The organism is Sphingomonas sp. SDUR79 (assembly GCF_056821745.1).
The window spans coordinates 2692441-2749057 of sequence record NZ_JBPDIN010000001.1; the positions used below are offsets into that span (position 1 = coordinate 2692441).

Consider the following 56617-nt stretch of genomic DNA (forward strand, 5'->3'; position numbering starts at 1 on the left):
GGGTCCGATTATCACCACCATCGCGGCGCTAGGACGTTGGCAAATTCGTAGGTGAGCGAGGCCGTGCCAACCGCGGCTGCGGCGATGATGAAGAGACCGGCCCGAGCTGGCGCGCGCATGGGGGACGATCGCGTGATGGCGAGGGCGGCGCCGAGCGCCAGCGCGAGCGCGAGCGACGGTCCGAGTTCATGGACAACCAGGCCGGGGAGTCGGTTCGGTAGCAGGTATGGGAAATTCCGGATGACGCGGCCGACGAGGACAGCGCCGGCGATCGTCGTCAGCGCCATTCCCCATTCACCGACACGCTGCGCGCCTGCGGATCTCGGTGGTGACATATACCCCCCCTTCAAACTGCGCCCGCCCGCAAGGGCGGACCGTTGCCGACTAGCGATCGTCACCCGATAGGGCGGAAACCCGTGCGCGGGGTTCCGTGGAGCCTTGCTCGCAAGGCGGAATAGAGCGCGGGCCGAAGGCAGGCGATGAACCTCACTTCTTGATCGTATCGACCTGACAACTCTTCGGGACCGCCGCCTGCCGTGTCGCGAGCGACCGCATCCCCTCATAATCGATACCCCACAAGCCAAGTCGCTGCTCTGCCGCCTTCTTCATCAAGTCGACATACGCACCGCCTGAAAAACGGCGATAATCGACGGCATATCCCTGTGCGACCATCGTTGCCGCCACACTCGCATCATTATTGCGAAAGCGACATGCCAGATTCAGACGGCCATAGCTTTCCGGGTCAGTCCTGCATTGCTTTTCACGACGCAATGCGAAATCGAAAACATTAGTCGAACAGTTCAACCCACCATCCCGCCCAGAAAGATCGCGCAGAGCTTGCGATGCTATACCCTTCAAATGCGGCAAATCGTCATCTGGCGCATCGATCCCGACAATACGGACCCGCGAACCTTTCACGTCAACCGTGTCACCGTCGATCACTCTTGGCGCTTCGTCGCTTAGCTTCAACGACGAAATCTGCTCCACCTTCTGTTTCTGCTGCGACAACGAATAGGTCGCGACCGCTCCGAACGCGACGAGCATCATCACCCGTTGAAAAGGCGGCACTCCGCGAAACAGTTTCATGCAGCTCGAACCTCCTGCAAAAGATCGTTCCAGTCGCCAGCATGGGGCGGCTTCTTGACGAGAAGCCGACGGCCATTGGCCGTCAGTCGGGGCGTAGCGCGCCGGATGGCGCGAGCAGCCTCGGCCCCATGCTGACTATAGATCACGATGCTTTCGACGCTCTCCGGTATCGCTATGCCTTGATACCGCTCGATCCCGAGAACGGGCCATACGAAGGTGCCGGGTTCCAGCATGTTCATCACGCTTGCGGCATCCTCGACACCTTCGGCGAGGCGCAGAACGCCGTCGAGCGGCGTGCCGCCCCATCGCACCGCGCCCGTGCCTGGATTGCCAAGCATCCGCTTGGGTTCCTCGATCTCGGCCTTTCCCATCCCGTCAGGGCGCAGGAAAGTCCGATGGATCGCGACAACGCCGGCATCTTCCTCGATCGGCACGATCAGGGCAGGCGCGAACGCCTTGGCTTCACCGGAGCCAAACTGACACTTGGGGTCGAACCTGGCCTTGATGCCGGTCGGCGTTATCGCGCGCGAGCGCAGATAGCGTTCGGCCAAAGTGCCATCGATCGGCACGGCGAAGCGCCAGACGGACAGCGCGATCTTGTTGAGGTCCGCGCCACCTTCACGCCGCTGCCCCGGATCATGGTTGGCTGGGGGCGTGAAATGGCCGGTGCGCAGCGCCGCCAGAATATCGGTATTCGAGCATCCCGCATGACACCGGAAAAGCACGGCCCGGTCGCCAACCCGAACGGTGAGGCTGGCGGTGCTGTCCGCGTGCGACGGGCAACGGCACATTGCATAGTCGCCGTGCCATTTCCCGCCGAGCTGACGGACGATGCGTTCTGCATCGTCCTCAATGGATGTATTGCGTGGTCCCGTCACTGGACACCTCCGTGCGTTGCCGCTTACCGTCAGCGTACCGCGGAGGGAGCAGAGGCACCAGCGAAAACACATCAAATCGCTTCATAGGGCATACGAGAAGGGCATTAATGGAACTGGCGCTTATCTTGGAGAGGGAGCTGACGACGCAACGTCCGCTGGCGGGAACCATTACAGATGTCCACGTTTGCCAGCGTGAAGACGGCAAATGGCACATCAATATACGAGCGAGCTGGCGCGGGTCCGCGCTGTTCCATGTCGGCCTATACGACAAGAAGCGGATAAGACTTTACACTAAAGTCCAGTCCGCGATTAGGCACATAGTCATGGTTTACGACTATGACGGGGTTATACACGTCCATCCACATTCAGGCACGCGCGACCCATCTCACTTTTAGCACGGCGCAACGCAACCAAATCGGATGAATGGGGCTTCATGTTCCCTTCATTTTTGGGGTGGGCATGTATGGAAAAGCGATTTAGTATGTTTTCGCCGATGGAGGTGAAACCATGCAAAATCGCTTGTCGGGTTTCGACGCTGCCAGCGCCGTTAGGTCCCCGTTTGGGCCGGTCCGAATTGTAGGGAATTGCCAGCGTCCGCACCGCGAGGTGGGGCGCTGATGCAGTTCGTCCCGGCCATGATTCTGAGCCTCGCGGCGCAATGTTCGCCCGACGTGGCCCCGTCGACGATCGCCGCGATCGTCCACACGGAAAGCCGGGGCTGGCAGTTCGCGCTCAACGTGAACGGCCTTGCTCGCCAGCCCGCGCGACAGACGAACGCGGCCGATGCCGCGCGTGTCGCGCGCTACTATGTCGCCCAAGGATATTCGGTGGATCTCGGCCTAGGTCAGATCAACTCGCGGAATATGAAGAAGTTGGGTCTGACATGGGACACCGTGTTCGACCCTTGCACGAACATCGCGGCTGCGGGCGCGGTCCTGGCGGGAAATTATCGCAGCGTCCGCAATGGCCTGCATCCGCAAACCGCCCTCCGCATCGCCCTGTCTATGTACAACACCGGCTCGCAAAGCCGCGGTTTCCGCAACGGCTATGTCGGTCGGGTGGTCGGTAACGCCGGCGTCTCTGACGGCGTGCGCGCGATGCCCGTTGCCCTGTCGGCCTCGACCGGCACCCCCGAAATTCCAAGTGATGCTGAGCGCGACGGTCCGTCGCTGCTCGCGGCACTGGTCGAAGAAAACACGTCCCGTCCCGGTCAGCGAAAAGCTGAACGTCCCCCCTCACCGCCGTCTTGGGATGTGTTTGCAAAGGCGGATTACGAGCGGGCGCACGCCGCCCCAACAGGAGAAGACTGATGAACATTGCGTCGTCGATCGGGGGGCCAGCTCTCGCCCTTCGCTCGTATGTCACCAACCGCGTTGAAGGTTTCTCTCCCCGTCAGCGCAAGGCGTCACACTGGCTCGCGATCCTGAGCATGGTTGGCTTTGCCACCCTGTTCTCGGCCGAACCGGCGTTCGCTCAAACGAACCTCGAAGGGTTCGGCACGGCGGTCCTCGGGCTACTGAGCAACGGCCTGCTGCGCACTGTCGCCATCCTCGCCGTCATCGCAGCCGGGTTCGGTTGGCTGACGGGTCGCGTCAACACCGGCGCTCTCGTCACGGTCATCATCGGTATCGCCTTGATCTTCTCGGCACCGTGGATCGTCGATCAGCTCAACGGTGGTTGATCCAATGAAGGGGCTGGCGACGCGCCAGCCCCTTCCAGTTGCGTAGCTAGGGAAACACCGATGTCCGAAGACCGCGAAAACATGGTGCGCAACACGCTGTTCCTGGCGGTGACGCGGCCCGCGCTGTTCGCCGGCATCCCGATCGAAGCTGCGGTTTTCATCATGATTGTGTCGGTCATCGTCCTGATCGGCCTCAACAACCCGCTCTATGCTGCGGTGATCGCCGGCGTCCAATTCGGACTCTCGCGCTTGATCGTGCGGCATGACGTGAACGCATTTCGCCTGATCTTCCTGTGGGGCCGCACCAAGGCGGCTAGCCGGAATCGGGCCTTCTGGGGCGGCTCCAGCTACACGCCGCTCCCCCTCAAAGGCATCAAGCGCAAGGGGTTCGGCCGCAATGGCTAAGGCTAATCGTCTATCCGATCAGGTGCCGATGAAGGTCGCGCTCAAGGAAGTGCTGCCTACGAAATTCCTGCCCTACTCGCGGCATGTGAACGAAGAGGTCATCGCGCTGGATAGCGGCGATATGATGCTGACGTTCGAGCTTCAGGGGCGCGCGTTCGAGACATCGGACGTGCGCGATCTGAATGACTGGCATTCCAAGCTCAACGGGATGCTGCGCAACCTGCACGACGATCGCATTTCGATCTGGACGCATTTGGTGCGTGCGCGCGTCGAGCAATATCCGGGCGGCAACTTCCGGTCGAAGTTCGCCCGCGATCTCGATGCGGCCTATTTTGAGCGCATGAACCGCGAACGCATGTTCATCAATCGGTTCTTCGTCACGCTGGTCGCGCGCCCCGCCGTCCACGGTGCCGACAAGCTGATCCAGCTCTTCAAGAGCAAGTCGCGCCGCGATGCGTCCGCCGATGCGGTCGACGAGGATCTACTAGAGCTGCTTGAAGACAAGGCGCGCGATTTCGAAAAGCTGCTGTCGCGCTGCGAGCCGCGCCGGCTCAAAGTATATGGCTACAAGGGCCTGAAATTCTCGGAGCCGCTAGAGGTCGTGGAAATGGTGATGACGGGACGTCATCGCCGGGTGCCGATCATCCGTGGTCACGCTGGGAGCGCCCTCTACCGCCAACGCACGATCTTCGGCGGTGAGACGGTCGAAGTGCGCGACGCCGATCGCAGCTCGTTCGGCGGTATGTTCGGCATCCGCGAATACCCCGCTTTCACGACGCCACGGCAATTTGAGTCCCTGCTGGCAGTCGATTTCGGCTTCGTGCTGACGCAATCCTTCACCTTCCTCGGCCGCGCCACGGCTGCGGAGCGGTTCCGGCTGCGTCAGAAGCAGATGGAAAATGCCGACGATCGCGCCGTCAGTCAGATGCACGATCTGGTCGATGCGTCGGACGATCTCATGTCCAACCGCTTCGTCCTGGGCGATCATCACTTCACGCTCGCGGTCTATGCGGAAAGCCTCAAGGGGCTGCGCGACAATATGTCGATCGCGCGCGCCGCGCTGGCCGATACTGGCATGGTCGCGGCACGCGAGGGCGCGGCGCTCGAAGCTGCATATTGGAGCCAGCTCGTCGGCAATTTCGCGTGGCGGGCGCGGCCCGCGCCGATCACCTCGCTCAATTTCGCGGCGTTCTCCCCGTTCCATACCTATCCGGCGGGCAAGCCCGATCGCAATCATTGGGGCGACGCCATCGCCCTTATGAAGACGAGCGCGCGCAGCCCCTATTTCTTCAGCTTCCACAAGGCGGACCTCGGCCACACGATGGTCATCGGTCCGTCTGGTGGCGGTAAGACCGTCATCGTCAATTTTCTCATGGCGCAGGCTGAGAAAACCGGCGCGCGGCAAATCTTCATCGACAAGGACCGGGGCGCGCAAATTTTCGTGCTGGCTTCGGGCGGCACGTATCTGACGCTCTCGAACGGTGCGCCAACCGGCTTCGCGCCGCTCAAGGCGCTGTCCAATACGCATGAGGATCGCGCCTGGCTGTCGCTCTTCGTCCGCCAGCTCGTAAAGGCGGAAGGGCGACCGATCACCGTCCAAGAGGAACGGATGATTGACGAGGGCGTGAACGCGGTGATGCGCCTCCCGGCCGAACAGCGGTCGTTCGACGCGCTGCGCACAATGCTCGGCATGGCCGATCCAAGCGGGGTCGGCGCGCGGTTGGAAAAATGGACGTCGCGCGGGTCGATGGGCTGGGTCTTTGACAACGCGGAAGATGAAATGAAGCTCGATAGCCGGTTCATCGGCTTCGACATGACGGACTTCCTCGACAATGCGGAAATCCGGACGCCGCTGATGCTCTACCTATTCCGGCGCATCGATGCGCTGCTGAATGGCGAGCGGACGATTATCGCGATCGACGAGTTCTGGAAGGCATTGGGTGACGATGCGTTCCGGAGCTTCGCACAAGACGGTCTGAAAACCTATCGTAAGCGCAACGCGCTGCTGGTGTTCGCCACGCAGTCACCGGCTGATGCGCTCAAGAGCGATATCAGTCACTCGATCTTGGAGCAGGTTGCGACCAAGATCATGCTTCCCAATCCGAACGGGAACCGTCGCGATTACATCGACGGGTTCTCGATGACGGAGGCGGAATATGCCCTGATCCGGGAAGAGCTATCCCCGGAATCGCGCAAATTCCTCGTCAAGCAACAGCATGACAGTGTGGTCGTCGAGCTGGACCTGTCCGGCCTGGACGACGAGCTGGCGGTTCTATCGGGCCGCGCGGAAACCACCGCAATCGCAACTGAGGTCATCGCCGAATACGGGCGCGACCCGGCTGTCTGGTTGCCGATCTTCCACAACCGTCGTCGTCCAAGCTGAAGGAGAGAAGGCCATGCTAAGAAATAAGCTGTTCGTTCTAGCGCTGGCATCGCCAGCGCTGATATTTGCAGGACCGGCGCACGCTCAATTTGGCGGCATCGTGTTCGATCCCCAAGCCTTCGCCCGCCAGCTTCAGGAATTGAATGAGGCGCGGAAGATGGTGACGCAGGGCGCGCAACAGCTCGACGAAGCCAAGAAGCTCTATAACGACTTCAACAAGGTCACGGATATCGGCCGCGTTGCGCAACAGCTCAAGAATGACGCGCTGCGTTCGGCTGACGTCTCGGACACGAACATTGGCGGCTACACCGACGGCGATCTGAACGTCGTGGGTGGCCTGCGCGGCAAGGCGAACGAAGCCTATCAGCGCATCATGGGGCAACTGCCCTCGGGCGCATCGGCCGAAACGCGCACGGCCTACGAGCAACGTGCGCGCGAGGCGGCGGTGACGGCGGGGCTTGCCTCCAATGTCGGATCGTCGGTCACGTCGCGCCGGCAGGGCCTGGAGGAACTGCGGGGCCGCCTCAATAGCGCGACGTCGCCGGCTGAGCGCGCTGATATGCAGGCCCGCCTTCAGCTCGAACAGGCGCAGATGACGAACGATGCGCTCGCGCTGCAAGCGATCGAGATCCAGCGTCGCGCGAAGGCCGAAGCCCAATACACCGGCTATGTCGGCCAGCGGCAACGCGAGAACGCCAAGATGGCGCAGCAAATGGGTATCGATTGATGCTCGATCGCCGCTCCCTTGCGATCATGGTGGGTGCAGCCGCGCTAGTCGCTGGCTGCACTCCATCCGAAGAGGCGCAGACGGGTAATGACCTCCGGTCAGATATCCCGCTGCGCTCGGTCGACTATTTCGTGGCTCACGAAGACGAAGCCGCGGAAATGCGAGGCGTGTGCGATCGGTGGAAAGCCTCGCAGCGGCCGATCGGCTCTTGGCCGTCCGTCGTGACCACCAACTGCAACAACGTCGGCCTGGCTGCCAACCGCAAGCTCAACAACCGAGAGAACGACAAGCTCAAAAAGCAGATGGGCATCTAGCCCATTTGCGGCGCTTGCGAGGGATGATGATCTAATGGAATTCCCGATTTTCACGGAAATGTTCACGGCGGTCGACGGCGCTCTCGCCGCGATCATCGCGAAATATGCGGCCATCATCGCCCTCGTAAGGCCCGCTCTGATCGCGGGTGTGACGATCTATATCATCCTGTTGGGTGGCGCGATCCTTCGGGGCGCGGTTCAATTTCCCTTCCGCGAGTTCGTCTATCGCGGACTGAAGCTCGCCGCCCTCTGCTACGCAGTCAGCACCATGTACGGCGCGCACGTCGGGATGCTGACGATGGAGGGTTTGCCCCGCGACTTCGCGAACGCGCTAGGCGGTGCGAACGTCGACGGTCTGGGGGGTTACTTCGACACGCTCTTGCAAGGGGCGTTCCGCGCCATCGCGAAAATCACGGAAATCGTCGATCGCCATACGGCGGAAGCCGGGACCAACCTCGTTGGCATCCCCAATAACTTCATCGAGATCCTGACCGCCGCGCTCCTGAACCTGACGATCCTCGTCATCGCCCTCCTGTCGACCGCGCTGGGCTTTACGATCTGCGCGTTCGCGCTGTTCGCTCTCGCGCTGCTGGCGGTGGTAGGGCCGCTGTTCCTGGCCGCGCTGCTGTTCGACAGCACGCGCGGCTATTTCTTCGCGTGGCTCGGCTCGGCGATCAGCTACATCATGCTCGTCGCCTTTGCGCTGCTGGTGACGCTGTTCGTCTCGCAAACGACGGACACGTTCATCAACGCCATCACGACGAACGATCACATCATGGTCGCGGCGCTGAAGGCCATCGCCTTCTACATCCTCGGGTTCTTCTTCTTCCTGCAAATCCCGTCGCTCGCATCGGGCCTCGGCGGTGGTGGTCCTGCTCTCGCTACGCAGTTCGCCCACGCCGTCACCGGCAACATCGCGCCGATGGCGGGACGCGCAATGTCCAACGCTCCCCGCGACCTCGCGCGTGCTGCCTTCAGCTCGCGCGGTTCGGCGGGGGGCGGCGGTGGGTCCGCCCCCCGTTCGGGCGGCACACTGACACGCACTTAACAGGAGTTTCGGCATGAAAATCCGCGCAGCATTGGCGACTCTCGCCCTTCTGACTCTCACGCCGTCGGTCCCGGCTGTCGCTGGCCCGAAGGACGACAAGCTGCCCCGGTGCAACGGGCAGAAAAAGCGACCGGCAAATCTCTATGGGACGGTCCTTCCGACCGTACCGAAGAATTACGGCGCGACGCCCGCTAGCGCTGCTTCAGCAGCGCCAGCCCCCGCACCTACCAACCTGTTCCCGCCGCCCTCCGACGCCCCTGCCGGGGCTGGGCCGGTGTCGTCCAATACCACCAAGGTTCCTGCGATCAGCGCGAACCTCCCCGGCGACCGCCATGCGGCGCTGCCAACCTCTTATGCGAGCTGCTGACATGGCGATCGGCGTGAAAGACAGTGACGACGATCTGAAGGCTTATTTCGCGGAAGCGCAAAGCTGGGACCGGGATCGTTTTGTAGCAGCCAATCGCTCGAAGCGGTTGGCATGGTCCGTCGCCGGCGTGGCGAGCGTCTTGGCTGTCGTTGGCGTTGGGTCGGTCATGGCGTTGTCGCCGCTCAAGACCGTCGTTCCCTATGTCATCACCGTCGACAAATCGACGGGTGCGACCGAAGTGACGCAACAGCTTCGGGGTGACAAGGCAATCACCTACGACGAGGCGGTGCGCAAATACTTCCTCGCCAGCTACGTCCGGGCGCGCGAGGGCTGGATTCCGCAAGCTCGGACGGAGTTCTTTAATCAGGTGCTGGCGCTGTCGGCACGCGAAGAACAGAACCGTTGGATCGCCTTCTATAAGAAGGACAATCCGGACTCTCCGCAAAACCAGCTCACGGCGAATGACTCCGTGTTCGTGCAGGTTAAGGCGGTCACGTTCATTTCCCCGAACGTGGCGCAAGTCCGCTTCACCAAGCGGCGCGAAAGCGACCAGCAAGTGACCGAAACGCCGGTCATCGCAACCATCACCTTTGATGTCCTGTCGAAGCCGGAATCCGAAGCGGGCCGCTACGCCAACCCGCTCGGCTTTCAGGTCAAGTCCTACAGGGCCGACGTGGAGATCCCCGGAAAATGAAGACGATCCTGAGCCTGTCGGCCGCGCTCTTCGTGCTATCGAGTATGCCAGCGCACGCGGAGCAAACCCCGCGCGCGTCCGGCCTCGATCCGCGTGTGCGTGAGGTCAATTATACGGACGGCAATGTCATCTCGATCCGGAGCGCGTTCCGGACCGCCACGCAGATTGAGTTCGCTCCTGGCGAGCAGATCAAGTTTGTGGCGATGGGCGACACCGTCTCGTGGGAAGTCGCCCCGGCTGACAATTCGCTGTTCATCAAGCCGCGCGAGCGCGCTGGCACGACGAACCTGATCGTCGTGACCGATTACGAAGGCGAAAAGCGCAATTACACGTTCGAGCTGACGGCGATCGCCGGCGCGAAAGGTGGCGGCTCGTTCTTCAAGGTTCGGATGCGCTACCCCGCGCAAGAGCAGGCAGCGGCCCGGGCGGCTGCGGCGAAGGCGCAGATTGCCGCTGCACTCGCGGCGCAGAACAGCGCGGTCAAAACGGCTCTGGATATCGGCGTTCTCGAAGGAACGCGGAACATGAAATATACCGTCCAGGGCGCGTCCGCGATCCAGCCTTCGGAAGTCAGCGACAATGGCCAATTTACGGTCATGCGCTTCCCGAACCAGCGGGAAATCCCCGCGATCTTCACCGTCAACCCGGATGGGAGTGAGGCAACCGCGTCCTTCGACGTGCGGGACGAATTTGTCGTCCTGCACGGCGTCTACAAGGAACTGCGCCTGCGTCGGGGCAAGGTGGTGCTGTGCATCTACAACGAAGGCCCGAACTACTACGGCCGCGATCCCAAGACGGACACGGCATCCGAAATCGTTGAACGCACGACGGAGAACTGACGTGTCCGACAAGAGATTCGACGTCGATGCGACGCCCAACATCGACGAGATTGACCGCACCGCTGCGGATCGTCCGAACCGCATTCCGTCGCTGAAGACGGTCGAGTGGGACAATAAGAAGATGATCGGTGCCGGCGCGCTGGGTGCCGGTGGCCTGTTCCTGATCTTGATGCTCGCCACGGGTGGGATCGGGGGCAGCAATGAGGTCGCCCTTACGAAGCCCAAGCCGCCAGCGGTCGACCAAGCGCCCTATGATCCGAACACGGTCATTGCGCCCACTCTTGCGTCAGCGCCCCGCGACCCGAACGCGCCGGTCCAGCTCACCGGCGAGCAAGTCCCGGCGATCGGTCCCGATGGTCAGCCGATCACGCCAGTCGGCCCCGACGGGCGGTCTGCTGCGAATGGTCAGCAAACCCGCGAGCAAACCGCGGCGGAAAAGCGTCGCGCGGAAGCGCTGGCGTTGCAGGACTCCGCCCGCCGGTCGACGCTGGTGGCCTACAATGGCTCGGCCGCTGGCTTTGGAAACCGTAGCGGCTTCGCTGGTCAGAACGGCGCGGACGATGACCAATACGGTGCGGATCGTGGCAGCGCAGGCGGTAGCCAGCAAACGAAGCTGGACGAGCTGAAGCGGACATCCGCGATCGGCCGCGCGACTGCGCGCCTGATCGGGGACCGCAACTATCTGGTGACGGCAGGCGCGATCATCCCCTGCACCCTGCAAACCGCGATGGATAGCAGCGTGCCAGGCTATGCCACCTGCATCATCCCTCGCGACATCTATTCGGACAACGGACGCGTCGTGCTGATGGAGAAAGGCACGCGCGTTTTCGGCGAATATCAGGGCGGGCTTCAGCGCGGCCAATATCGCCTGTTCGCCATGTGGACACGGGCCGTCACGCCGCGAGGCGTTGCGATCGACATCGGTTCGCCGGCGTCGGATGGCCTGGGCCGTGCCGGTATGACAGGCAAGATTAATCGGTTCTTCTGGGAGCGGTTCGGCGGGGCGCTGCTATTCAGCGTTCTCGAAAGCGGCGGGCAGGTTGCGGCCTCGGCCGTGGGACCGAATGGGACCAACATCACGCGCGTCCCGTCCGATTCCACCTCGCAAATCCTACAGGACACCCAGCAAATCCGGCCCGTGGTGCGGATCAATCAAGGCGCGGAAATGGCGATCACCGTCGCCAAGGATTTCGACTTCTCGCAGGTCTATGGGCTGAATCTGAAATGACGGGTGGCTCCTTTCGCAACACCGCGATCCTCGACAACGCCGTCCAACCTCTCCGGAAATACTTGGACGACGACGCTGTAACGGAAGTGGTCATCAACGAGCCGGCGCAGGTTGGGGTTGAGCGGAAGGGCGGTTGGACCTGGGAGCGCGAAGAGGGCCTGACCCTCGACGCGCTCAACGAGTTGGCGAGGGCTGCGGCTGCGTTCACTTCGCAGGACGTGACACGGGAAAACCCGATATGCTCGACGATCTTCCCGACCGGCGAGCGCGTCCAGCTCGTCATGCCGCCCGTCGTGCCGGACGGTACGGTCTCGATCACGATCCGAAAGCCATCGACGAAGACGATGACGCTTCAGGATTTCGAGGCGAGCGGCCTTTTCTCGCAAACGGAGATCGCCACGAAGCGGATAAGCCCGGTTGAGGAAAAGCTGCTGGGGCTTCTGCATACCGGGAGGCACGTCGAATTTTTCGAGCTGGCCGTTCGCAGCCGTCTCAACATCCTTATTTCGGGCGCGACCGGCTCGGGTAAAACGACATTCTCCAAGGGCCTCATCAAGCTCATTCCCGACGAAGAGCGGTTGCTGACCATTGAGGACACCCGCGAATTGGTCGTGCCTCACAAGAATGTCGTCCACATGCTCTACAGCAAGGACGGCACCGGCACCGCCAAGGTGACGGCCAAGGAATTGCTCGAGAGCGCATTGCGGATGCGGCCCGATCGCATCCTGCTCCAAGAGCTGCGCGACGGAACGGCGTTTTTCTACCTTCGCAACGTCAACAGCGGCCACCCCGGATCGATCACCACCATCCACGCGGACTCGGCCGAATTGGCGTTCGAGCAACTGACGCTGCTTGTGAAGGAGAGCGAGGCCGGGTCCGATCTGGCGCGCGACGATATCCGCTCGCTGCTCAAGATCCTCGTCGACGTCGTGGTGCAGATGCGGAAGGTCAACGGCGAGTTCAAAATGACCGAAATCCACTATGATCCGGCTGCGCGTCATGCAGCCTAAACGCGGCTCTATCCTCGCCCTGGCGCTGCCCGTCGCGGCGGTCGTCGTCTTCCTGATCGCGTCGCTGGTGGCATGGTTCTACCTGAGCCTGCCAGCGGCGAAATTCGACCCGCTCAAGATGCCGGCGTTCTTCTGGTACTACCGGGGTGATCCCGCCGTGCTGAAGGCGCTCGGTGCTGGCCTGGTCGTCGGTCTGGTGGTCGCCGGGCTGATGGTCTGGTTCCTGCTTCAGAAGAAGGCTCCGCTGCACGGCGCGGCACGCTTCGCGAAAGAGCGCGAGATTAAGGCAGGCGGCTTTCGCTCGGACGACGGCATTGTCCTGGGGAAGAAGCGGGGCAAATTCCTGATCTTCGGCGGCAATGAACATTGCATCGTCGAAGCCCCTACCCGCTCGGGCAAGGGCGTCGGCATCGTCATTCCCAACCTGCTCGGGTGGCAAGGCTCGGTCGTCGTCCTCGATGTGAAGCGCGAGAATTGGGACGCGACGGCCGGTTTCCGCGCCAAGTTCGGGCAGGCGGTTTACCTGTTCAATCCGACCGATCCGGAAGGCCGGACGGCCCGCTACAACCCGCTGAGCTACATCGACCGAACCAACCCGGATCAGGTCATCATCGAGCTACAGAAAATCGCGACCATGCTGTTCGTGCCGCCTGAGCGCGGCGAACCGTTTTGGACGGATTCTGCCCGCACCGCGTTCGTCGGCGTCGGGGCCTATCTGGCGCAAGCCGATATGCCCTTCACAATTGGCGCGATCTATCGGCTGATGACCACGGGCGACACCCGCGCCTATTTCAAGCGCGTTCTCGAAGAGGAAAGCCGCCACCTGTCGCAAGGCTGCCGCAACGCGCTGGCGGACTTCACTTCGGGGGCTGACAACACGTTCGCCGGGATCGTGCAAACCGTCACGTCGAAGCTGAGCCTGTGGCTCAACCCGCGTGTCGATGCGGCGACGGAGGAAAGCGACTTCGATCTGCGCCAGCTCCGATCGCGGCCGATGTCGATCTATCTCGGCGTTTCGCCGGACGAGCTGGACCGCGTAGCGCCGCTCTACAATCTGCTGTTCCAGCAACTGATCGATCTGAATGTCCGCGATCTGCCCGACGATCAAACGCCCGTGCAAGTTCTCGTCATCCTCGACGAGTTCGCGCGCATCGGGCGTGCGCAGGTCATCGCTAGCGCCTTCTCCTACGTCGCCGGCTACGGCATCCGCCTGCTGCCTGTCATCCAGTCGCGGTCGCAACTTCGTGCCGTGTATGGGGAGCATGTTGCGACCGAAATCGTCGCCAACTGCGGCGTCGAAGTCGCGTTCACGCCCAAGGAGCTGCGGGTCGCAAACGAGCTGTCGGAGCGCATTGGTTATATCGGGCAGGAAAGCATCACCAAGTCGCTGACCATCAACGGCATCCTCGCCAACCGCTCCAAATCCATGTCGGATCAACGGCGGGCGCTGCTGCTCCCGCAAGAGCTGATGCAGTTCCCGAACGAAGATTTGATCCTGCTGCGCGGCGGTATGGCTCCGATCCATGGTGACAAAATTCGCTATTATGCGGACGCTCATTTTCGCAATCGCGTCCTGCCCGCGCCGATCGTCGAGCCGATCGCGCGCCGCGTCCACGACGACGAGGATCTACCCGACTGCATCATGCCGACGTTCGACCAGCTCACCGATCCTGACGCCGAAGATTTTGCGATCGATGTCGTGGTGACTTCGGACTTTCCGGACATGCTGATTGATGTCGCCACGGAAGAGCGCGGCGGTGAGCTTGTGGGCGTAATCGAACAGGAGCGGTAATATGGCTGAGAATGCGAACGCAACGGCTCCGGAGGCCAAGGTAGGGGCGCGGAAGCGCAACGACGTGGAAATGCCTGCCGAGCTGGACACCCGCTTCCTGCGGGTCGGAAACAAGCTGTATCGCAGCGCGCACGATAAGGAGCCGGTCGCCACGATCTCGGCCGATAAGATCAAGGCGAAGGATAGCGCCTCCCTGCCCGATCTGGTGCGGTTGGCGAAGGCGAATGGCTGGACGTCGCTCAAGATCAACGGCGATGAAGAGTTCAAGCGTGCGGCCTATCTCGCTGCGCACGCGCAAGGCATCCGGATCGACGGCTATAAGCCCGACGAGAAGACGCGCGCCGCTGCCGATCGCGAGCAAGCCCGTCAGGCGTCGACGCCCGCCCCCAAGGAAAAGGCGGCGCGCACTGACAACCAGGTCCGCGACAACAAAGAAAAACCGGAGCCGCGTGCCGATTTGGCCGAACGCTTCCGCCGTCAAACCGATGTACAGAACGCGAAAGACCCGGAGCTGAAGCGCGCGCAGAGCATCGTCGCCCTTTCGATGACCGTCGCGTCGACCCGCTTTCCTGACGACACGAACAAGCAACGCGAGTTCGTGGCGGGTCGCAAGGAAGAGGTTGCGATGCGCATCGAACGCGGCGAGCGTGTCGCCGGTATCGAGGTTCGTCAGCAACAGGCCCAACGCATCCGTGAAATCCAACAGGATCAGGTTTTGCAGAAAACGCCGACCCGCAGTCGCTGAGAGGGAGGGAACGATGAAATTCGCGCTAATTCTGGCAGGAGCGTTGGCCTTGGCTGGCTGCTCGAAAAAGTCGGTTGAAGGCACCTACAACATGGAGAACGGGCCGGTGCGTGGCGTGGTCGCCACCTTCGGTCCGTCGACGTTCACGCTGTCGAGCGGCGCCAGCGGCACCTATGAAATGTCGGGCGATCAGGTTATCCTTTCCGGACCCTCGATCGCGGGGCCGTACAAGGTCGAGGGCGATGCCCTTGTTGGGCCAACCTATCGCTTCGTGAAGCGCTCGCCGGACGACAAATCACCGATCTATCAGGGTCCGCGCAAAGGCTATGATCGTCCGGCCTACGCGCAATGAGCCGTCACGTATTCCATATGTGGAATAACTTCCATGTGATCGGTTGGGATGCCGGACTGAACACATTCTACCTGCAACTGAACGCCCATCGGGAAGAGCCGTCGCCTTGGTACGGAACCAGCCATAGCGAGTATGCCGACCCCCGACCGTTGGTTGATAAGCTCCGTCAGCACTTCGAACCGGAAGGCCGGACGCCGGACGAAACGCAGGATTGGGACGAAATACCCTCTAACCTGTACGATACGCTGATTGCCGATCGGCAGGCTGAACCTGGTTGGGAGCTGCCTTCCGAAGAGGTGGTGCAAGCCGCCCTTGCCGCGCTGCCGCCAAAGCGCCGGACCTTCTGGCAAAAGCTCGTCGGTCGATGACGCAACCGCCAGCAAGCCCGACTGGCCGGACAACCTGTCGGGTTTGCGGCACCTCTCCCAATTCCTTTCGGGGAGGGCCATCTGGTCGATTAAAAAAGCGAAGGCGGAGGACGCCGATTTGCTGAACGCAGCCGCTGGTGATCGTCCGGTGAGTCATGAGGAATAGTCCAGCGTTCAATCATCAACTGAACGCCCCCAACGATGATGATGCCAACACCAACAACGATCATGAGGATCATCGCTAGGCGCGGGAAATGCGCTCGATAAAGATGTGAGAGGACGGCGTAGAGACATAGCGCTGCGCCACTCAGGAATGAGCATGTTGAACCTGCCATGATCGTCCGTTCCGACGCTCAGTGACCAAATTTTAGGGTCGCGACACCGGCGATGATCAGTCCGACACCGGCGAACCGGGCGAGGGACGCCGGATCGTTGTAGAACATCACGCCGATAAGAAACGTGCCGGTTGCTCCGATGCCAGTCCACACGGCGTAGGCGGTTCCGATCGGAATGCTCTTCTGCGCAGTCCATAGCAGGAAGCCGCTCGCCGCCATGAAAGCCACAGCGATGAGGATGCCGGAAATGCGAGTGGTTGGAACCTGCGCCATCTTCAGGCCGACGGGCCAACCGATTTCGAGCACGCCAGCGAATACGAGATATAGCCAAGCCATCAGCGAAAGCCTTTCGGGATAGAGGTTGCGATGTTCGCCGTCGTGAGGACGGGTGATTGGTTCGTTCGGGTCAGAAGCCGCACGCCGCGCCCGCGTGTGAACCAGGACCACGCCCAATTGACGTAGACGGTCAAACGGCTGCGAAAGTCGACGAGCAGCATGAGGTGGACAAGCGACCACGAGAGCCAAGCCACAAAGCCATGCAACCGCACCTTTCCGAAATCAGCCACAGCATGGGAGCGGCCGATCACCGCCATCGATCCCCAATTGCGGTAGCGGAAGGCTGTCGGAGCGGCACGGCCTTCAATACGACGCCAAATCAGCCCGCCGACATACCCGCCCTGCTGCTTGGCGACGGGTGCCAGTCCCGGTAGCGGCTTGCCGTCCTCTCCGGTGAAGCTCGCGCCGTCGCCGATCGCGAAGATGTGTGGCTTACCGGGAATGGAGCAGTCGGGTTCGACACGGATCGCGCCATTGCGTGCGGCCTCGCCGCCAAGCCAGTGCGCGCCGTCATCGGCACGGGTGCCGGCCGCCCAGATGACGGTGGACGCCTCGATCCTTTCATCGCCAACGAGGAGACCTTGCGCATCGATGACGCGAACCGGCGCACCAAGTCGGACTTCGACGCCTATGTCTTCGAGCGCGTGTGCCGCATAGACAGGCAGGTCGGCAGGGAAGGCAGAAAGGATTTCTCGCCCGCCTTCTACCAGAATGATCCTGATCCGCTTGTCGGCGATGTTGCGGAAGTCGCTCGCGACCATCGTGCGAGCAAGCTCGGCGATTGCCCCAGCCATCTCTACGCCAGTCGGGCCACCGCCCACCACGACGAACGTCAACAACGACGCGACTTCCACCGGGTCGATGCTACGTTCGGCGCGCTCAAAGGCGTCAAGCAGTCGCTCGCGTATCGTAAGAGCGTCGGAGAGGGTTTTTAGAACAGGCGCATGCTCAGCCCATTCGTCGTTGCCGAAGAAGCTGTAGCGGCATCCGGTTGCGAGGACGAGGTAATCATAGGGAATGCGATCACCGGAAGCCGCGATCACCTCACGAGCGTCGTCATCAATGCCGACGACCTCCTCTAGCAAGGTCGTCACGTTGCCACCACCAGCGACCAGCGTACGTGTTGCCGTCGCGATGTCAGACGGTGCCAACGCGGCTGTTGCGACCTGATAGAGCAAGGGCTGGAAGACATGGTGATTAGTGCGATCGACAAGCGTGACGTTCACGTCTCGCCCGCTCAACGCCTTGGCTGCGGCAAGCCCGCCAAAGCCAGCTCCCACGATCACTACCTGCTTGCGTTTCACGCCAAGGACTCCTTTCTAATTCGGTCCTTTACGATCCGATCAAGCCTATTTAGATACGGTCGTATCTAGACGCAAGTGGGAATGTGCCATGCCTCGACCTAGAACCCTCGATCGCGAGCGGCTGCTCGACGCGGCAGAAACCATCGTTGCGCAAAGTGGGGCAGCCGGATTGACGTTCGGCAGCCTCGCGACCGCTGCGGCAGTCCCCAAGGCGAGCATCCAATCCGCCTTTGGATCGCGCGAAGTCCTGATGGATGCGATGCTGAACCGCTGGCTGATGCGCGAGCAGGCGCGTTTTGATAAGGAATTGGCAGGCCGCACGACGGAGCGGGACCGCATGCTCGCCCATATTCGGACGACAACGGAACTCACGCTAGAAGAAAGCACCAACGTCGCAGCGTTGATGGTCGCGTTAGCCAGCGCGGGGCAGACGGAGACCAGCTCCAATCGCTGGTATCATGAGCGCGTCGGTACATTGGAAGCGCAAGGAAGCGAGGCGCGTCGCCTTCGGATAGCGTTCTTGGCTGCTGAAGGTGCCTACTATCTTCGCAACCTGTTCGGCTTCCCCATGAGTGACGAGCTATGGAAGGACATCTTCGAAGACCTGAGTGCCTACGCGAAGGCCGATGATCTACCCTACCCACCTGCGTGACGCGCGGGCGCTGCCAATCCAAAAGGCTGAGCGCCCTCGCTAACGTCGGCGTATAGGCGGCGTTCTTTCAGGGAGCGGCTTATCCTGACCGCGCTGCCTCGTCGGTTGCCGGTCCCGATCCGCTTCGCGTTCGCGCATGGCCTTCAACCGCTCTTCCGTCTTGCGCAGCACACGGTCGGGGACAGTCTCGATCGATGGACGATCTTTCAGGAACGCCCGCACGTCGCGCGCCAGCTCGCGGTCGGCATGGTCGCCGCTCTGTTCCAGCTTCTCGGCCGCAACCTCGAACCGCTGCCGGGTATCCGTCCAACGCGCACGCGACTTTGCCACAAAAATCGGATGCTGAGCCTTCCCCTGGGCTACCAAGACGGCTTCCTTGGCCTGCCGTATGTCCGTTTCGGTGGGGAGCTTCGACGCTCCGCTGAGAACCTTTGCCCGCATCTGCGCCAGTGCCATACTGACGCCTGCTCGGCCCTGGCCCCGCGAATAGCGCGGGGTAGCCTCGGCCTCAATGCCCCGGCTACGCAACGCCTCCGCAAAACCTTCGCGGAAACGGAATAGGTCTTCACGCCGGGGATCGAAGCGATTCCGGTCCATACCTTCCGCTTGAACGGTCAGGTGAACATGCGGCCTGGGCGTGTCAGTATGCAGCGCCATTAGCCAATCGTGATTGTCGCCAATCAGCTTCTCGGCCGTCTCGCGAACGGCTTGCTTGACCGTTTCAGGGTCCGTGCCTTGGGGCATGGAAAATACCATCGCCACGGCGGACACGCTGGTGCTCTTGCGCCAATAGAGCTGATCCGACCACTCGTCCGCAAGCCGCTCCATATCGGCTTTCGTTTCGATCTTCTCGCCGTCCCGAGTTTCGATCGTCAGCTTGCCGTGACGCCCGATGTAGTCGAGGTGGGCGGCAAGGTGCTTCGCGCCCTTCTTACGGCCCGTCACCTTCACCAACACCTCGGGCGACTTGCGGACTACCCGCGCAAGGACAGCGCGCGCGTCGGGGCGTGCCGGCGCGGCCGACGCAGCCTGACGGGCGAATGGCCCCGTGCCATTCCTGATCTGTGCGGCATAGCGCATGTTCGGATCGCCGAAGACGCGCGGTCTGAAGGTCGGCTTTAGCGCGCCCCAAACATCGTCCTCACGGTCCCCGAACGACATTAGTCCGCTACCTCCCAATAGGAGGCGTCACCGCGCAGCGCCGCGCCAAGCGCGGCGATCTGCTCGTTGATCTCTTCGCGCATGTCCGCGATGCGGCGCAGCTCGCGATCGATCTGCAAACCGCTGTCCGCCATCATCGCCGCATTACCGGCTTTCATCGCCTGATTCAGATTTCGGCCAATCCGCTGCAACTGCATCCGGATAGGAGCCACCGCGTCACGAAAGCCATCGTCGACGTCGCCCTTCAAGCCGACGTGACGGCGAACCAGTGCCTTGACCCAACCCGCGCGATCGGTGCCGCGCTCGGCCGCACGCTGGTCGACGACTGCCAATTCAGTCGGGGTAAGCGTGATGGATAAGCGGCCGGTCGCGCTCTCCGCGCGAGCCGACACGCGGGGCGCAGTCGCGACATTCTGCATGGCTTGATCGAGCATCGATCGAAGGAGCGCGCTGCGCCCTCCCCTTCCCTCGGCCAGCGCGTCGAAGGCGGCGAGCGTGGAACGGTCGACGCGGACCGCCATCATTGCCTTGCCTTCGGTGGGGGATGTCATCGGGTTGCGGCTCCTCGATTGCGAGGTGTAGTGTAATACAATGAACGCAGCAACCCCTATCCTGCCCATCAAACATCCCCCACCAATCTACACCCCTTTGTCGTGGCCCGAGCCACGACATTCACCGTCGTCGACCATGAGGGAGAAAGACGCGGAAGGAAAAAATCGGGCGATTTTGCCCGCCAGTTTTCGCCGCTGTCATCCGCGATCGGGGTGGCGCTCCACCATGCCGATCGCGGCCATATTATGCCTTAGCCGTCGAACCGGATCGTTCTTGGCGTGGCTTCATCATCGAACTGCACAACGGCTTCGATGACCCGCGCCCGCTTGCCTTCCACCTCAATGAACGTCGCGGTCGGTTCATTGGAAACCGCGGCGTTGGACGAAGGCGGACGGCGCGTCTGCGCGGGGCTGGCCGGTGCTTCCCCCTGCCCTTCTGCCGTCGGTGAAGTCTTCGGCGCTGGCGGTGATCCGCGATCGTCAGCCTGACGCGCCTCGCCCTGGTCGCGCGCAAAGCGCTCGCACTCCGCAACGGTAAGCGAACCGATCGGCGCTGCATCAACAAAGGTGCGCGTAGCCGCCTCGTCCCTCTTCGCGGCCTTCACCAATGCCGCCGCCCCGCGAACCGGAATGTCGTCCAGTCGTGCGGCGAGAAATTCGGGCGCTCCAATCAACGCCCGGAACCGGGACAGCATCGCATGATCGCGTCCCGTAGCCCGCGCGAGGTCCATGATAGACATACCGGCCGCAAGCTGGCGCTCGACGAATGCAACGGTATCGCGCGTCGAAAGCTGCTCGCGCTGGTCGTTCTCAATGAACTGGTCGATCCGAACCTGGGCGGGGTCGTGCTGTTCGCTGACGATCGCAGACACATTGATCCCAAGGTGCCGGCACGCGCGCCAGCGCCGTTCACCGAAGTAGATCCGATAGCGCCCGTCATCATCGGCGGGAGCAACGGTTATAGGCTGTATCTGCCCGCGCTCCTTGATGGTCGCCGCCAGTGCCTCGATCTCGGCTTGATCGATTTTGGTCCGGACGTTTTCGGGGTCCGGATATACGGCGTCGACCGGAAGCGACAGGACGCGGCCTTGAAGAGCAACCTCGTCCTTGCTCGCGAAGATATCTCCGAAGTCCACCGTCAAACTCCCATCCGCTGCATCGCTTCGTCGAGAAAGGCCCGCATGGGAGGAAGCGACGAGCGCGTGTCCTTATCGTGCCGCCAAACCGGAACACCGGCCTGCACGGCCTGGCTGTAATGCGATCGATCGGGAAGATGGGTCGCAAACAGGTTGCGGCCGATCTTGGCTTTCAATTCCTCCAGCATCGCGAGCTGGTTCTTGTCGTTGGCCTTCACACGGTTTGCGACAAGGCCGACGACATTGATCGGCGTTTTGCGTCCGCGCTGGTTCACGGTCTGGATCGAATTTGAAAGCTGCTTTGTGGAATCCGGGCCGAACGGTCCAAGCTCAACCGGCACGATAAGGTCGTCGCACATCATCAAGGCCGCGAAGTTGATCCAGCTCCACGCGGGAGGCGTGTCGATCACGCAAAAATCGAACAGCGGCGATAGCTTCGGGAAATTGGTTCGGAAGGCATTGAGCGCGCCGGAGTAGTTGGCGTCATATTCGCCGTGCATCCGGTTCGAGTAGATCGCCAGCCTTCCGGTAGCGGGAGGCACATAGTCAGGCTCGAATAGCGGCTTGCACGATCCAAGCTGCTCGAACTCGCGCAAGGCCGATGTGGCGTTGCACTGGCGATCAAGGTCGAGAACGAGAACGCGGTGTCCTGCGTCGGCAAGGTGCCAAGCAAGATGACACGCGATGGTCGTCTTACCCGCCCCGCCCTTCTCGATGTTCACCGCGATCGTCTTCATCGCCTGTCACTCCACCACGATCGGCGCGACCACCACCAAGTGTCCTCGTCGCCGTCACGCACCCTTTCGACATGCCGGGGTTCCGCGCCGCGTGCGGCGAGGATCAGCACGACGATGATCGCAAAAATCAGAAGTCCAGCTTGCTCGATACCGCTCATGTGCCTTCACCTCTGGGGTCGGCCGTCCCCTCCACCATCGCGCGAAATTCGGCGATCGTCTGCCAGTAGGACCGATGACCGCGTTGATTGGTGTACTCGACGAACCAATCAATCGTGTCCTTCGGGCCTTTGACATAAACGCTGCTCTGCGGAGGTGCTGACTGTCGCCGGCGTCTCGGGCCGGCGTCGGCCTGGGGCTGCGGTTCACGCTCGCCTCTGTCGACAAACCCCATCGCAGCGCCTCGCTCGATAGCTGCGGCCTCACGCTCGGGGTCGTTTGGGAGCGGTGTGCGCTTGATGCCTGACAGGTCGATAGCATCACCCTGTGGATCGGGAGCGGTCCGCCCTCCCCGCTGCTTGCCAAAGCCGTAGCCGGTCAACGCGCCATCTCCTGCTGCACCGCTTCGACAACCGCTCGCGCCACGTCGAGCGCGTTGCGCCTGGCTGCGGCAAGACCGGATGTCTGGCCGTCTTCCAGCTCTTCCAGTGTCGCAGCGAAGTCGAAAATATCGCGATATGCTGCGCGCTCCACCAGCCCGGTCGACAACAGCGGCAATTCGGCCGCGTTAATCGCTGCGACGATCCGCTTGGCGGTCTTTGTCTCGATCGCTGCATTGTCGCGGCTTCGGACAAGCCTGAACGGGATGTCTCGCCCTAACGCCTCGGCCTCTTCCTGTATGAGCGCAACGGCGTTCGCAGCCAGCTCGGCGTCGATCGGCGATAGGTTGAACGGGACCAATGCGAGGTGCGACCGCGCCAATGCGCGCGATGTCATCCGCGATGCAGTCCCTTCAAGATCGATCAGCACGAAGTCGTGGGAGGCCGTGTAGCGGTCGATCACCTTGACCAGCTCGGACTCTTTAGGGCTGGCAATGATCTCGAACGGCAAAGACTTGCCCTGTTCCGTCCGCTTGCGTCCCCACCCTGCGATGATTGCGTTCGGGTCCGCGTCGATCACCGCAACGGTCGCGCCGCTACGCGCTAGCTCCCCCGCCAGCACAAAAGTCAGCGTCGTCTTGCCTGCGCCCCCTTTGGGGTTGGCAACGGCGATAGCGGGCATCGTCGATCCTCCTATTTCGCGGCATCATACCACGAACAAGCGACACCAGAAAGGATATCCTTCTAACAATCGATATCTAATGATCCACCAATATAACGCTCTATTCCGATATCCCGTTGCATATCTAGGAGAATATCCTTTTAGGCGAAAGGGCCGCCGCAGCGGCCCCGGAGCCTTACCCGGCGTCCTGTTCGCTGCCCTTGGCGAGAATGGCAAAGCCATCCGCGATCAGCTCCACGGTGTAACGCTTGCCCTCGGGTGCGTCGTAGGAATTTTGGCGAACCCGCCCGGTGATATGCACTAGGTCGCCCTTCCTGGCCGACGATGCGCGCTCGATCAGGCGACCGAACAGCGTGACCTCATTCCAGTGCGTGTCGGTTAGCCACTCTCCGTTTTCCTGCCGGTTGTAGTTGGCCGCGACGGAAACCTTCGTCACTCGCTCATGCTCGGTGATCTTACCGACGCGGCCGATGATGCGAAATTCAGCGATGTTCTGCATGGGATCTGTCCTTCAGCTCGATCAGGCCAATTCCTGATGGGGATTTGAGGGGAGCGCAGGCGCCGCGATCAAGGAAAAAAACGGAGGGTCCGCGCAGCGGAAACCGTAGGCGCAGCCGGTTATTTCCTTGATCGTACAAGGCGGCGCAGCGACCATTCCCCATCACAACAGGAATAGGCCCATCGCGCGCAGGGAAGCCCGTGGAGCCGCTTTTGATGCGGTTTCGGCAGGGTAGGGGCATCGAGCCTCGGAATGAGGTCCTGACGGGCCGCGTTGGCGGGAGGGGAGGGGGCCTATCGTCAGCGGGATCGAACCCGCGCCGATCGTCTGAGGCAGCTTGGATTTGTGAGGTCCGATCGCTATATCAGGGAGGACATTAGCCCACTCCTACGGGCGAAATGGGGGTCGGGGCCTTGCCGGGTTCCGGCCCCATTCCATTTCAGGGCAGCACGATCGCGACCAGCTCGATCCTGGCTCGATGTCGGCAAGCGTCAACATCGGTAATAGAGAACCGCGAAAGCCGCTTGGTCCCCCTGGGGAGCATTCGCGCCGGCGAAGCCGGTGCGTCTTTCGTTTGCCGCGTGTGGGACGTCGGAAGGGAGTACGACGTTTGACCATCCCCAAAAAAAAGCAAAGGAGTCGGCCGCAGGCTGTCATCATGGGGGATGCCGGGTGGGAGGACGTGCGAAGCGCGTCCGGGCGAGCGAAGCGAGGAGCTGGCGGGGGCGAAGCCCCCAAGAGGCGGCGGTGATGTTCGCGCCGAAGTTGCCCACAGACAGGCCGCTAAAGGTAAGAGTGTATAGGTATATATAGGTTAGTGGGGGGTAATTAACACCGAAAACGCGAGTCGTTCGGGGTGCGATTAACACCGCTCGGGGGGTCTGATTATCACCGGAAAAGGGGGCGATTAACACCGCTCTGTGGAAACGTCCGGAAGCTCCCAAAGGGGGTCGATTAACACCGCTCCGGACGAGAATGAGGTACGATTAACACCGGCTTCGCCCGATCGCGAAAGGGGGTCGATTAACACCGCCGATAATGGGCGTTTCGGGCGAGCAGCGCCAACCCCGCAACCCCGAAAGGGGGTGCGATTAACACCACCTCGAAGCGGTCGCTAATCCGTGCCGGATCGCTGTAGGCGCTGCGCGATCGGCTCGAATGGGGTGAGCGAAAAGACTGCCGTAATCGGCACCCCAAAAACCCCGGCAATCTTCATCGCCAGCTCAAGCCCCGGCGCTGAATCGCCGCGCTCGATAGACCCGATCGTTTGCACATTGGCCTTAACCGCGTCTGCGAGCTGCTGACGGGAAACGGCCAGCTCGCCCCGTAACATCGCGATCCTATTGTGCATGACGCCGCATCCGCCTCACGATGACGGCTACTTGATAAGCCGCTTCGCCTCTTTCGGGTCGACCGCAGGACGAGAGGAAAAGAGCTTTATGCCTCCCCGCACGATCTCGACCTGTGCGTCTGGATAAACGGACCGTGCTTGCGCGAGCGCCTTCTTGAAGTTCTTCTTGAAGTCCTTGAGCGAGTCCGCGCCGACATACTCCTGGCCGAATTGGTCCTTGAGCATCCACCACGTCAAAGCGACGGGCCTGTTCACGCGGTGCAGCCGCTGGACGAGATATAGATAGATATCCATTGCCATCGCTGATCCCCGAAGGGACGAGAAGGCCCGCAGGTCGATCGGCACCGCATGTTCGATCAGCGTTTCATAGAACCGTTTACCGAGAACAAGGCTCGAAGGCCAAAGCGAGCGTTGCCCTTCCTGGCCGGGAAGCCATGCCTCGAACTGCTCAACCGGATTGCCGTGGAACGTGAATGCGCGATCCCCGGCCGTGAAGCCGATCGTCATGTGGCATGTGGCCAGCGCCGATAGCTGCTTCCGGAACATACGAAAGGCAGGGCCGCCCTTCTCGATGCCAAGCAAACGCAGCGCATCGTTGGCGCTGTCGCCGAACGGTATCACCGGCGTCCGCTCACGGACTGCGTATGACGAGATATAGGCAAGGATCAGACGCGGAATGGGGCCGTAAGGAATATCCTGACGCACCATTTCTTCGCCGTTCCACATGCTTCCTGCACGCACTTCAAGGGCGGCGCTGCCGTTGCGGCGCTCGAACCGTTCGCCATCGAATTTCGAGCGGGGCAATCCGATCTGACAAAGGATCGTGTGCATGAACGTCACGTCCACGCCCTCGGGGCGTGACGCAGCAATCTCAAAACCCTTGTCGATCAATGTCAGCTCGCGGGTCGTCTTCTTAGCGCGATCCTTTTCGATCGACGCGAAAAGGTCGCCTGTAGCTGCGCCTATCGAAGTAAAGCCCTCTTTCATGTTGCCGCCTCCTACTTGCGGTTATCGACTGCCGGGGTTGCCGCCCCTTACGCAGTCGCTTTCTGGTTCGATGATTCGCCAGTCTTTAGACGCTTCAGCCCATTGTAAAGCGTCGCCCTGCTAACGCCGAACGTCTTGGCGACATCATTAGCCGTCAGGTCCGGGTCGTCCATCAGCGTCTTTGCCTGCCGTAGCTGTTTGAGCGACAGGGTGGTCTTGCGACCGCCGCTCCGTCCGCGCGCGCGCGCCGATGACAGTGCAGCCTTCGTCCGCTCGCTGACAAGCTGACGCTCGAATTGTGCGAGAGTCGCGAACAGGTGAAACATCAACTGGCCGACTGCGCTGCCGGTATCGATCTTCTCGGTGATGCTCTCGAACCCGATGCCGCGCGCGGCGAGGTCGTTGACGGTGCCGATCAGGTGGGAGAGCGAGCGGCCTAGGCGGTCCAACCTCCACACAACAAGCGTATCCCCCGCGCGAAGCGCCTTGATCGCCTGCGCCAGCTCGGCGCGGTCGTCCTTCGATCCGCTGGCTCGTTCCTCATAGATGATGGTGCATCCGGCCTTGGACAGCGCATCGGTCTGCACATCAAGGCTCTGGTCGGCCGTCGACACGCGCGCATAGCCGATCCGAACCGCCCCGGTCTGAGGTGGCAAATCCGACGACGATTGCGAGGCGTCTATCATTCAACGACGGTCCGGTTTGTTAGACGATGATTATTGGACGATATCTTAGACAGTGGGAAGGGGGAAATTGCGCGGAAAAGGTGTCGTTTTCAGAAGACGGCTGCACTGAACGTCAGAAGCCGACTGCACTATAGCAGCGGAGGGGTTGGATCCATCAGGCAACGACGGGCTGCTGCCGGCCATCAGCGGACGCAGGGAGGACTTTCCGCAACCGGCCGTTCGATGCGGCACCGATGGCCTTCGCGCAGGGGTAGTGAATCCGCCAGGATTGACTTGCGCTGCCCTACCTCTCACTAGTGAGGGGCGGCAGCGCATCAAGCGGTGAGCGCACTCCGGCACCGCCAACTTTCAGCACATGCGTGTAAATCATCGTCGTAGAGACGTCGGAATGGCCGAGCAGATCCTGCACGGTTCGAATGTCGTAACCGCTGCGGAGCAAGGCCGTCGCGAACGAGTGGCGGAGGGTGTGCGGTGTGGCGGGCTTCGTGATGCCTGCTTGTTCTACGGCACGTTTGAAGGCGCGCTGAAAGGTCTGGTCATACATGTGATGGCGACGCACGACACCGCTCCGTGGATCGGTCGAATGCGTGTGCTGCGCAAAAACCCAGAACCACGGCCAGGAATGCCCGGCGCGCGGATACTTCCGCTCAAGGGCGTCGGGAAGCGCAACGCCGCTGCGGCCCTCGGCCTGGTCCTTCAGCCACCATGCCCGTGCACGCGACAGCTGCTCGCGCAGGCTGGGTGCCAAGCTCTCGGGTAACATCAAGGCCCGATCCTTGGAGCCCTTGCCCTCCCGCACGATGATCGTGCCGTGATCGAAATCCAGATCCTTGACCCGCAGTTGCAAACCCTCACTGATCCGCATGCCCGTTCCATACAGAAGCTGGGCGAACAAACGATGCTCGCCTTCCAGAAAACCGAGGATGCGAACCACTTCATCCGGGGTCAGCACCACCGGCAAGCGCCGCGACGGCCGAGGTCTTCCGATCTCCTGAAGCCAGGGCAGATCCGTGCACAGCACCTTGCCGTAGAAGAACAGCAAGGCCGCCAATGCCTGACGATGCGTGGAGACCGAAACCTTGCGCTCGTTCGCCAGCCAGGACAGAAATGCCTCGACTTCGCTGCTGCCCAAGGTTGCCGGGTGACGCACACCGTGGAAACGGATGAAGGCACGAACCCAGTGGACATAAGCCTGTTCGGTTCGTAAACTGTAATGCAAGTAGCGTATGCGCTCACGCAACTGGTCCAGAACCTTGACCGAACGCAGCGGTGGTAACGGCGCAGTGGCGGTTTTCATGGCTTGTTATGACTGTTTTTTTGGGGTACAGTCTATGCCTCGGGCATCCAAGCAGCAAGCGCGTTACGCCGTGGGTCGATGTTTGATGTTATGGAGCAGCAACGATGTTACGCAGCAGGGCAGTCGCCCTAAAACAAAGTTAGGCATCACAAAGTACAGCATCGTGACCAACAGCAACGATTCCGTCACACTGCGCCTCATGACTGAGCATGACCTTGCGATGCTCTATGAGTGGCTAAATCGATCTCATATCGTCGAGTGGTGGGGCGGAGAAGAAGCACGCCCGACACTTGCTGACGTACAGGAACAGTACTTGCCAAGCGTTTTAGCGCAAGAGTCCGTCACTCCATACATTGCAATGCTGAATGGAGAGCCGATTGGGTATGCCCAGTCGTACGTTGCTCTTGGAAGCGGGGACGGATGGTGGGAAGAAGAAACCGATCCAGGAGTACGCGGAATAGACCAGTCACTGGCGAATGCATCACAACTGGGCAAAGGCTTGGGAACCAAGCTGGTTCGAGCTCTGGTTGAGTTGCTGTTCAATGATCCCGAGGTCACCAAGATCCAAACGGACCCGTCGCCGAGCAACTTGCGAGCGATCCGATGCTACGAGAAAGCGGGGTTTGAGAGGCAAGGTACCGTAACCACCCCAGATGGTCCAGCCGTGTACATGGTTCAAACACGCCAGGCATTCGAGCGAACACGCAGTGATGCCTAACCCTTCCATCGAGGGGGACGTCCAAGGGCTGGCGCCCTTGGCCGCCCCTCATGTCAAACGTTAGACCGCTATGACAGTCGCCCTCGACGAAGTATCTGAACTAAAGAATTTGCTTTCACCCTTGTTGGATGAATGCACTTTTGAAGAAGTTGAGTATGGTCAGTCAGATGCTCGAGTGATTCGAGTTCTATTTCCTGATCGCAATACCGCGTATCTAAAGTACGCCTCCGGATCTTCTGCTCAAGAAATTCTTCAAGAGCATCAGCGCACTAGATGGCTCAGAACACGAGCTCTCGTACCGGAAGTGATCTCATATGTCTCGACTTCAACTGTCACCATCCTGTTGACAAAAGCATTGATTGGCCACAATGCCGCTGACGCCGCAGATGCAGATCCAGTTATTGTTGTTGCAGAGATGGCACGAGCGTTACGCGACCTCCATTCGATCTCGCCTGACGATTGCCCATTCGACGAAAGGCTCCACCTGCGACTGAAGCTGGCTTCGGGCCGTTTGGAAGCCGGGTTAGTTGATGAGGAGGACTTTGATCACGCAAGGCAAGGCATGCTGGCGCGGGATGTTTACGAGCAACTTTTTATACAAATGCCTGGAGCGGAGCAGCTGGTAGTCACACATGGCGACGCCTGTCCCGAGAACTTCATCTTCCAAGGTAATGCCTTCGTCGGCTTCATAGACTGCGGTCGGGTCGGGCTTGCCGATAAGTATCAAGACCTGGCGCTTGCATCGAGAAACATTGACGCGGTATTTGGACCAGAACTCACTAACCAGTTCTTCATCGAGTATGGAGAGCCAAATCCGAACATAGCTAAGATTGAGTACTACCGGATCTTGGATGAGTTCTTCTAAGCGCGGTCTAACAATTCGTTCAAGCCGAGATCGCTTCGCGGCCGCGGAGTTGTTCTGTAAATTGTCACAACGCCGCGGCCGCAAAGCGCTCCGGCTTAACTCAGGCGTTAGGCGTCATGCATGAACCACACCGTCCCCGCAGAGGTATCCGCTCAGGTGCGGATAGTCGTCGACGTCATAAAGTCACATTTGGAGCCTGTGCTTCTTGCCATTCATCTATACGGCTCTGCCTTGCATGGTGGGCTTAAGAAGTACAGCGACATTGATCTGCTGGTCACCCTCTCTGCGCGACCCAACGAAACCACTCGGCGAGCCTTGGTGCTCGAACTTCTTCAGCATTCAGCTCCACCCGCTGAAAGCAAGTCTCTCCGCGCTCTGGAGGTAACGGTTGTTGCGCGGGAAGAGGTTGTCCCCTGGCGCAACCCCGCACGACGCGAACTCCAGTTCGGCGAGTGGCTTCGAGCGGCTGCCTCTGCAGGACATGTCGAGCCTCCTTGTTTGGACCCCGACTTGGCGATCCTGTTGACAAAGGTCAGACAACACAGCGTCCCGTTAGCCGGTCCTCCCGCGGAAGATCTTTTTGATCCTGTTCCCGAGTCCGACTTCTTGCGAGTGTTGGCCGAAACCACCGACCTGTGGCACTCACCTCAGGACTGGGAAGGCGATGAACGGAACGTGGTACTTACGTTGGCCCGCATTTGGTACAGCGCAGCCACACGAACGATTGCACCCAAGGACGCCGCGGCCCGTTGGGCATTGGAGCGGTTGCCGAGTGAGCATAAGTCCGTTCTTCAGGAAGCCTGCAACGCATACCTGGGGTACAAGGCAGAAGATCTTGCATCTCGGCCGGTCGAGGTCGCCAAGTTCATTCGCTTCGTGAAAGACCGCACCAACGATCTGCTCGCATCCAAGAATGACGCCTAACCCTTCCATCGAGAGGACGTCACAAGGGCTACGCCCTTGCGCCGCCTCTCATGTCAAACGTTAGACGGCAAAGTCACAGACCGCGGGATCTCTTATGACCAACTACTTTGATAGCCCCTTCAAAGGCAAGCTGCTTTCTGAGCAAGTGAAGAACCCCAATATCAAAGTTGGGCGGTACAGCTATTACTCTGGCTACTATCATGGGCACTCATTCGATGACTGCGCACGGTATCTGTTTCCGGACCGTGATGACGTTGATAAGTTGATCATCGGTAGTTTCTGCTCTATCGGGAGTGGGGCTTCCTTTATCATGGCTGGCAATCAGGGGCATCGGTACGACTGGGCATCATCTTTCCCGTTCTTTTATATGCAGGAAGAACCTGCATTCTCAAGCGCACTCGATGCCTTCCAAAAAGCAGGTAATACTGTCATTGGCAATGACGTTTGGATCGGCTCTGAGGCAATGGTCATGCCCGGAATCAAGATCGGGCACGGTGCGGTGATAGGCAGCCGCTCGTTGGTGACAAAAGATGTGGAGCCTTACGCTATCGTTGGCGGCAATCCCGCTAAGAAGATTAAGAAACGCTTCACCGATGAGGAAATTTCATTGCTTCTGGAGATGGAGTGGTGGAATTGGTCACTGGAGAAGATCAAAGCGGCAATGCCCATGCTGTGCTCGTCTAATATTGTTGGCCTGCACAAGTATTGGCTCGAGTTTGCCGTCTAACAATTCAATCAAGCCGATGCCGCTTCGCGGCACGGCTTATTTCAGGCGTTGAACGACAGCTTTCCCAAAAGCTCTACGGCTGCTCTGGGTCGACACCGGTAATCGGATCGTTGCCGCACTGAACAGCGCCCCGTTCCAGGTCGCCTCCATTTATGCGGCTGAACCGAGGGAGAGCAGCTTTACGCCGTCTGGCCGCAGTTCGCCCTTGGGCGACACGTGCCGGTAGAGCGTCTGCCGGGTAATCCCGAGTTCTTCGCAGAGATCGCCCACCTTGGTTTCCGGTTGCCCCATGCTGGCCATCGCCAGGCGTAGCTTGGCGGCGGTCATCTTGAAGGGGCGCCCCCCTTTCCTGCCGCGAGCGCGCGCCGAGATAAGTCCAGCGACTGTTCGCTCGGAAATCAACTCACGCTCGAACTCGGCCAGCGCGGCAAAAATACCGAACACAAGCTTGCCGGCGGCAGTCGTCGTGTCGACCGCCGCACCGTGACCGGTCAGGACCTTCAGGCCCACGCTACGCGCAGTTAGGTCGTGCACGGTGTTGATCAGGTGGCGCAGATCACGGCCAAGCCGATCGAGCTTCCACACGATCAGCGTGTCCCCTTCACGAAGCGCCTTCAGGCAAGCAGCCAACCCTGGGCGATCATCGCGCCTGCCCGAGGCCAGATCCTCGTAAAGGTGCGCAAGGCTCACACCAGCGGCGATGAGCGCATCGCGTTGCAAATTGGTGGACTGGGATCCGTCCGCCTTCGATACCCGCATGTAGCCGATCAGCACCTTTTCACCCGTCACGTATACGTTCGATTATGTGACAGTGTGAGCCGGAAAGCTCTATCCGTCAAAATTTGTCACTTAACCCGTCATTTTGTTTAAGACATGCAAAGGGTGCATCAGGCAGGTAATGTGACAGAAATTCCGGCGGGATGCCTTCCTTCACGAAGGTGGCGCGCAACCGTTCCAAGGAAGCGGGATCGCGCCGACCATAGGAAGCCAACGCGAACAGCGAGCGTGCCGTCTCGGGGTTGTGTCGCGCTTCAATGATGGCCTCGTCGATGGCCTGGACTGCACGCTGCCAGTGATTGATGGGCTCGGGCTTCGGCGCTTTCGTCGGCAGGCCACTGGTGAACCCGGTTTGGGGCTCGGACCAGAATAGCTTTGCCTGCTCGCCTGGCGGGCTGATGTCCCTCACCTCAATCAAGCTGATTGCCGTTGCCGCCGCCTCCAGCATCTGTAACCGTACTATCGGATTCAGGGTTTCATACGGTCGCCACAGACTTTGCCCAGCACGCAGCGGATGCCCGCAGCCTTCCCAGACTTGGCGGGGATACCCCGCGCAGGTTCCGCACGCGGAAAGCGGGGTGTTCAGCTCATCGAGCAGCGTGCGAAGAAGTCGAAACTGTGAATCGGCGTGCAAAAAGGACCCCGTTAGCGGGGTGATCGGCGTCTAAAAGGGACCCCTCATTTCGATAGCTTACACAGCCGCGTGGAAGTTCATGCGGCGAGATCGGGATGTTGGTTTTGGAGACAGTGGTTCGTATCCGGCGTGAGTATGCCGGCGGGAAGGCGATCAAGGCGATCGCGCGTGATCTGCATGTTTCGCGGAAGGTGATCCGCAAGGCGATCCGGGCGCCGGAAGGCGCATTTGATTATCGACGCAAGGTTCAGCCGCTGCCGCGTATCGGTCCGTTTCAGGATCGGCTGGATGGGCTGCTGGAAGAGAACGAGTTACGGGGCCGGCGTGACCGGCTTCGGATGACCCGTATCCACGACCTTCTGGTGCGTGAGGGTTTCGAGGGCTCTTACGATGCCGTGCGCCGCTATACGGCACGGTGGAAGGTCGAGCGGCGCAGGGATTTCGGCGACGGGACGACGGCCTTTATTCCGATGATGTTCCAGCCCGGCGAGGCCTACCAGTTCGACTGGAGCCACGAGGATGTCGAGATCGCTGGCAAGCCGATGCGGGTAAAGGTCGCGCACATGCGGCTGTGCGCGTCGCGGGCTGTGTATGTCCGGGCCTATCCACGCGAGACCCAGGAGATGCTGTTCGACGCGCATGCGCGCGGCTTTGCCTTCTTCGGCGGCGTGCCCCGGCGCGGCATCTACGATAATATGAAGACGGCGGTGACGAGCGTGTTCAACGGCAAGGACCGGGTGTTCAACCGGCGGTTCCTGATCATGGCCGACCATTATATGGTCGAGCCCACGGCCTGCTCGCCGGCGGCGGGATGGGAGAAGGGACAGGTCGAGAACCAGGTGCAGACGATCCGAGGGCGCTTCTTCCAGCCCCGTCTGCGGTTCGCCAGTCTCGAAGAACTCAATGGCTGGCTGGAAGCTGAGTGCCGGCGCTGGGCCGAACGGCAGGCCCATCCTGAGCAGGGCGACCAGACCGTGGCGCAGATGCTGGAGATCGAACGCCCTGCATTACAGTCGATGCTCGGGCCGTTCGACGGCTTCAACGAGAGCGAACACGGCGTGAGCGGCACCTGTCTGATCAGCTACGATCGCAACCGATACTCGGTCCTCTCGACGGTGGCGCGGCGCACGGTGCAGGTCCGGGCCTATGCCGACCGCATTGTCGTGCGATGCGGTGATGAGGTCGTCGCCGAGCATCCCCGCTTCTTCGGGCGGAACCGCACGATCTATGATCCCTGGCACTATCTGCCGGTGCTGGCCCGCAAGCCCGGCGCTTTGCGCAACGGCGCACCCTTCCAGGACTGGGAACTGCCGCCGGCGCTCGCCCGGTTGCGACGCAAGCTGGGCAACGGCGATGATGCCGATCGGCGGTTCGTGCGCGTGCTGGCGGCCGTGCTGACCGATGGCCTGGAGCTCGTCGAAGCCGCCGTGCGGGAGGCGCTGGCGACCGGCACGGCGAGCGACGATCTGATCCTCAATATCCTGGCACGGCGTCGCGAACCGCCGCGACCGCTGACGATCGTCACTTCGGAGGACAACGCCCTGAGGCATCCGCCGATCGCCGACTGTGCCCGTTACGACCAACTGAGGAACTTCCATGCAGCGGCATGACATGATCGACGCAATGCGCGGGCTCGGACTCAAGGGGATGGCTGGCGCGTTCGATGAGGCCGTCACCACAGGGCTCCAGCGTCAGCGCACAACGATGGAGATACTGACCGATCTGCTGCGCGCAGAGGCAACGCACCGTCACGCGGCCTCGATCCGATACCGGATGGCGGCCGCCAAGCTGCCGGTGGTGAAGGACCTCGATGCCTTCCGCTTCGAAGGGACACCGATCAACGAAGGGCTGGTCCGTTCGCTGCACGGCGGCGCGTTCCTGCCCGCACGGCGCAATGTCGTCCTGGTCGGTGGCACTGGCACCGGCAAGACCCATCTGGCCATCGCCATCACCGCCAATGTCGTCCGCGCCGGAGCGCGGGGGCGCTACTTCAACACCGTGGATCTGGTGACCCGTCTCGAAGAGGAAGCCCGGATCGGCAAAAGCGGGGCGCTTGCCGCCCAGCTCTCTCGCCTCGACCTCGTCGTGCTCGATGAGCTTGGCTATCTGCCGTTCGCCCGCTCAGGTGGGCAGTTGCTGTTCCATCTGGTCAGCAAGCTTTATGAGCAAACCAGCGTCATCATCACGACCAACCTGGCGTTCGGGGAATGGCCGACCGTGTTCGGCGATCCCAAGATGACCACCGCTCTTCTCGATCGTGTCACCCATCATTGCGACATCATCGAGACCGGCAATGACAGCTGGCGTTTCAAGAACCGAAACTGATCCCCGCCGCAGGTCGAAATTAAGATGCTTTGCGCTGCGCGCGTCTCCGTTCGGGCTCCGCCCTCCCTACGCCGCACGCAGCGCAAGGCGCGTTCCTCGAACGTCGCACCATCCTTGAAAGGGGGTCCCTTTTGCGCGCCGATCGGGGGTCCCATTTGGACGCCGATTGACACCCGTGCCCCCCGAATTCTGGGGTATGAGCGCCACGATGTCAGCGACAGAGGCCCGCGTCGATCGGTCCATATCTTTCCGATTGATCGTTGTGACCGACGCCCCCGCAGGACCAGTTCCGCGGATTATCGTGCCCGTAATGACGACCTCTGCAGCTTCAGGCTCGGCAACAGGGTCCAGATTGCCATTCGCCTCGGTCTGCCGTTCGCTACTTTGCGCGCCACGCGTCAGTGGAGATATGACGAAGACGCCCGTCCGCACCCTTTCAACCCGGACAGGCACTCCCTTCAGAAGAATACTCAATGCCGTGTCAGCGTCGAAGGGGCCAACCAGTTGCGGTGCCCGGCGAGAGCCGAAAGTCGCGGGTTGGAAGATTACTTGGCGACCCGTGACCCGCGCATACCTCCGTAGCGCTTCCTCTAGCGGAATCCCCTGAATCGCGAACCGGTAACTCGTGGTTGTTTGGTTCTGCTGCTGCGCCCACCCCGGCGCTACAGCCGCGCTCGTGAGTAGCAGTACGGCCAACGGAAGTGAGCGCCCTGCTGCTATCCGGCGGTCGAATCTGGTCATGTGTGGTCCTCTGCCCCTGATGCACGGGAAAGGCCGTCGCTGTGTGCAGCTTCCCTTTCCTCGATATAGAAAACGCCGTGGGGTGGGCCTGCCCCTAATCAGGCCGACGACATTTTTTCGTGTCTGTGGTGATTTGTTGGACCGGGTGGTGAAGACTTTTGGCTGTGGGTGCCGAAGCTACAGCACGAAGCCGAAAAATCTGCCGTGAGCGCCGGTCTGGCTCTTGCCTGCGAAAAGAATCTGCGGTGACTGCGCAAGGGGATTGCGAATCAAAACGGGATCCCGATCAGCCGCCGCCGGAGCGCTTTTTCTCGTCACGAAGTGGAATTCCGAGCATAGGCGTCTTCTCCGATAGCCAGGTCTCCGCAAACTGATCGCGGTTGCGAACATGCTGCGCCAGATCCTTCCTCAGACGAGTGAACGCGCCGATCAGAGTCCCAGGCTGCAGGAAGGTCATGTCATTGCCGAGGTCGTCCTCAAGCTCCTTCATACTGACCAGCAAGATCGTCATCAGCTTGTTGTCGGCACACCGAAGCGCGAACTCTGGAGACCCCAAGGGAACGCTGGCCAGGAGAGCCCAACCATCGACATCGGCTGCGCGTGCAAAAGCCATTACGCGTTCAAAGCTAACTCGCCCCTTTCCGCTCTCGAGATACTCATAGGACCTCAGCGGCATGTTCATCGCCTTGGCGATGTCGAACGATCGCAACTTGCGAGCCTTGCGGACGAGACGCATGGTAGCGCCGATCGTGGAAGCGCAAATGTCTTCGGCGGGTTGCCGTGCAGCATCTTCGTCCAAGCCATCGTCTTCGCGCACGCTATAAATTCACCTTCTTGTCGTGACAGAGTTTAAGTGACGCGAACCTATTTTTTGCCGCCTCTCCGCAGGTAAGCAGTTCCATCCGCGTCCTCCGACTTTTCCAATCCAAGCAGTGCGGTCGCGGCGAGGATGAATGCCTCTCGGTCCCCGGTGGCGAAGACGCCAGATATTCTGGTGTCTGCGTCCGCTGGTGAGTCGAGCACAATGCGCTTGTGCGTGTATCGGTTTACCTCGGCGATTGCCGCGCTCAGAGGTACGTCCCGGAGGTCAATCCTGCCTCCGACCCAGCTAAGCGCCACCTTGGTGTCCTGCTTTCCGATCTCGACTCTCGATCCTCTTGTCGCGAGCGTGTCGCCGGTCGCAGCGAGGCGTGATGCCGGCGCGTTAGGTGACGGCGCGACCGAAATGCGACCTTCGACGAGCGTCACCTTCACCGCGCTTTCGGACCGGAGCACCTCAAATTCTGTCCCGAGCGCGACGACGCTGGTCTCGTCGGCAATGACGCGAAACGGTCGCGACGGGTCGGGAGCTACCTGGAACAGTGCTTGGCCCTCCAGAAGCTCAATGTCCCGATGGTCTTTTTCGAAGTGCACCAGGATTTTTGTCGATGTGTTGAGCGTGACCCTGCTTCCGTCATCCAAGCGGACCACAAGTGTCTCACCTACGTCCGTTACGTAAACTGAGGGCTGTCCCACCCAGAACATCAGCGTCGCAATCAGCAATACGGCAAGCACAGCACCGGTCGCCACGAGTCCAGGGCTTCGGCCGAAATTGATCCGCGCTCGCCGGCGGGGCAAGTCGCACCCGACGTTCCGGATCGCGTCCTGAATCCTAGGGTCGTCCCCGCTCTTGGAAGCCCTGCTCCATATCGCATCCACCGTTTCGAATGCCTGAGCGTTTCCAGGGCGACTACGCCACTCCCAGAATCGCTCAAGCTCATCGTTGGTGACGGAACGCGACTGTAGCCTTGCGTGCCACGCGGCCGCCTCGAGACCAGCTTCGTGCTCGGCTGACTTCGTCATGGCTTTAGCATCACTCGCCAAGATGACTGACGCAATACTCGAGCGCCTTCGCAAGCCGCCACTCGACCGTCTTGACCGATATCCCCAACCGAAGTGCGATCTCAGGCTGCGTCATCGGGGTGAAGCGGGCGAGCACGAAGACATCCCTGAGTTTTTTCGGCATCGCGACGATCAGATTGGTGAAGTCCACCGTCTCAGCCTGATCCGCTTGCGTGAAGCCCGTCGTGTTCACGACTGCTGCGAACGAGTCGAGCGCAACGACCTCTCTCGATCTGGATCGGAACCCGTCCTTGATCAGGTTGGCCAGGATGCGCAAAAGCAATGGTCGGCCGTTTCGCTGGTGGGCCGGGTATCGAGAAGCGCGAACGAACGCCTCCTGCACTAAGTCGTCAGCTGCATGTAGGTTGCGAGTGCGCCGCCGGGCCGCCGATCTGAGCCAATCGGAATGCTCGCGATACTCCCTCTCGAGCGCCGTCCTCTCGCCGTCGTCGATTCCTCCGGCGACCTTCCCAGTCAAACTCGCAGCCACAAAACCCTCCTTCCGAGGGCAGGAAATCCATGTGCGGCGTAGGCCGCGCGAACGCGTGCCTTCTGCGCCGGACCAGAGGTCGCGACGGTGTCCCATGCACAAGGGCTTCCACACCCTTTCACCGGCCGGCGCCGGTGGACTGCAAGACTGACTCAGGATCAAGAGCTCGGCAAGTGGCCCCTGAACCACGCTCGGATAGCATTAGCGCACGGTTGGGAGGGGGGAGCGGGTGTTGGAACCTCTGTGGAAGGTCCGCTATTTGCGCCATACCCACGCCGGTGCTCATTCGAGCGCCCCCCGGCACCGAGAATATGGCCCTATTTCACGGCACCCGCAGAAACTGGTTACCCGATGAGTCAAAAGGAGCAAACCCCGTCACGCGAAGACCAGTTCAGTCGGAGCCACGAGGCCGGATGCCGCCGATTCTTCGAAACTGGCGAGGATTGACCGCGCAGCGGGAAAAGAACGCGGTCGAAAAATGCGCGGCGCTCGAATAGCCGAGAGCGTGGGCTACTTCAGCGATCGACATGTCCGTCCGCAGTAGCATCTCTTTCGCCGCCTCCGTTCGGCGGCGCAGAACGAACTCGCCCGGAGTGCAGCCAAGCGTCCCGCGAAAGGCGCGGAGGAACGCGCTTTGGCCCAGACCAGCCTGCGCAGCCATCTGTTCGAGCGTGATACGGCCGCCGATACCGTTGTGAACGAACTCCGCGACCCGTCGAAGAGCGGCCGGTGCCAGCCAGCCGTCGCTTGGACGACGAAACAGCCCGCCGGACAAGAGGGCAATGCTCCTGACGACGCTCAGCATCAGAGTCTCGACTACCAAGGAGTGCGATCGACGAGTGTGTCCGTGAAGTAGTCCCAAGAGGTGCGCGACAGTTAGGGCCAGCTTAGGCGCCGGGATGTTGAACAATGGCAGCAATGGCCCGCAGATCTCTGGCGAGAAGATCGTCTGGAGATGATCAGGATCAATCTCGATCCAAGCGCAGATCAGGTTTGCGTCCTCCACCCAGCCGGTTCGCACGCAGCCAGCTGGCGTCACCGTGACCACACCGGGGCTGTCCACACTGCTCTCGGAGACCCCACCCAGCCATGTTCTGCTTACCCCAGTGGTACCAGACAGGGTGACACTGACGATGTGCGCGGACGACAGGAGTCTGTAACCCCCCGAAAATCCCGCCGGAGAGGCCGACCGGCAAAGCCTCAACCCCGGTAAATGAAGGTGAGCGTCTTGGGACCAAGCCTCCTCTTTCCGATCAAGCCATACGCCAGGCCGCACCTCGACCACCATTTTGGGACCGGATCCGAGCGTGGCTTCCGGCTCACCTTTTCCCGTTTGCCACACGCCAGCGCTTCAAACTGTTGGAGTGCACGAGGATGCGGCTAGCGAGGTTGGCACCATGCGTGGGCTCCCGTCGACCATTCAACTCCACACCCGTTCGCGCCTTCCAAGATTGACCTCGCATCGTATACGATACATATAATACAATAATCTTAATTGTCATATTTCTTTCAGGTTCCGCTGCTCGAATAGTGCGGTGGGACACACCAAGCGGGACAAGTATAATGAGGAGCTATCCGTATTGGGTACGGTCACAACCGGAAAGATACAATTGCAAAAAGGACACGAAATTGTATCGAAGGAAGTTCGATGCGTGACGTGTCGCCGGTGCTGAAGACGGTCCTGGAATTCGCATCCGAACATCTGGGGTCGCTCGACGGACGGCGGGTGGCAGAGAGGCTTACGGCAGAGGATCTCCGGGTGGAGTTCGCTGAGCCGATGCCGACGACGGGCGACCAAGCTGAAGAGATCGTTGAGCATCTTATCAGCGCTGCGGACGGAGGCATGGTGACCAGCACGGGCGCCCGCTTCTTCGGGTGGGTCATGGGGGGAACACTTCCCAGCGCTCTCGCTGCCGACTGGCTGGTTTCGACCTGGGATCAGAATGCCGCGACAGCCGCCACCTCGCCCGCATCGGCGATCATCGAGGAAGTAGTCGGCGAATGGCTGAGGGACCTGCTCGGATTGGCACCCACGACCTCCTACGCGCTTACCACCGGTTGCCAGATGTCGCACACCACTTGCCTTGCGGCCGCGCGAAACGCAGTGCTGGCCCGGTGCGGATGGGACGTCGAGCGTGACGGCCTTCAGGCTGCCCCGAGGGTTAGGCTTCTTACAGGCAGCAACGTGCATGCGTCTGTCGGGAGAAGCGTCCGCTTGCTCGGATTCGGATCAGCGGCGTTAGAGATCTTGCCAGAGGGCGCAGAAGGCACGCTGCAACCGGACGTGCTGGAAGCGGCGCTGCATTCAGACTGCGGGCCGCAGATCGTGGTCCTCCAGGCGGGAGACCTCAACATCGGTGCGTTCGATGAATTCCGAACCCTTTTACCCATCGCCCAGGCTGCGGGAGCTTGGGTGCACATTGACGGCGCATTCGGCCTCTGGGCAAGAGCGAGTGAACGCAGGGGGTATCTCACGGAGGGGTTGGAGCTGGCCGACTCTATCGCGACGGATGCGCACAAGTGGCTCAACGTGCCATATGACAGTGGAATCGCCTTCATCCGCGACCCCGCACCCCATCTCGCCTCAATGCAGGTCAAAGCGGACTACATCGCGCCGCGCGGGGACATCCGGGATCCCATCGATTGGACCCCTGACTGGTCGCGCCGGGCCCGCTCCATCCCCATCTACGCTGCCCTGCGCGAGCTGGGACGGAATGGCGTCGCCGAAATCGTCGACCGCACCTGCGATCTCGCCCACGACCTCGCCCTGCGGATCGGCGCGCTCGACGGGGCCCGCCTGGAGCGCGAGCCGCAGATCAACCAAGCGATCATCTACTTCCCGGATGATCGTCCGGAGGCCACGGTGGCAGAACATGACATCCGCACAGAGCGGGTCATCGAACTGATCAACATCGGAGGCGAGGCTTACGTCACCGGAACGCGCTATCGTGGTCGTAGTGCTATGCGGCTCAGTGTCTCGAACTGGCGCATCCAAGCGGACGACGTCGATCGCACCGTCGCCGCCGTCGAGAGGGCGGTCAGTCTTGCGCGCGACGAGGCGAGTGAGGCGTAGCGGCCTTAGTCCAGCTGTGGTCAGGAAAGCGACGCGAAGTTCGAGCAGCAATGGTGCGCGACCGTCTCCCACAACGCATCCGGCGCAATGACTTCGACCGCGTCGCCGCAGATTAAAGGTACCAACGCCTCTCGAGATGCCCCGAGGCGTGTGACGCGCTAAAATTTGGCTGTAGATTGGAAGACGGTACCTTCGACGCGCTACGCGCAGCGAGCTCGCGGTCTCGGCCCGTCCATGACGGCCAACTAGCGCAAGCTGAAGCTAAACTACGAAGCCCACTCCAGCGGCACGTATACGAATGACGGCTCTGGGTATCGCCACTGTGTTGGATCGAGTGTCCGACATTGGGGCGCGTGGCCCTGCAGCTTCTGGCCTAAGTGGCGCCGAAACCGATCGTGTTTAGCGAGATTGGCACGAATTCGGTCTCGCCGGAACGAAACCTAACAACGGATCTTCGACACTAGAATTGCTTCGTCTTCCTCGTTCGTCCTGCGAAGTAGACCAGCTCCCCATCCATCTCGTCGGCAACGATAATCCGGGCGTCCGATGCGAGGCTCAGCAACGTTGCCAGCCTGTCGGGAGTGGGGTTGGCGTTGCCGTAGCTCGAAAAGGCGAGCCAGCCGCCTTCGTCCAGCATCAGCCGCAAACGCTGGGTCTCGTCGCCACTGCGGCCGACCGCCCAGTAGAGATGCTGGCCGATAACCCATTCCGACAGCAGAACCTCGAAGCCGTCCCTTACGGGAAGCGACGCGATCCGTTGGGCTCGCGTGAGGGCCCGCGAGAGCGGTAGGCGGTCAGCCGCGCCATCGTAGAGCCGCTGGTCGCCAGCCGTCTCGCCGCAGACCGCGAGGGCGATGCGGAGGCCGCTCAGCGCAAGATCGGGGCGCTCCCTCTGCCGCACGACCTCGAGCTCCTCGATCGCGACGACCGGATCTCCCACGCCGTCCTCGTTCAACGTCGCGTCATCGAGCCAGTCCCCGAACGTCGCGCCTTCTTCGATCTCCGCCGCCTCGACCAGCAACTCCGCGAGTTCGACCAACTGGTGGGGCCTCGTCGTGGTGGTGTCGAGCAGCCAGACAAGCAGTGCCTCCAGCGAAAGCCGGTGCAGCTGCTGCGTCTGGATCGCCCGCCACACCGCAGCCGGCGTCGGCTCCGCGCCAAGTGGGGGCTGGTTGGTATCGGACAACGCCATCTGCCACCTGATCTGGTCGATGCGGAGAGCCCCCTCGGCTTCATCGAGTATTGTTTCGATCAGTTCGATCGTCCCGACGCGCTGTCCACGGACGAGGCGCGATCGACCGACCTTGCATTCCTCTTCACTCAGATCATCCATCGCCCAGTATTCGTAGAGCTGCTGCATGCGCTCCACGCCAACCTGGCCGCAGTCGAGCGAACTCAGGCATGGGTCGTCGTGCAGGTCCTCGAGCTGCGCATCGAAGGCGATCACCGCCGGCATTATCTCAGCAGTCGGTGCGAAGGTGCCGTCGCTCCTCGGGGAAAGGTAGCCGAGCCCCGCCCCCTCCTTGGCCGATGGACCGTAGGATACCGGCGCCATGAGCGAGGTGTTCGCGGCCCGCCGCTTGCGGAACGCCTGCCAAGCCGGTGACGAGAAATCGTAGGCCCCTCGGTTCACGACCTCTGCGCGCAGGGTGTCGCTGCCGAGAAGGCCTGCGAAATCCTGCTCAAGAAGATGGCCAACCGTGAAGAGCACCTCCACCCTGTCGACATATGCTTTCAGCCGGTCCGGATCGACGAGTTGTCCACCCTCGCGCCGCGCCAGCTCCGCCGCCTTCCACCATGCCCAGGCGACAAGCGTGTAAGGGCGAAGCCGGGTGGCGGCGTTGTTGAGGCCCGGGATGCATCGGTCCATCAGGTCGAAGTTGACCTGTCGAAGTCCGAGCGGATCCACTCCGCCCGGCTTGAGCGGCGGCTTAGCGACCACGCGGGGACCGGACCAATTGGACAGGATCTCCAGCACCTCATCGTTGACAACTATCGCCATCGTCAGTCGACCTCCACAAGCAGCACGCGATTGCAGCAGTTTGCCGCTCGGGCGAGGCCAATGGAGCCGAGCCGGTGCTGCTGCGCATCTGGCAACGCATAGTTGCACTTCGGGCAGGCCTTGGCGCCGCGCCCGACCTTCAGGATCTTCCAACCGTTGCCAGCGGCGAGGTGTCTGCGGATCGTCCGCATCTCCTCAGTGGGGTCGAGCAGAGGCAAGGGAGGGGGAAGCTCGCCGCGCGAGACATGCCTGGCGGCGATGATCACCTCCTCGACTGCACTGCTAATCAGGCGAACCTGCGAGGCGAACGTTTTAAGTCCGGTCGGACCGGCTATCACCTCTGCCAGTCTCGACACGCGCGATCCAGATCCGAGCGCCTCGGCGAGCCCTAGGCCCTCCTCGACGGAACCAAGCACTCGCGCGAGGCGACCGCGCGCCACCTCCGGGCTCGACGTGGCGAGACCGTCGAGCAGCAGAAGCACCGCAGCCATCCCCCGAACATCCTGGGACAGCTCCGTTGCGGACAGATGACGCACGGCGAGGTTGCTCCACCATGCGACAAAGTCGATGACGCGCCTGACCTCAGGCTTGCGGAGCAGCACGAAGCCCGCGATGTCTGCCGCACGCTGCAGCTCGACCGCAGGGTCAGAGGGCACCCGCTCCGCCAGTACTTCAAGCAGAGCGTCGAACGCCGCGATGACGCGGACGTCGTCGTCATCCTCTTTGCCGCCGTCTTCCGCCTCGACGTGATCCACGGTCGCGGCTTTCGTGCGCATGGGGATCGTGGTCCAGCGGACACGGAGCGCGGCGAGGATGCGATCGAAGGCGCCCCGGGTGGACGGACCGCCGAACTCCTGGTGGTCGTCGGCGGCCTCGTGGATCTCAAGGTCCGACAATGAGATCATGCGAGAGGCCGGCTCAGGCTTCTCTGACTTCATCGAGGCGCTACGCCAGGCGGTGGCAGTCACGCCGGGATTGCTCGCGAAATACTCGAGGACACCGGCGAGGTCGTCGTCGTCGTCTGAACCACCGGCGACGCGGATCATCGGTCCGATCACAGCACCCCATCGGTTGTTCAGCTCAATCGCGTCTGGGAACCCGACGAAGCCACGGATCTGCGTATCGCCCCGGCGTAGGACTAGGGTAGATCGACGACGCCCATAGCTCGCGTTGGGGACAAGGACGCCGCCCTCGAAGCTGCCGTCGGCAGACACGCAGATCTCACCGAGATCGTGAACTACACCATCGTGATCGAACTCGGCCGCCCAGGGCCCCGGCTCGCACTCGCTCAGCACCGAACCCTTGAGCCAGTTGCCGAGCAACGTCGCCTGCAAAATTCCGAACGAGGCTGCCGCGCTCTGATCGACACGTGCCAAACTCTTCTCCAGAGGGATGATCGCAGATGCCCGGGGAAGCGTGCCGTCGACGACGCGGACGACCCCTAGCTCTACGTTCTGCGGATCGCCCAACGCCGCTAGGCTTCCATTCATGCTTCCGCTCAAGAGCAACGATCCGAGCTCGCACTCGATCTCGACCAGTTTCGCGTGAAGGGGTCCCGCACCTTCTGGGGCAAGAAGCTCCAGCTCCACTGGCGAAGCTGACGTTCGCGAAGCGGAAAACGGAAAATGGTGACCGTTCACGGCTAGCAGCTCGCTATCGTGGACATGCACATCGACTGCGGGGGAGCCGAGCAGACGCGCTAGCTCGTCGACGGCCCGGCTGGATCCGAAGTAGGGCGCGGCGACAGTCAGGCGGCTAGCATCCCCAAGCTCTGCCGCCTGCTCGACCAGCTGGGACGAGATCGACCGCGTCACGTTGTGAACAATTCGCGCGCTTCCAGACGGAGGCACACCGCGCAGTCGGGCCACCCATGGCTCGAGCAGCGCAGCGTCGGCACCCAGCAGCCTGTCGGCGAGCGCCAGCTCCTCGATGAAGTCCGCAAGCCCGTTCAACGCGGTGCCGGAGTGCTCCGGCCGCAGGATCTCGCACAGCTCAAGGTTGTAGCCCCAACCTCCGAAGGTGAGGTTCCCCGACCCGACGACGGCGGACGGACCATCGGGGCCGTCCAGGATCATGAACTTCGGGTGGAAGACGTGGTTCGGGATCCGAATGGGGTGCAACGCATATGTCCGGCCCACCTCCCTGGCACCGGCTTCACCCAAAGCGCCCGCTACACCCTCGACATCCGCGAGAATATCGATCGACCGCACGCCCGACTGCCGGAGCGACGGCAGGACGATGCCTTCGAAGAAGCTGAGGCTGAGGACGTAGGTCCCGATGAGCGCGCGCGTCCAAGGACCTGACCGCACCAGTTCTACTGGAGAAAACTGCTCGCTCATCCAACGCGCCTCCGCGCCGCACCACAAGATGCCACAGGTGCTCTCCCACCCCAGATTTGCGTCGCCGACGACGCCGCGCAACAAGCCTCACGCATCCCGCCCGGCTGCGTCATCGGGGCCGTTAGGCGATCCGCATACGACGGATGATTATGATCTTGGGTAGCGCGACGGATTGCGCGTGGCCCAGCAGATTCGGGTCCTACGCGCACCATCTCGGCCCGTCCCCATCCCACGCGGCGGTCGGCGTGCAGGAAGAATCCGCTCCGGCTGCGACTTGCGCCACGGCGCTCGCACGGCTCCCCGCAGACGCCACTTCGTCGGACCTCGCGACGCGGATCACGCAGCCAGAGCCTGCGGCGTCGGCTCGACCTCGATAACGGTCCCGCTCGTCATCAGGACGATCAAGCCACGGCCAGCGCCGGTCATGTCGAGATAGGCACGGACCTGCGCACCGTAGTGCAGCACAATGCCTTCGTCCGGGCTAACGTCGCTTTTCCAGTCGACCACGACGGCGGGGTGGCCCTCGCCGTCAACCGTCACCGCGTCGGCGATGCCGGCGGTAGCGACGAGCCCGGCGTCCTCCTCACGGATCGAGTAGACCGGAAGCTCGGCGATCAGCGCAGGCCGAAGCCCGGCGATCTCCGGCAGCGAAAGCGTGCGAACCACACTGGCCGAGAGCTCCTCGGGCGAAAGACCCGACAATGCGTCCGCGACTGGTTGCCGTCCAAGGGCGCGGATCAGCTCGGCTGCTCGGGCAGCAAGGGCGTCCGCATTGTCGGCGGTCTCACCGGTGAGCACCTCCTCCATGAGCTTATGGAGGATCAGGCCGCGCTCGCGGCCACCCCGCACGGGTGTTGGCGTCTCCAGGCTGGGCGGCGGCGCGTCCTCGGCGCCGGCCCAGATGTCGGGCTGCTCGGCGGCCAGCACCGAGCCCTCTCCGTCCTCGTCCCGACTGGGCGCAAGCCACGTCAGCCTGACCTGACCCTCGACGATGGTGGCAGCCTCGGCCGCGAAGATCTCGCGGGTCTGCTCGTTCGTGTTGCCAGAAGCGATCGCGACGGGATTGGGAGGCATCTGTGAAACGTCGAACGCAGGCAGGCCCGGGAGCGTGAGATCAACGAGACTGATCCAGGTGCCTTTGCCGAGCGCGACGTCCAGGCGAGGAAGGATCAGAAGCTCCCGAGCGCGCGTGGCGGCGACGTACCAGAGCCGCACACGCTCGCGGTTGAGCTCGTCGCGCTCGGCTTTAAGAGCCTCGTCGTAGCCGGACGGGGCAACCCCTAGGACCTTGCCGTAGAAGGTGTCGGTCGCGCGATCGACGATCGCGTTGTCCCCCTGGTTCACCGTGGTCATCGTGTTGATCGGGATCACGATCGGCCACTCGAGACCCTTGGCCGCATGCATGGTGAAGAGGGCGACGGCCTCCTCCTGCGCATCGGGACGTCCCTCGACGGCCCGCGCCTCATCCTCCCATGCGGCGGTCATCGTCTCGGAGAAGGCGCGAAGCCCCCTGACCGCAAAGCCGCGCGACAGGCTCAGATAGAGGTCGATGTTGGCGAGCGCACGCTCGGCCTGACCGCCGTGGCGGTCGAGTAGTATCGGCCTGACCCGCAGCATATCGACCGCCTGCGAGAGAAGATCGTACGGCGTGGTCGAGTTTACGCGGCGCTGCAGCGTCTGGAGCCGCTCCATCACCTCCCGCGCAAGTGCATGGCCGACGAGGGCGCCATCGATGTTGAGATCGAGACGCGGGATACGGTCAGGCTCCTCCTCGGAACGCGGCAGCGCCCCGACGATGTCGAGCAATTCCTCCTCGCTTAAGCCCACCAGAGGTCCCCGCAGCAGGGCGCCGAGCGCAAGTGTGTCGCGCCGATCCGCCAGCACGCGCGTGATCGCGATGAGGTCCTGCACCTCCTGCCGACGGTAGAGACCCTTGCCGGCCTGGGTCGCGACCGGAACCCCGCGCTGCTCGAGCGCCTCCTCGTAGCGCCACAAATCCTTGCCGGTCGGCGCGAGGAGCGCGATGTCGCCAGGCAGGCACGCCCTGGTTGTGTTGGTCCTGCGATCGAGCACCTGATGGCTGCCGATTAGTCGGGCGCACAGGTCGGCGACCGCGTCCGCCTCGGCGTCACGCTGCTGCTCCGCGTTGGCAGTGCCATTCTCGACAGAAGCCTCCACGTCGAGGGCCGCCACGCAGATGCCGCCCGCGGGATCGTCGTGGAACGGGTCGAGCGCGGTGAAGCCTGGCTGGCCGTCCGAGGAAAGGATCGCCTCGAAGCGCTCGTTGACGAAGGTCAGGATCGAACTGCATGAACGGAAGTTCGTCGAAATCGAGACCAAGCCGCCCGCGTTCTGGCTCGAGAAAGCCGAGCGCGCCTCGACATAGGCTCCGACGTCCGCGCCGCGGAAGCGATAGATGGCCTGCTTGGGATCGCCGACAAGGAACAGCGCGCCGGGCCGGATGCGGAACGTCGTCCAGTCGGCCGCGTCCTCGCCGGGCTCGCCGCAGAGCCGCCAGAAGATCTCCGACTGAAGCGGATCAGTGTCCTGGAATTCGTCGACGAGCACCCGCTCGTATCGCCTGCCGAGCGCCTGGCGGACGTCCTCATGGTCGCGCAGCATGTCGCGCGCCGCGAAGATCAGATCGTCGAAATCGAGCTGGGCGCTCGCACGCTTGTGTTCGGCGTAGCGGTCGAGGATGGGCTCGGCCTCGGCGATCAGCGCGGTCAGAACGTGGCTCGCGGCCGCCTGGATCAGGCCGGTCCATGCATCGCATACGGCGATGTAATGGCCCTTCGCGGCATCGTTGAGCTGTGCGCCGTCGAGCTTCGAAAGACCGACCGCGCGCGCTGCTGTCTCCCACTTGCCTTTCCGAGCGTAAGAGCGGAACTTCCCCGTTCCCGTGCAGAGCGCTGGGTCCGCCGGGGTAACGAGGAGTCCTACGAGGCCGACGGGCGTCGCCACGACCGCATCTGACGGCAGAGCCGCCGCCATCCCCGAGAAGCGCTGCGCAATTTCGTCGGTCTCTGCCTCCTTCGCTGAGGTGCCCTGAAGATAGGCGTTCAGGTCGGCGGCTGCCTGGCGGAAGGACTTCAGGAGTTGGGGCAGCGGCGCGGCTGCGGGCGCCGAGAGCTTTCGCCTGCGCCGCAAGCTCTCCGCGATGCGGTGCATGAGCGCCACGGCTTCGCCATCGGCGTGGAGTACCATCTCGGCCAAGACACCGGCACTGCCGTCCGACAAACGCGACCGGAGCCAGCTGTCCACAATCTCGAGGAACGTGAGGTCGGCCTGCCCGCGATCCATCACGGAGGCGCCCGGATCGATGTCGGCCTCCACCGGATAGGGCTTGATCAGGCGCTGGCAGAAGCCATGGATCGTCGAGCAGGTAATCTCGTCGATAGCTTCGCTGGCCTTGACGAGGTTCTCGCGCTGCTGCTCGGTAAAGCCGTTCGGAAGGCACACGCGCAGCTCCGGGGTGACTTGTCCGGCAGCAAGGTGCTCGACGAACTCGCGAACGCGGTTCAGCAGTTCGCTGGCGGCGAGCTCGGTGAAAGTCACCGCCGCGATTGCGCGGGGCGCCACGCCTTCTGCCAGCATCATTGCGATCCGGCCGGCCATGACAGCTGTCTTGCCGGAGCCAGCCCCGGCCTCCACGAGCATCGAGCGGTCGTGGCGGCTGATCGCATCGCGCCGCGCACCGTCATCAGTGAGGATCTTGGTCGTCATCATTCGGCCTCCCAGACAAGAGTCGCGTCGCCCATCCTGGCGGCGACGGCGGATTGCTTGCGCTTGCAGTAGGTGGCGCTGGCATTCGCCGGCAACGCGAAGGCGAGATCGTCATAGGCTCCGCCGGTGTCGGGCCCCGGAAGAACGGCTCCAGCCGCAAACGACTCACGCGCCGCCCGAAGGTAGACGGTGACCTCCCTCAGGAGCGCGCCCGGATCGTCGAGCTGCAGGTCGAGCGGTTCCTTCGCATAGAGGAGCGAAGCAGTGATTCCGATGTCGTCGCCGAGCATCTGCCGAACGGCGAATGCATAAAGGCAGCGCTGTAGCTCGCGCCCACCGTTCAGTCTGATGTCGCTGCCGGGCGCCTTGCCAGTCTTGTAGTCGCGGACGACGGCGCTGCTCCCGTCGGCAGCCAGGTCGAGCCGGTCGATGTAGCCCGCGATACTGAACCCCGTATCCGGGATGGTGACCTCGACGGCGGCATCCCACGGCATCGGAGCACCGGACTTCGCCTCCGAGCCGCCGAACGGCACCTCGCCGAATGAGCGGGTTCCGGGCAGGTGGTCCCCCCCGAAGGTGAGTGCCACGACCGCAAGGCCGCGCGCTTCGGCAAGCGTGCGGCCCCAGATAACCTGCGGGGGCACGGCGCGCTCGCTTTCCCACTCCGCAGCGACATTGGTCGCCGCGCTGGCGACTGCGGACTCAACGGCACTCCGGTCCGCGGACGCCAACCCACCGTTGGCATCTAGCGACTGCAGGGCACGGTCCAGAATCTGGTGAACGAGGTCGCCATTCTGCAGGGCGTCGAGCACGAGCGGCTCCGCGCTGCTCTGCGGCGCACTCCACTTGAAGGCATAGCGCCAGACGAAGTTCAGCGGGCTGCGCAGAAGGGTTCTGAGCGAACTGGCCGACTGGACGCGACCGAGGACCTCCAAGACCAGCGGGTGGTCCGCACGCACCAAGCCGTCATGCGGCGTGACATCGGTCAGTCGCCAGTCGCGCCAGCACTCCTTCGCGCTCGCGGCCTGCGCATCCAGCGCGAACTCCTCCCGGCGCGCCATGAGACGGTCGGTCTCGCTGAAGGCGTGGCTCGGAACCGAATTGTGGCGCAGGTAGGTCTCGGCACCCCGATCGACGAGCAGCGGACTGCGGCCCAGCAGGCGGCCGTCGCTGTCCCGCCGGGCGCTGGAGAGCACGACCTGGCGCTCCGATGTCGCCAGAATCGTCTCGAAGTCGCGACGGTCCGCCAGCGCCACCGGAAGCGGATCGAGCTCGGAGGTCGGAATGACGTGGTCCGGGATCAGGCGATCCTCGGAGATGCCACGCGGCCAGCGGGAGGAGTTGAGGCCCAGCAGCCGGACATAGGCGCGCGGCGAGGCCGCGAGCGCGCTGGCCGGCATCCAGGCCACGGAGACGCAGGCATCGACACTGTCGTCCTGCTTCAGTGTCTCGAGCGTTTTGTCGATCGATGCGGAAGGTCCCGCGAGGAGCGCCTTGCGCCAGATCGCAAGCGCCCGCCCGGCGAGAAAGGCGGTGCCGATCTCCTCCGCAGCGGCGTGGCCTTTCTGCAGGAGCTCGACAGCTTCCCGCAGAGAGTGGGTGTGATCTACACCGTCCGGCCACTCCTCCGGTCCGAGCCGCGCGAGCAACCGGGTCCACGCGGTCGCGCTCGAGAGGGGCGCATCGGTCGGGAGCACGCGCAACCAGCCATCCGGCAGCGGAGAGAGCGGGCCGCTGCCGCTGCAAAGCGAGGCCAGCCGCCGGAGACGGGTCTGAGACAGTCCGCGCACCACCACGTCTGCGAGCGCCGCGGCGGCCTGGCCGTCACGGGTGGTGACCGTGCGGATGCCGTGGACGAAGTGGACGTCGATGTTCGCATCCGACCGCAGAGCGAGAATGTGATCATCATAGTCGGCGGGCGACGCCGTCGCGATTGCGATTTCCGAAGGAGCAACGCCCGAGGCCAGGAGCTCTCGCACCCAACGCATCGTCTCCACGGCCTCGTGATAAGCGGTGGCGCCGCTCACGCTGCTGACCGAGGGCGAGAAGGAGGCCGAACGGATCACCTCGACGTCTGGGCCCAACCACTCGGGCACATGGCGAGGGCCAGCGACCCACCGTACAGAGACGTGCTGCGCAAGCAGGTCGATCAGCGGCCGCCAGCAGGGAGAGAGCTCGGTAAGGCCATCGAGCTCGACGTCGCCGAGGACGGCAGGAGCGTGTGAGATGCGGGAGCTCGCGGAGGCGACGATGTCGCACGGGCGCATCATCCCGTCCGGCAGCTGCGCAAGCACCGCAGCCTCGAGACACGCAATGGCGTCGAGCCTCGGGTGATCACCAGCGCGGGCGGAGAGGTCGATGCCAGCGCGCCACGCCTTGTGCAGGGTGTCGGCCGCGGCCCCTACCATGCCCGGCAGCGTCTTGATCCCCTCGAGCTCGCCCATCGCGGTCTGCGGCAGGACCGCCTGGATAGTCTCGCGGAGCGTCTCGTCATCGATCGGGCGACCAAAGCCGCCGGCGAGGCGCACAGCGGCCTGCTCGAACGACATGATCTGGAGACCGTGGGCGGCACTGCGCGCTGCCTGGAGCCGCGCCCCGCGCATTGCGAGCCTGCCGTGAACGATCAGCGTCGAACGCCTGATGCCAGCCATCCTCTTTCCCTTTGAACCCTGGGCGCGATCGTTGACCGAGTCGCATGATACGTATATCATATATACGGGTCGCGCGGATATATCCATATAGTTTCTATCCCCATCCGCATTTTAGAAGGTCTGTGTTGATGGTTGAGGTCGGAAGCGCGCTGCAATGGGGCGTCGAACGGAGGCTGGAGTTCATCGAGTTCCGCCTCTTCTGGGAGGGCGGAGTGAACCGCTCCGACCTGATCAAGACCTTCGGTGTCGCTGTCGCCCAGGCATCTAAGGATCTCACGCTCTACCAAGAGCGGGCGCCCTCCAACGCCGTTTATGACAAGAGCGCCAAGCGCTACGTGGCGGGTCCAGATTTCAAGCCGAAGTTCCTACGGCCAGAACCAGCAATCTACCTCTCGCGGCTCCGGTCGCTCGCGGACGGGCTGGTCGAACCCGGCAACTCCTGGATAGGCTCACCACCCGACACCGACATCGCGATCACGCCCCGCAGGCGCGTCGAAGTGGACGTCCTAAGATCAGTCCTAGCCGCGGTCCGGGAGGAAGCCTCGGTCGAGGTGCTCTACCAATCGATGAGCAAGGATCGCGCCGACCCCGCATGGCGACGCATGTCTCCCCACGCCATGGGCTACGACGGCTTCCGCTGGCATGCTCGTGGGTTTTGCCATATCGACGGCAAGTTCAAGGACTTCCTGCTGCCGCGCATACTCGACGTCCGGAACCCCGGTGATCGAGGCGCGCCGCCCGAGCAGGACCATCAGTGGACCGGCGTCTTCGACGTCGTGATCGGACCCCATCCAGATCTGACGCCCAGCCAGAAGGCGGTGGTGGAGAAGGATTTTTGCATGACCGACGGCAAGGCTGTGCTGACCGTCAGATACGCGATGCTCTTCTACGTGCTAAAGCGGCTCGGCCTGCTCGGCGACGCAACCAAGCTCAGCGCGCGGACCCAGCACATCGTGACCCTCAACCGGGAAGAGACGGAGCAGGCACTGAAGGTGGCGGACTTCCAGCTCTGAGGCTCACGCGGCCTGCGGCGGGACGTAAGTGACTGTGCGCATCCAATCCAACCGATTGGCGTGCCAACGGAACGCAGCTGACTATGCTCATCGACGAGAGCGGGCGGTCGAACATGTGGGCGGTCCGCTCGGCGCTCCCGGGCGCTGACGAGGCATTCGTGCACGTGAAGCAGGACCTTCTTCTCGGCTACCCTCCGGAGCGCGTCGACCACCCTCTCCAGCGACGCCGCGTCTGCGGGCGTCAGTCGGCCTTTCACCGAATGCATTATCTCACTCATCGAAGCCCCCCCCACCCAGGCGGGGTCCGGCAACCGATCCTGATCGGGTCAGATCCCTTCGAGGAGCGCCTCTAGCGCATCCTGCGAGGACGGCGACCATACCTCATCAACCCTTCTCCCGCCGAGCATCTCGAAGACAACCTCGAGACCGGCGAAATCCTCCGGGTCGACCTCGTCCACCGGAATCGCTTGCCCGGTCTCCACAGACCGGGCCGAGAAAACGACCACCTCGTCGTCGGCGAGTTGGTCTTTCCAGTTCCTAACCGCATCCGCCACCGTCGCGGCATCCTTCGTACGGTCGAGGAAATCCGGCAGGGACCTCACGTCGTCCTTCGCCATCGCATGTCTCCCGAGACCCTCCACGTGTGGTCTTGCCCACTCGACGAAGTGCTGGAGGTGCCGCCGGCGGATCGTCGTCCCGTAGTTCATCACCGAGGCTTTGTCGTTCCGGTGCTCCGAACCGCGTCGATATTCGTCCGGCAGGCCGATCATGTGGCCGAACTCATGCTTGATCGCGGTCTGCGTGCGCTGACCTCCCAGCCTGCGAGTCTTATCGTCGTTGCTGTCGAGCTCTGCGTCGAACCGTCCATTGTAGCATCCGCGGCACACGGCACTTCCGCGCCATTTTGTCCGGTCCTTCAGCTTGAACACCTTAACCCTGAAATGGACCTCGGCCGTGGAGGCGGAGAACCGCGACACGAAGCGCACCGAGATATTCTCGCCCTCGATCACGACGTGATCCGGAGTGTCCCATGTCTTGGAAATTTGACTTCGCCATGTCTCCAGGAAGCCCGAGCTCTCCTCGTCCGTCCAGTCGATGTCAGGGTCTCTCTCGTTGGGCGCGAATCCGAAGTGCAGATCATGACAGACCTCGATCACGAGTTGTCCAGGTGCGATGCGGAGCAATCGCAGATCGTAGCGTCCATTCTTCCCGAATGACTGGAGTCTGCTTGCCGCCAAAACGTCTTCGGTCATGCTAACTCCTGCGATCAAGTGTGTCTTCCGGCTCGCGTCCGACAAACGGTCGTCGACTTTCAGACCTTGCAGTGGGCGTATGGGGGCGCTCCATTGCCGTCCATCTCGGACAGGAATGCGCGCCGCGCCTTTCTCAGGTGCCCGTCCACGTAGCGAAAGTCCTTATCGTGGACCGGCTTGCCACCCCGCGTGTAGTTGTAGACCTGCCAATCGGTGGTCGTGACCTTGGCGTCATCGTCCCCCTGCGCCTGCACCCAAATGTCTAGCGCGACGGGTTCGTCGAACATGGAGGGGTCGAGCACCACCGCCTTTGCATCACCACCACCGGAAGGCGCAACATGGACGAGGGGGGCGACATGCCAGCCCCACCGCACGTAGCAGTCATGGTCGTTCCTCGTCGCCGCCCTCAAACGGCCACGGGTCCAGACCTTCGCGGGAGTTATGCCGAACTGCCCAATAAGAATGCGAGCCATGGCGTGAGCGCGCGACCAGCAATAGTCCGTCGGATAGAGGAAGGGTATGCACGTCGCATCCACCTGGGAGACATCGCAGGACAAGCCTACGATCGCCTGAAACGCCTTCATGACCGACTCGAAGTCGAGGTCTGCCATTTTGACTAGGGTCTCGGTTATGAGATCCCCACCCGTCGGAGGCCCGACCTCTTCGGTGAGCATCCACTTCTGCGAGAGACGGCGCACCTCGACGATGCCGCGTGCATCGACGATTTCGACAGGATGCGAATGCTCCTCGGCCGATCGCAACATTTCGGCCAGTTCCTCGAAACGGGGCTGGTCGCGACGTAGCACATGAACGGAATGCGAGTTGGATACCTCTATCTCGAGATCGCCGTTAGCGGCCTCCTCGATATCCAGCACATGGCCGGAGATAGTCGGCCGGACTCTCTCGAGCTTGCCGTCGTCAGCCTGGACGAACAGCCTCTCGCCATCCTGTCGCGCACTTTCGAGGAGCGGAAGCAGTCTCGACAACCGCACGGAACTGTCGGGTAGCCCAAGACGCTCGCCACCCGACAGCTGAACGCTTGGCGCCGATTCGCCATCTTCGGTGATCGCGTCGAACATCTTGGTCCGCGGGTTCGAAACGCGGACGATTTCGGTGATGAATTGCGCCATTTCTCTTCCCCTCCCGACGAACATCTATCCATCGAAACCACAACGCAAGATACTTCATCGTAATCGAATGTCTCATGACTTAAATGCGACATGACAGGCGCTTTCAAATCGCCTTTTATTGGGACGATGAGCGAGCGCGATCGCAGCGTGGGCAAGAGTCGGCAAGACGAGCGTCATCCCTATCTAGCAGCCGCGGAGGTGCGCTGGCTTGCCCCAATCAAAACGGCGGACTCGAACCAGAATCCGCCACATAGCGCGGCGGCTAGTAGCATGACTGCAATGTCTTATGCTGCGACCGCCATGACGATCCGACCGACAATGAGCGGCAGGCCGAGGGCGGCGGGCGCAGCGCCATAGCGCAGGTGGACGTCGAAAGGCGCGGCGCGGATCACTCACAAGAGATTCACGATCGTAAGAAATTGGAAAATGGTGACAACTACTCCAAGCTGCAGCAAGTAGAGTGTGGCGGAAACGCATCCGAACACATCGCGAAGATAGCACTCATTCGAGCTGCAGGCTGGGGGAAAGGTGACCGGGGGCGACTATGCAGCACGCATCGAAGCTGCAAGGAATGATGCTGACGAGCTAGGACGCATTGCCGACGAGTTGCAGTCGTCGAGCGATCCAGAGTCCCGTCGGCTCCGAACTCGTGCGATCGCGCTTCGCTTCCACTTGCGGCGCGCCGCAGGCCTCCTTCGCCCGCGGCGGGTTCTGACGACGCTCCAAGGAGCCGACCAGACGCCTCCATGGATCGTGGCGCTCGGTGTGCCTCTGATCGATGGTCGCCCGCTCCATGGATACAGGCTGGCAGACGACAAGTTCACGGAGCTTCAGACTGACCTTAAGGCAAAGGGGCCTGCACTCATGTTCGCAGTGGACAAGGTGCTCGCCGCCAAATTCGTTCTGTGGGCCGCCGAGTGGTTCCGTCGATGCTACGACGGAACCGGCCAGCGGTGGGATGCGCTCGGAGCGCCTCTCGGCCTTTCAGCCACATGGACGAACTACCGCAAGCTCACAGACATCGGACTTCGATATTGGAAGATTCCCGAGCTGCGCATCAACGGCACGCATCACCGCCTCGCTGCGATCGCTCGGCAGGGCGGTTTTCCACTCGCCGCTCTTGAGGGAAAAGGTGCGGGATGGGCTCCCCGGTTCCTTGAGCGCCTCGTAGGAATGCTGCT

General features: G+C 62.1%; 56 protein-coding genes (1 of these 56 cut by a window edge). 26 read left to right on the forward strand and 30 right to left on the reverse strand.

Features of this window, described 5'->3' with window-relative positions:
* Positions 1-11: 11 nt before the first annotated feature.
* From ACRYLO_RS13270 to ACRYLO_RS13280, 3 genes are all read right to left on the reverse strand, one after another.
* Positions 12-287 carry a hypothetical protein gene (locus ACRYLO_RS13270; protein WP_482660594.1) on the reverse strand — a complete coding sequence of 92 codons (276 nt, stop codon included), beginning with the start codon at positions 285-287 and terminating at the stop codon, positions 12-14.
* A 199-nt stretch (positions 288-486) separates the two neighbouring features.
* Positions 487-1086, reverse strand: a complete 600-nt coding sequence (locus tag ACRYLO_RS13275) for a thermonuclease family protein (RefSeq protein WP_482660595.1) — start codon at positions 1084-1086, stop codon at positions 487-489.
* Positions 1083-2036 carry a DUF7146 domain-containing protein gene (locus tag ACRYLO_RS13280; RefSeq protein ID WP_482660596.1) on the reverse strand — a complete coding sequence of 318 codons (954 nt, stop codon included), beginning with the start codon at positions 2034-2036 and terminating at the stop codon, positions 1083-1085. Before ACRYLO_RS13280 ends, ACRYLO_RS13275 begins: the two co-directional genes overlap by 4 nt.
* Before the next feature lie 545 nt (positions 2037-2581).
* Here ACRYLO_RS13280 and ACRYLO_RS13285 point away from each other — a divergent pair.
* From ACRYLO_RS13285 to ACRYLO_RS13360, 16 genes are read left to right on the forward strand one after another with little or no spacing between them, the layout of a single operon-like run.
* On the forward strand, positions 2582-3274 hold the full coding sequence (locus tag ACRYLO_RS13285; protein WP_482660597.1) for a lytic transglycosylase domain-containing protein: 693 nt from the start codon (positions 2582-2584) through the stop codon (positions 3272-3274).
* The gene (locus tag ACRYLO_RS13290; RefSeq protein ID WP_482660598.1) at positions 3274-3645 is read left to right on the forward strand and encodes a TrbC/VirB2 family protein; all 372 of its coding nucleotides are present in this window, start codon (positions 3274-3276) and stop codon (positions 3643-3645) included. The genes ACRYLO_RS13285 and ACRYLO_RS13290 overlap by 1 nt, the downstream gene beginning before the upstream one ends.
* A 60-nt stretch (positions 3646-3705) precedes the next feature.
* Positions 3706-4050: a type IV secretion system protein VirB3 gene (locus tag ACRYLO_RS13295; protein WP_482660599.1), complete on the forward strand. Its 345-nt coding sequence runs from the start codon at positions 3706-3708 to the stop codon at positions 4048-4050.
* The gene (locus ACRYLO_RS13300) at positions 4043-6433 is read left to right on the forward strand and encodes a VirB4 family type IV secretion/conjugal transfer ATPase (protein WP_482660600.1); all 2391 of its coding nucleotides are present in this window, start codon (positions 4043-4045) and stop codon (positions 6431-6433) included. Before ACRYLO_RS13295 ends, ACRYLO_RS13300 begins: the two co-directional genes overlap by 8 nt.
* A 13-nt stretch (positions 6434-6446) precedes the next feature.
* Positions 6447-7160: a type IV secretion system protein gene (locus tag ACRYLO_RS13305; protein WP_482660601.1), complete on the forward strand. Its 714-nt coding sequence runs from the start codon at positions 6447-6449 to the stop codon at positions 7158-7160.
* The gene (locus ACRYLO_RS13310) at positions 7160-7474 is read left to right on the forward strand and encodes an EexN family lipoprotein (protein ID WP_482660602.1); all 315 of its coding nucleotides are present in this window, start codon (positions 7160-7162) and stop codon (positions 7472-7474) included. The genes ACRYLO_RS13305 and ACRYLO_RS13310 overlap by 1 nt, the downstream gene beginning before the upstream one ends.
* A 34-nt stretch (positions 7475-7508) precedes the next feature.
* On the forward strand, positions 7509-8522 hold the full coding sequence (locus ACRYLO_RS13315; RefSeq protein ID WP_482660603.1) for a type IV secretion system protein: 1014 nt from the start codon (positions 7509-7511) through the stop codon (positions 8520-8522).
* Between the two features lie 13 nt (positions 8523-8535).
* Complete coding sequence (locus ACRYLO_RS13320; RefSeq protein ID WP_482660604.1) at positions 8536-8889, forward strand: hypothetical protein; 354 nt, start codon at positions 8536-8538, stop codon at positions 8887-8889.
* A 1-nt stretch (position 8890) separates the two neighbouring features.
* Positions 8891-9583: a VirB8 family type IV secretion system protein gene (locus ACRYLO_RS13325; RefSeq protein WP_482660605.1), complete on the forward strand. Its 693-nt coding sequence runs from the start codon at positions 8891-8893 to the stop codon at positions 9581-9583.
* The gene (virB9, locus tag ACRYLO_RS13330; RefSeq protein ID WP_482660606.1) at positions 9580-10422 is read left to right on the forward strand and encodes a P-type conjugative transfer protein VirB9; all 843 of its coding nucleotides are present in this window, start codon (positions 9580-9582) and stop codon (positions 10420-10422) included. The genes ACRYLO_RS13325 and virB9 overlap by 4 nt, the downstream gene beginning before the upstream one ends.
* A 1-nt stretch (position 10423) precedes the next feature.
* Positions 10424-11650 carry a type IV secretion system protein VirB10 gene (virB10, locus tag ACRYLO_RS13335; RefSeq protein WP_482660607.1) on the forward strand — a complete coding sequence of 409 codons (1227 nt, stop codon included), beginning with the start codon at positions 10424-10426 and terminating at the stop codon, positions 11648-11650.
* A complete protein-coding gene (gene virB11 / locus ACRYLO_RS13340; protein WP_482660608.1) occupies positions 11647-12660 on the forward strand; it encodes a P-type DNA transfer ATPase VirB11 in 1014 nt (337 codons plus the stop codon). The genes virB10 and virB11 overlap by 4 nt, the downstream gene beginning before the upstream one ends.
* Positions 12632-14452 (forward strand): type IV secretory system conjugative DNA transfer family protein, encoded by a 1821-nt coding sequence (locus tag ACRYLO_RS13345; RefSeq protein ID WP_482660609.1) that lies wholly within the window; start codon positions 12632-12634, stop codon positions 14450-14452. Before virB11 ends, ACRYLO_RS13345 begins: the two co-directional genes overlap by 29 nt.
* A gap of 1 nt (position 14453) precedes the next feature.
* Entirely contained in the window at positions 14454-15197 is a 744-nt protein-coding gene (locus tag ACRYLO_RS13350; protein ID WP_482660610.1) for an LPD7 domain-containing protein, read from the forward strand.
* A 13-nt stretch (positions 15198-15210) separates the two neighbouring features.
* The gene (locus tag ACRYLO_RS13355; protein ID WP_482660611.1) at positions 15211-15549 is read left to right on the forward strand and encodes a hypothetical protein; all 339 of its coding nucleotides are present in this window, start codon (positions 15211-15213) and stop codon (positions 15547-15549) included.
* On the forward strand, positions 15546-15917 hold the full coding sequence (locus ACRYLO_RS13360) for a hypothetical protein (RefSeq protein WP_482660612.1): 372 nt from the start codon (positions 15546-15548) through the stop codon (positions 15915-15917). The genes ACRYLO_RS13355 and ACRYLO_RS13360 overlap by 4 nt, the downstream gene beginning before the upstream one ends.
* Before the next feature lie 89 nt (positions 15918-16006).
* Here the strand turns inward: ACRYLO_RS13360 and ACRYLO_RS13365 are convergent, their stop codons facing one another.
* The 3 genes from ACRYLO_RS13365 to ACRYLO_RS13375 form a co-directional block, all read right to left on the reverse strand.
* Positions 16007-16156, reverse strand: coding sequence for a hypothetical protein (locus ACRYLO_RS13365; protein ID WP_482660613.1), 150 nt, complete (start codon positions 16154-16156; stop codon positions 16007-16009).
* Positions 16157-16270: 114 nt separating this feature from the next.
* A complete protein-coding gene (locus ACRYLO_RS13370; protein WP_482660614.1) occupies positions 16271-16588 on the reverse strand; it encodes a DMT family transporter in 318 nt (105 codons plus the stop codon).
* Complete coding sequence (locus tag ACRYLO_RS13375) at positions 16588-17892, reverse strand: NAD(P)/FAD-dependent oxidoreductase (RefSeq protein ID WP_482660615.1); 1305 nt, start codon at positions 17890-17892, stop codon at positions 16588-16590. The genes ACRYLO_RS13370 and ACRYLO_RS13375 overlap by 1 nt, the downstream gene beginning before the upstream one ends.
* Before the next feature lie 88 nt (positions 17893-17980).
* On the opposite strand from ACRYLO_RS13375, the gene ACRYLO_RS13380 reads away from it, so the two are divergent.
* Entirely contained in the window at positions 17981-18544 is a 564-nt protein-coding gene (locus tag ACRYLO_RS13380; RefSeq protein ID WP_482660616.1) for a TetR/AcrR family transcriptional regulator, read from the forward strand.
* Positions 18545-18583: 39 nt separating this feature from the next.
* Here ACRYLO_RS13380 and ACRYLO_RS13385 read toward each other — a convergent pair whose 3' ends face one another.
* The 12 genes from ACRYLO_RS13385 to intI1 form a co-directional block, all read right to left on the reverse strand.
* Positions 18584-19705: a relaxase/mobilization nuclease domain-containing protein gene (locus ACRYLO_RS13385; RefSeq protein WP_482660617.1), complete on the reverse strand. Its 1122-nt coding sequence runs from the start codon at positions 19703-19705 to the stop codon at positions 18584-18586.
* Complete coding sequence (locus ACRYLO_RS13390) at positions 19705-20226, reverse strand: hypothetical protein (protein WP_482660618.1); 522 nt, start codon at positions 20224-20226, stop codon at positions 19705-19707. Before ACRYLO_RS13390 ends, ACRYLO_RS13385 begins: the two co-directional genes overlap by 1 nt.
* 281 nt (positions 20227-20507) lie before the next feature.
* Positions 20508-21392: a ParB/RepB/Spo0J family partition protein gene (locus ACRYLO_RS13395; protein ID WP_482660619.1), complete on the reverse strand. Its 885-nt coding sequence runs from the start codon at positions 21390-21392 to the stop codon at positions 20508-20510.
* A gap of 2 nt (positions 21393-21394) precedes the next feature.
* Positions 21395-22129 (reverse strand): ParA family protein, encoded by a 735-nt coding sequence (locus tag ACRYLO_RS13400; RefSeq protein ID WP_482660620.1) that lies wholly within the window; start codon positions 22127-22129, stop codon positions 21395-21397.
* The gene (locus tag ACRYLO_RS13405) at positions 22126-22287 is read right to left on the reverse strand and encodes a hypothetical protein (protein ID WP_482660621.1); all 162 of its coding nucleotides are present in this window, start codon (positions 22285-22287) and stop codon (positions 22126-22128) included. The genes ACRYLO_RS13400 and ACRYLO_RS13405 overlap by 4 nt, the downstream gene beginning before the upstream one ends.
* On the reverse strand, positions 22284-22667 hold the full coding sequence (locus ACRYLO_RS13410) for a hypothetical protein (protein WP_482660622.1): 384 nt from the start codon (positions 22665-22667) through the stop codon (positions 22284-22286). The genes ACRYLO_RS13405 and ACRYLO_RS13410 overlap by 4 nt, the downstream gene beginning before the upstream one ends.
* Positions 22664-23347 (reverse strand): AAA family ATPase, encoded by a 684-nt coding sequence (locus ACRYLO_RS13415; RefSeq protein WP_482660623.1) that lies wholly within the window; start codon positions 23345-23347, stop codon positions 22664-22666. Before ACRYLO_RS13415 ends, ACRYLO_RS13410 begins: the two co-directional genes overlap by 4 nt.
* 175 nt (positions 23348-23522) lie before the next feature.
* Positions 23523-23846: a single-stranded DNA-binding protein gene (locus ACRYLO_RS13420; RefSeq protein ID WP_482660624.1), complete on the reverse strand. Its 324-nt coding sequence runs from the start codon at positions 23844-23846 to the stop codon at positions 23523-23525.
* A 1114-nt stretch (positions 23847-24960) separates the two neighbouring features.
* Positions 24961-25179: a helix-turn-helix transcriptional regulator gene (locus ACRYLO_RS13425; protein ID WP_482660625.1), complete on the reverse strand. Its 219-nt coding sequence runs from the start codon at positions 25177-25179 to the stop codon at positions 24961-24963.
* A gap of 45 nt (positions 25180-25224) precedes the next feature.
* Positions 25225-26184, reverse strand: a complete 960-nt coding sequence (locus ACRYLO_RS13430) for a replication protein RepA (protein ID WP_482660626.1) — start codon at positions 26182-26184, stop codon at positions 25225-25227.
* Between the two features lie 47 nt (positions 26185-26231).
* Positions 26232-26840, reverse strand: coding sequence for a recombinase family protein (locus ACRYLO_RS13435; protein ID WP_482660627.1), 609 nt, complete (start codon positions 26838-26840; stop codon positions 26232-26234).
* 313 nt (positions 26841-27153) lie between these two features.
* Entirely contained in the window at positions 27154-28167 is a 1014-nt protein-coding gene (gene intI1, locus ACRYLO_RS13440; protein ID WP_000845048.1) for a class 1 integron integrase IntI1, read from the reverse strand.
* Positions 28168-28330: 163 nt separating this feature from the next.
* Here intI1 and ACRYLO_RS13445 point away from each other — a divergent pair, with 163 nt between their 5' ends.
* The 4 genes from ACRYLO_RS13445 to ACRYLO_RS13460 all read left to right on the forward strand — a co-directional run bounded on the left by ACRYLO_RS13445 (position 28331) and on the right by ACRYLO_RS13460 (position 31401).
* Positions 28331-28885, forward strand: a complete 555-nt coding sequence (locus tag ACRYLO_RS13445) for an aminoglycoside N-acetyltransferase AAC(6')-Ib4 (RefSeq protein WP_003159191.1) — start codon at positions 28331-28333, stop codon at positions 28883-28885.
* Between the two features lie 70 nt (positions 28886-28955).
* Positions 28956-29750, forward strand: coding sequence for an aminoglycoside O-phosphotransferase APH(3')-XV (gene aph(3')-XV / locus ACRYLO_RS13450; protein ID WP_019407932.1), 795 nt, complete (start codon positions 28956-28958; stop codon positions 29748-29750).
* A 120-nt stretch (positions 29751-29870) separates the two neighbouring features.
* Positions 29871-30674 carry an AadA family aminoglycoside 3''-O-nucleotidyltransferase gene (locus ACRYLO_RS13455; RefSeq protein WP_272513621.1) on the forward strand — a complete coding sequence of 268 codons (804 nt, stop codon included), beginning with the start codon at positions 29871-29873 and terminating at the stop codon, positions 30672-30674.
* A 94-nt stretch (positions 30675-30768) separates the two neighbouring features.
* Complete coding sequence (locus ACRYLO_RS13460; protein ID WP_000186237.1) at positions 30769-31401, forward strand: type B-3 chloramphenicol O-acetyltransferase CatB3; 633 nt, start codon at positions 30769-30771, stop codon at positions 31399-31401.
* Between the two features lie 150 nt (positions 31402-31551).
* Here the strand turns inward: ACRYLO_RS13460 and ACRYLO_RS13465 are convergent, their stop codons facing one another.
* Positions 31552-32175, reverse strand: coding sequence for a recombinase family protein (locus ACRYLO_RS13465; protein ID WP_003155741.1), 624 nt, complete (start codon positions 32173-32175; stop codon positions 31552-31554).
* 61 nt (positions 32176-32236) lie between these two features.
* Positions 32237-32812 (reverse strand): hypothetical protein, encoded by a 576-nt coding sequence (locus ACRYLO_RS13470; protein ID WP_482660628.1) that lies wholly within the window; start codon positions 32810-32812, stop codon positions 32237-32239.
* A gap of 95 nt (positions 32813-32907) precedes the next feature.
* Between ACRYLO_RS13470 and istA the strand changes: the two genes are divergently transcribed.
* Together istA and istB are read left to right on the forward strand one after the other, a co-directional pair.
* Entirely contained in the window at positions 32908-34422 is a 1515-nt protein-coding gene (gene istA / locus ACRYLO_RS13475) for an IS21 family transposase (protein ID WP_170172218.1), read from the forward strand.
* A complete protein-coding gene (gene istB / locus ACRYLO_RS13480; RefSeq protein WP_170172217.1) occupies positions 34409-35137 on the forward strand; it encodes an IS21-like element helper ATPase IstB in 729 nt (242 codons plus the stop codon). The genes istA and istB overlap by 14 nt, the downstream gene beginning before the upstream one ends.
* A 1027-nt stretch (positions 35138-36164) precedes the next feature.
* Here istB and ACRYLO_RS13485 read toward each other — a convergent pair.
* The 4 genes from ACRYLO_RS13485 to ACRYLO_RS13500 form a co-directional block, all read right to left on the reverse strand.
* A complete protein-coding gene (locus ACRYLO_RS13485) occupies positions 36165-36695 on the reverse strand; it encodes a helix-turn-helix domain-containing protein (RefSeq protein WP_482660629.1) in 531 nt (176 codons plus the stop codon).
* A 47-nt stretch (positions 36696-36742) separates the two neighbouring features.
* The gene (locus tag ACRYLO_RS13490) at positions 36743-37720 is read right to left on the reverse strand and encodes a FecR family protein (protein WP_482660630.1); all 978 of its coding nucleotides are present in this window, start codon (positions 37718-37720) and stop codon (positions 36743-36745) included.
* Between the two features lie 10 nt (positions 37721-37730).
* Positions 37731-38249: an RNA polymerase sigma factor gene (locus ACRYLO_RS13495; RefSeq protein ID WP_482660631.1), complete on the reverse strand. Its 519-nt coding sequence runs from the start codon at positions 38247-38249 to the stop codon at positions 37731-37733.
* A gap of 391 nt (positions 38250-38640) precedes the next feature.
* Positions 38641-39054 (reverse strand): helix-turn-helix transcriptional regulator, encoded by a 414-nt coding sequence (locus ACRYLO_RS13500; RefSeq protein WP_482660632.1) that lies wholly within the window; start codon positions 39052-39054, stop codon positions 38641-38643.
* Positions 39055-39897: 843 nt separating this feature from the next.
* Here ACRYLO_RS13500 and ACRYLO_RS13505 point away from each other — a divergent pair.
* Positions 39898-41322, forward strand: coding sequence for a pyridoxal phosphate-dependent decarboxylase family protein (locus ACRYLO_RS13505; protein WP_482660633.1), 1425 nt, complete (start codon positions 39898-39900; stop codon positions 41320-41322).
* Positions 41323-41782: 460 nt separating this feature from the next.
* Here the strand turns inward: ACRYLO_RS13505 and ACRYLO_RS13510 are convergent, their stop codons facing one another.
* The 4 genes from ACRYLO_RS13510 to ACRYLO_RS13525 all read right to left on the reverse strand — a co-directional run bounded on the left by ACRYLO_RS13510 (position 41783) and on the right by ACRYLO_RS13525 (position 52040).
* Positions 41783-43324 carry a hypothetical protein gene (locus tag ACRYLO_RS13510; protein WP_482660634.1) on the reverse strand — a complete coding sequence of 514 codons (1542 nt, stop codon included), beginning with the start codon at positions 43322-43324 and terminating at the stop codon, positions 41783-41785.
* Positions 43325-43326: 2 nt separating this feature from the next.
* Entirely contained in the window at positions 43327-45663 is a 2337-nt protein-coding gene (locus ACRYLO_RS13515) for a hypothetical protein (protein ID WP_482660635.1), read from the reverse strand.
* Between the two features lie 336 nt (positions 45664-45999).
* Positions 46000-49389 (reverse strand): UvrD-helicase domain-containing protein, encoded by a 3390-nt coding sequence (locus ACRYLO_RS13520; protein WP_482660636.1) that lies wholly within the window; start codon positions 49387-49389, stop codon positions 46000-46002.
* Positions 49389-52040, reverse strand: a complete 2652-nt coding sequence (locus ACRYLO_RS13525) for a PD-(D/E)XK nuclease family protein (RefSeq protein WP_482660637.1) — start codon at positions 52038-52040, stop codon at positions 49389-49391. Before ACRYLO_RS13525 ends, ACRYLO_RS13520 begins: the two co-directional genes overlap by 1 nt.
* A gap of 128 nt (positions 52041-52168) precedes the next feature.
* On the opposite strand from ACRYLO_RS13525, the gene ACRYLO_RS13530 reads away from it, so the two are divergent.
* A complete protein-coding gene (locus tag ACRYLO_RS13530) occupies positions 52169-53053 on the forward strand; it encodes a BrxR family helix-turn-helix transcriptional regulator (RefSeq protein WP_482660638.1) in 885 nt (294 codons plus the stop codon).
* A 326-nt stretch (positions 53054-53379) separates the two neighbouring features.
* On the opposite strand, the gene ACRYLO_RS13535 is transcribed toward ACRYLO_RS13530, so the two are convergent.
* On the reverse strand, positions 53380-54306 hold the full coding sequence (locus ACRYLO_RS13535; RefSeq protein WP_482660639.1) for a hypothetical protein: 927 nt from the start codon (positions 54304-54306) through the stop codon (positions 53380-53382).
* 59 nt (positions 54307-54365) lie between these two features.
* A complete protein-coding gene (locus tag ACRYLO_RS13540; protein ID WP_482660640.1) occupies positions 54366-55436 on the reverse strand; it encodes a protein-glutamine glutaminase family protein in 1071 nt (356 codons plus the stop codon).
* A gap of 765 nt (positions 55437-56201) precedes the next feature.
* Here ACRYLO_RS13540 and ACRYLO_RS13545 point away from each other — a divergent pair.
* Positions 56202-56617, forward strand: the 5' end (the start) of a protein-coding gene (locus tag ACRYLO_RS13545) for an STY4851/ECs_5259 family protein (protein ID WP_482661747.1). Its footprint extends 2725 nt past the window's final position; the window shows 416 of its 3141 coding nt (coding positions 1-416); the start codon lies at positions 56202-56204; its stop codon lies beyond the right edge, outside the window.

What these genes read in the sequence shown, in the direction of transcription:
- ACRYLO_RS13430 (WP_482660626.1), bottom strand. Translation starts at nt 26,184, where the DNA reads ATGAAAGAGGGCTTTACTTCGATAGGCGCAGCTACAGGCGACCTTTTC.
- ACRYLO_RS13270 (WP_482660594.1), bottom strand. Translation starts at nt 287, where the DNA reads ATGGCGCTGACGACGATCGCCGGCGCTGTCCTCGTCGGCCGCGTCATC.
- ACRYLO_RS13385 (WP_482660617.1), bottom strand. Translation starts at nt 19,705, where the DNA reads ATGTCGTTCGGGGACCGTGAGGACGATGTTTGGGGCGCGCTAAAGCCG.
- ACRYLO_RS13460 (WP_000186237.1), top strand. Translation starts at nt 30,769, where the DNA reads ATGACCAACTACTTTGATAGCCCCTTCAAAGGCAAGCTGCTTTCTGAG.
- virB11 (WP_482660608.1), top strand. Translation starts at nt 11,647, where the DNA reads ATGACGGGTGGCTCCTTTCGCAACACCGCGATCCTCGACAACGCCGTC.
- ACRYLO_RS13295 (WP_482660599.1), top strand. Translation starts at nt 3,706, where the DNA reads ATGTCCGAAGACCGCGAAAACATGGTGCGCAACACGCTGTTCCTGGCG.
- ACRYLO_RS13425 (WP_482660625.1), bottom strand. Translation starts at nt 25,179, where the DNA reads ATGTTACGGGGCGAGCTGGCCGTTTCCCGTCAGCAGCTCGCAGACGCG.
- ACRYLO_RS13360 (WP_482660612.1), top strand. Translation starts at nt 15,546, where the DNA reads ATGAGCCGTCACGTATTCCATATGTGGAATAACTTCCATGTGATCGGT.
- ACRYLO_RS13535 (WP_482660639.1), bottom strand. Translation starts at nt 54,306, where the DNA reads ATGACCGAAGACGTTTTGGCGGCAAGCAGACTCCAGTCATTCGGGAAG.
- ACRYLO_RS13345 (WP_482660609.1), top strand. Translation starts at nt 12,632, where the DNA reads ATGATCCGGCTGCGCGTCATGCAGCCTAAACGCGGCTCTATCCTCGCC.
- ACRYLO_RS13420 (WP_482660624.1), bottom strand. Translation starts at nt 23,846, where the DNA reads ATGCAGAACATCGCTGAATTTCGCATCATCGGCCGCGTCGGTAAGATC.
- ACRYLO_RS13390 (WP_482660618.1), bottom strand. Translation starts at nt 20,226, where the DNA reads ATGGCGGTCCGCGTCGACCGTTCCACGCTCGCCGCCTTCGACGCGCTG.
- ACRYLO_RS13370 (WP_482660614.1), bottom strand. Translation starts at nt 16,588, where the DNA reads ATGGCTTGGCTATATCTCGTATTCGCTGGCGTGCTCGAAATCGGTTGG.
- ACRYLO_RS13490 (WP_482660630.1), bottom strand. Translation starts at nt 37,720, where the DNA reads ATGACGAAGTCAGCCGAGCACGAAGCTGGTCTCGAGGCGGCCGCGTGG.
- intI1 (WP_000845048.1), bottom strand. Translation starts at nt 28,167, where the DNA reads ATGAAAACCGCCACTGCGCCGTTACCACCGCTGCGTTCGGTCAAGGTT.
- ACRYLO_RS13350 (WP_482660610.1), top strand. Translation starts at nt 14,454, where the DNA reads ATGGCTGAGAATGCGAACGCAACGGCTCCGGAGGCCAAGGTAGGGGCG.
- ACRYLO_RS13355 (WP_482660611.1), top strand. Translation starts at nt 15,211, where the DNA reads ATGAAATTCGCGCTAATTCTGGCAGGAGCGTTGGCCTTGGCTGGCTGC.
- ACRYLO_RS13285 (WP_482660597.1), top strand. Translation starts at nt 2,582, where the DNA reads ATGCAGTTCGTCCCGGCCATGATTCTGAGCCTCGCGGCGCAATGTTCG.
- ACRYLO_RS13275 (WP_482660595.1), bottom strand. Translation starts at nt 1,086, where the DNA reads ATGAAACTGTTTCGCGGAGTGCCGCCTTTTCAACGGGTGATGATGCTC.
- ACRYLO_RS13515 (WP_482660635.1), bottom strand. Translation starts at nt 45,663, where the DNA reads ATGAGCGAGCAGTTTTCTCCAGTAGAACTGGTGCGGTCAGGTCCTTGG.
- ACRYLO_RS13500 (WP_482660632.1), bottom strand. Translation starts at nt 39,054, where the DNA reads ATGCTGAGCGTCGTCAGGAGCATTGCCCTCTTGTCCGGCGGGCTGTTT.
- ACRYLO_RS13510 (WP_482660634.1), bottom strand. Translation starts at nt 43,324, where the DNA reads ATGGCGATAGTTGTCAACGATGAGGTGCTGGAGATCCTGTCCAATTGG.
- ACRYLO_RS13530 (WP_482660638.1), top strand. Translation starts at nt 52,169, where the DNA reads ATGGTTGAGGTCGGAAGCGCGCTGCAATGGGGCGTCGAACGGAGGCTG.
- ACRYLO_RS13315 (WP_482660603.1), top strand. Translation starts at nt 7,509, where the DNA reads ATGGAATTCCCGATTTTCACGGAAATGTTCACGGCGGTCGACGGCGCT.
- ACRYLO_RS13540 (WP_482660640.1), bottom strand. Translation starts at nt 55,436, where the DNA reads ATGGCGCAATTCATCACCGAAATCGTCCGCGTTTCGAACCCGCGGACC.
- ACRYLO_RS13290 (WP_482660598.1), top strand. Translation starts at nt 3,274, where the DNA reads ATGAACATTGCGTCGTCGATCGGGGGGCCAGCTCTCGCCCTTCGCTCG.
- ACRYLO_RS13405 (WP_482660621.1), bottom strand. Translation starts at nt 22,287, where the DNA reads ATGAGCGGTATCGAGCAAGCTGGACTTCTGATTTTTGCGATCATCGTC.
- ACRYLO_RS13365 (WP_482660613.1), bottom strand. Translation starts at nt 16,156, where the DNA reads ATGATCCTCATGATCGTTGTTGGTGTTGGCATCATCATCGTTGGGGGC.
- ACRYLO_RS13400 (WP_482660620.1), bottom strand. Translation starts at nt 22,129, where the DNA reads ATGAAGACGATCGCGGTGAACATCGAGAAGGGCGGGGCGGGTAAGACG.
- istA (WP_170172218.1), top strand. Translation starts at nt 32,908, where the DNA reads ATGTTGGTTTTGGAGACAGTGGTTCGTATCCGGCGTGAGTATGCCGGC.
- ACRYLO_RS13320 (WP_482660604.1), top strand. Translation starts at nt 8,536, where the DNA reads ATGAAAATCCGCGCAGCATTGGCGACTCTCGCCCTTCTGACTCTCACG.
- ACRYLO_RS13525 (WP_482660637.1), bottom strand. Translation starts at nt 52,040, where the DNA reads ATGGCTGGCATCAGGCGTTCGACGCTGATCGTTCACGGCAGGCTCGCA.
- ACRYLO_RS13280 (WP_482660596.1), bottom strand. Translation starts at nt 2,036, where the DNA reads ATGTGTTTTCGCTGGTGCCTCTGCTCCCTCCGCGGTACGCTGACGGTA.
- virB9 (WP_482660606.1), top strand. Translation starts at nt 9,580, where the DNA reads ATGAAGACGATCCTGAGCCTGTCGGCCGCGCTCTTCGTGCTATCGAGT.
- ACRYLO_RS13455 (WP_272513621.1), top strand. Translation starts at nt 29,871, where the DNA reads ATGAACCACACCGTCCCCGCAGAGGTATCCGCTCAGGTGCGGATAGTC.
- ACRYLO_RS13300 (WP_482660600.1), top strand. Translation starts at nt 4,043, where the DNA reads ATGGCTAAGGCTAATCGTCTATCCGATCAGGTGCCGATGAAGGTCGCG.
- istB (WP_170172217.1), top strand. Translation starts at nt 34,409, where the DNA reads ATGCAGCGGCATGACATGATCGACGCAATGCGCGGGCTCGGACTCAAG.
- ACRYLO_RS13310 (WP_482660602.1), top strand. Translation starts at nt 7,160, where the DNA reads ATGCTCGATCGCCGCTCCCTTGCGATCATGGTGGGTGCAGCCGCGCTA.
- ACRYLO_RS13305 (WP_482660601.1), top strand. Translation starts at nt 6,447, where the DNA reads ATGCTAAGAAATAAGCTGTTCGTTCTAGCGCTGGCATCGCCAGCGCTG.
- ACRYLO_RS13380 (WP_482660616.1), top strand. Translation starts at nt 17,981, where the DNA reads ATGCCTCGACCTAGAACCCTCGATCGCGAGCGGCTGCTCGACGCGGCA.
- ACRYLO_RS13505 (WP_482660633.1), top strand. Translation starts at nt 39,898, where the DNA reads ATGCGTGACGTGTCGCCGGTGCTGAAGACGGTCCTGGAATTCGCATCC.
- ACRYLO_RS13520 (WP_482660636.1), bottom strand. Translation starts at nt 49,389, where the DNA reads ATGACGACCAAGATCCTCACTGATGACGGTGCGCGGCGCGATGCGATC.
- ACRYLO_RS13325 (WP_482660605.1), top strand. Translation starts at nt 8,891, where the DNA reads ATGGCGATCGGCGTGAAAGACAGTGACGACGATCTGAAGGCTTATTTC.
- ACRYLO_RS13415 (WP_482660623.1), bottom strand. Translation starts at nt 23,347, where the DNA reads ATGCCCGCTATCGCCGTTGCCAACCCCAAAGGGGGCGCAGGCAAGACG.